We start from the raw sequence: 55,627 nt of genomic DNA, 5'->3' as shown, positions 1-55,627 counted from the left end.
AAACTCGCGGGGGAGCTGGGCGTCACCGACGTGCTGCGGGCCTGTCCTCCCGTACCGCAGGAGCGGTTGGCGGACTGGTACCGGGCGGCGGACGTGCTGGTGGTGCCCTCGCGCAGCGAGTCCTTCGGTCTGGTGGCACTGGAGGCGCAGGCCTGCGGGACTCCGGTGCTCGCGGCGGCGGTCGGCGGTCTGCCGACGGCGGTACGGGACGGGGTGACGGGGCTCCTGGTGCACGGCCACGACCCGGTGGAGTACGCGCGGCGGCTGCGGTGGTTCGCGGCGCACCCGGAGGAGGCCCGGGCGATGGGGGAGGCGGCGGTCCGTCACGCGCGGGGTATGAGCTGGCGCGCGTCCGCCGGCCGGACCGTCGACGTCTACCGGGCGGTGGGGCAGGGGCGGCGGCACGCCCCTACCCCGGCGGCCCCTCTCTCCTGGAGGAACGAGAAGGCCGTAGCTCAAGTCTAGCACCTCTTTTGGTTCAACCAAAGATATGGCGAGCTCCGGATGCCTCAATTCCGTTGCGGGGAAGGCGTATTGACGCATCCACGCCATGGCGGGTCCACGCCCGGACAATCCCTGGATCGGATTCCGGGGCGGGGACAGAATGGAGATGTCTTCAGGGAACGCCCGGCGGCACGGGCCCCCGGAAGGCGGAATTCACATTCCAACTCCTGGAGGAATCATGTCTGCTGAGCACGCCACGGGGATGCGCAAGACCGTCCGTCAGTTCGCCCTCGCCGCGGCCGCGTGTCTCGCCGTCGCCGGCGGCGCGGCCCTGGCGACGGCCCCGAGCGCGGACTCGGCCCCCCAGCACGTGGTGGCCGACGGCGTGGCCGACGCGGCCACCGCCACCCCGACCCCCACCCCCACGCCGTCCCCGTCCAACGGAAACGAGTGGAACAAGGTCACCCCGGCGCCGATACCTGCCAATTGAGCGTCCGGGAATCCGAAAGGGCTCCGTGATCGTCCCCGTTCGGGCGGTCGCGGAGCCTTTTCCGTATCACCGGGCGTCAATTGACGGGCATTCTCAGTCGACCCAACCGAGCCGGTGCGCCCGCACCCCGGCCTCGAACCGGCTCGTCGCGCCCATCTCCTGCATGAGCTCGGACAGCATGCGGCTCACCGTCCGCAGCGACACCCCGAGACCCCGCGCGATCTTCTCGTCCTTCATCCCCGAGGCCAGCATCGTCAGCGCCGCCCGCTGCTGTTCCGAGAGCCCGTCACCGCCCTGCTCGGGCGCGCTGCCGTCCCCGTACGGCGAGGCCGTGTGCCAGCAGTGCTCGTACAGCGCGATGTACGAGCGCACCAGGGCCGGCCCCCGCGCCAGCACCGCGCCCGCCATCGGTTCCGCCGGATCGACCGGGACCATCGCGAACTGCGCGTCGGCGATGATCATCGTCATCGGGACGGCGGGGGTGATCCGCACCTCCACCCCCGTCTCGACCCGGCGCCGCAGCAGCTCCGCCACCTCCGGCACGGACACGACCCGCTCGCTGTACATGGCGCGGACCCGCACCCCGTTCTCGATCTGCCGCCGGTCCCGGCTCAGCACGCGCTCCGCCACCTCCCGCACGAGCGACGTCGGGTGCATCGACGCCAGGCTGTGCTGGATGACGTCCGTGATGTCCTCCAGGACCTGCTGGATCCGCCGGTAGTCGCTCAGGAGCTCCACGTCGGCGTCCGAGCGTGTGAGGGACCCTGCCCGCAGGAACGCCCCTGCCAAGGTCTCCAGCGTGCCGTACGCGCGGTCCGCCTCGTCGAGGTGCTCGCGCAGCTGCTCCCGCTCCCGGTGCAGCAGCCGCAGCAGCGCTATCTCCGGGTCGATCACCGCGACCGTGTCGCCGTCACCGTCGCCGTCCACCTGCCGGCCGCCCTGGCCCTCCCGCAGTCCCGCCCGGAGCTCGGCGCGGGCGCCGTGCTGGGCCGGGTTGGTCGGCACGATCAGCCCGAGGTCCGTCAGTTCGCCACGACATCGCTCGTACTCCTCGGGCGAGAGGCGGAGTTGGGCCCCCACTTCGCCGAGACTGGACACCCCGCGCCTGCGCAGCTCCTGGTAGAGGTTCACCACGGCATCGGGTGAGCCCTCCGAGCGCTCGGTGCCGTTCTCCGTGCCCGTACCGCCGCCGGTGGTGATCAAGGCGAAGTGACCCCCTGTTCCCTCGAGTCGCGCCGCCGTCACCTTGTCACACGGCTGGGCGGCCGTCCGTCATACCGATCCGGCCGGTCCGACCGATCAGGCGTCCATCGTGCGTCATCCGAACTCCCCGGTGGTATCCCGCCCTTGTGCCCCCTACGGGGCTTCGCCGTCGAGCAGGCCGAGCCGGGAGGCCTTCACGCCCGCCTCGAAACGGCTCGCCGCCCCCAGCTCCTGCATCACCTCGGACAGCAGCCGGCTCACCGTCCGCAGCGAGACCCCGAGGTTCTTCGCGATCTGCTCGTCCTTGATGCCGGAGGCGAGCATGAGGAGCGCCGCCCGCTGCTGCTCGGAGAGCCCGTCGCCGCCCTTCTCCGTCTCCTCCTCCTCGCCGTACGGGGCCGCGGCCGTCCAGCAGTACTCGTACAGCGCGAGGTAGGAGCGGACGAGTCCCGGGCCGCGCGCGAGGATCGCGGCGGACGACAGGTCGTGCGGATCGGTCGGCAGGAGCGCGAAGTTCTCGTCGGCGAGGACCATGTTCATCGGCACGACGGAGGCGAACCGCACCTCCACGCCCATCGCGGCCCGCTCCTCCAGGTGCTGCGCCATCTCCGGCACCGAGGCGGCCCGCCGGCTGTACATCGCCCGGATGCGGACTCCGCGCTCGGCCCAGAGGCGGTCCTGGGCCAGCTCGCCCGGCAGCTCCTCGCGGCGCACGGAGCCGGTGTGCATGAAGTGCGCGGCGGTCCGGACGGAGTCCGTCAGGTCCGCGAGGCTCCGCCGTACGCGCTCGGGATCGGCGACGATCTCGACCTCGATCTCCCCGCGCGGGGTGGCCCCGGCCCGCAGGAACGGTCCGGCGAGGGCTTCGAGCGCGGTGTGCGCGCGGCTGGTGGCGGCGAGGCGCTCCTGGAGCCGGTCGCGCTCGCGGCGCAGCAGCCGCAGCAGGGCGACGTCGGGGTCGACGACGACGCTCGCGGAGGGAGTGGGCGCGGCGGGGTCGGAAGGCGCGGCCATACGTGAGGGTGCGGCGGGGGCGGACGGCGCGGCGGGGCCGTGTGACGCGGCGGGGTCGGACGGCTCGGCGCGGCCGGAAGGTGCCTGCGCGACCGGTTCCGAAGGTGCGGTCAGTCCTAAGGAGACGAGCTCGTCACGGGCTCGCTCCCGCTCCTCGGTGGTGAGCTCCAGCCGGTCCGCGACCTCGTCGAAGGCCGTCCCCGGGCGGGCGCGAAGCTGCTGGTAGACGGCGAGAGCCTGTTCGCTGCCCGTACGGGCCACGGCGGCGTTTCTGGACACGGCGCAGCAGACTCCCCTCGGACCCTCGTGGATCCTCATGAATCGCCCCGCTAGACCCTGCCACACATTCGAACGACACGCACGGGGTTCGCCGCAGCTCAGGCGGCGGGTGCGCTCGCCCGGCAGTCGGGGCACAGGCCCTTGAAGACGATCTCGGCGTCCTCGACCCGCCACTCCGTCAGCGCGCCCCGGGGCGGCTTCGGCGCGGTCGTCTCGACGTTCTCGACGCGGCCGCAGGCGACGCACAGCGCGTGCTGGTGCGCGGGGCCGGAGATCTCGAAGACGGCGGGCAGGCCGGGCCGGTCGAACTTGCTGACCAGGCCGGTCTCCTGGAAGTGCCGCAGCATCTCGTACACGGCCTGGCTGGTCAGCGTGCCGAGCCGTTCGCGCGCGGTCGTGGTGATCGCCTCGACGTCGAGATGGCCGCCGGCGGCGAGGACCGTGAGCACCTCCAGGCGCGGGCCCGTGACCCGCAGCCCGACGTCGCGCAGGCGCTGGATCACCGCCTCGCGGCCCGTCAGCTCTTCCACGACTGCCATCTTCTCCGCCCGCCACCTGGTCGGCTCAAACGTTTGTGAGCATCGTACCTCTTGCTCGTCAACCTCGTCAGGCGTCCGGTTCAGTCGTCCGTCCTGCACACCAGCAGGACGGACTCGGTCCGGTCGTCGATCCGGTGGCGCCGGCGGCCCTCGATGTGCAGGCCGGCCGAGTGCAGCTCGGCCGCGAGCCGCTCCGGATCCACGATCCACTTGTCGGTGGTCAGCACGACCCGCTCGGTGGAGAGCTTGCCGGTGCGGGCCGTGTAGTAGGTGATCCGCTCGCTCATCGACGGCAGGTCGAAGACCTGCCGTGCCACCACCCACTCGTCGATCCCGTCGAAGCGCGGCACCTGGAAGGCCCAGGTCCTGCGCGGTTCCGCGATGAGCCCGGGGAGCTGGTGCGCGGTGTAGTCGAGGGCGAGCGCCCCGCCCGTCTCCAGGTGGGAGGCGACCTCGCGCAGCAGCTCCGGCCGCCGCGCGGGCGGGACGGCCGTGACCATGGCGCCCGCGAGGAGCGCCAGCCGGTAACTCCCTTCGAGCCGCAGCTCGGTGAGGTCGGCGCGGTGGGTGACGACGAGCCCGGCAACCTGCGGGCCGATCCGGCGGGCCCAGCCTTCGAGGCGCTCCAGGGCCGAGGCGTCCCGGTCCACGGCTTCCACGGCGAAGCCGTGCCGGGCGAAGGGGACGGCGAGCCGCCCCGCTCCGGAGCCGAGGTCCAGGACGGGTCCGCCGGTGGAGCGGGCGAGGCCGAGATACCGGACGATGTCCGCGCTGTGCGGGCCGAGCAGGGCGTCGTGGAGCCAGACCGAGCCCTCGTCGACGGGGGAGACCGATTCGAGGCCGGGCAGGGTGTCGGACTTGATGCGACCCCTCTGGTTCCCGGGGGTGGGCTCCCGGTCGTATCGGGACGGCAGGACCGGAGCGAACGCTGCGGGCACGACGGGCAGGGAAAGGCCGCTCGGTGTGTGCATCCGCTCCTCCAGGGGCTCGCTCGGTCCATGCCGTCCGGACGAGGTACCCGTGCCGCCGGGACCGCGCCGCTGAACCCATCCTGACCTGGCGGGGGAGCGCCGATCCACCGGATCGGGCTGCGTGAACACGCGATGGCGTGGATCTGCCACGACCGTCTGTTCGAGGGGCGTGAGCGGTTCCGGGGGTGGTTCTGGAAGATGGTGCCGGGGGTATGCGGAGTCGGAGCCGGGCGGTGGCTCAGACCGTGCGGCTCCAGCGGGTGGGGCCGAGGGAGCCGAAGCCCATCCGGGTGTAGAAGGGGAGCGCCGGGTCTGACTCCGCCGGGAGTTCGACCCGCTGGTCGTGGGCGCCGTAGCTGCGCATCCGGTCCGTGGCGGCGGCCAGCAGGGCCGTACCCACTCCGCGGCGGCGGGATCCGGCCGCGACGGCGAGGGCGTACACCTCGCCCTCGCCCGGTACGGGGACACCGCCCGCGGCGACGCCGACGACCGCGCCCTCGGGGTCGGTCGCCACGAGCCAGCCGAGCCAGCCGGGCGCGCCACCCGGAATTTCAATTTCCGCACGGATGCGGGGGAGTGAGCATTGCGCCGAGATCAGCCGCCGCATCGGGATTTCGTCCAGTATTCCCTCGTAGCTGCTCCGAATGGCGTCCGCCAGCAGCCTGGATATCGTCGTCGCATCGCCGGCCGCGGCCGTTCGAACGCCAGCCAGCTGCATAGGTTTTGTACCCTTCGACGTGCCGCGCCAGAGCCCCAACATACCCACAATAGCGGTGAATTAAGTTGCCCGTGACCGATGCGAAATCTACGAATTCGCTTAGTAAATAACGGCGTTCGGGGGGTCGGACGGTGAAGCGGGCCGAGATGGTGAAGCGAGTCAATTAGCTGGGGAAGGAACAGCAGGCGATGACCAGCGGAGCCATCGCGAGCGCCCCCGAGGCGACGGTGAACAGCCCACGCAGGACGGGGTGTCCCGCGCTGTAGGGCGTGAGGATGCGCCGCATCCGCAGCGCCGCCGAGGGGCCGCCCGCGGCGAACGCGGACCGCGGCGCCCGGCCCGAGGCCAGCGCGTACAGCGCCGTCGCGAGCGCGTCGCGGGTGCACCGCCGTAACGCCCGGTCGTCGGCGGCCATTTCGAGGAGGAGGGGTACGGACGTCCCGCCGTAGCGTGCGAGCGGGAGGCGCGGGAAGACGGCCGCGAAGGCCTCCGTCGCGGCGACGAGAAGGTGGTGCCGGCCCGTGATGTGCGCCCGCTCGTGCGCGAGGGCCGCCGCGAGCTGCGCGGGCGTCAGGGTGTCGACCGCCCCGGAGGAGACGACGACGCGGCGGGAGCGGCCCGGGAGGCAGTAGACGGCGGGCCGGTCGTCGTCGAGGACGGTGGCCCGCAGGCCGGGGTCGTACCGTCCGACGAGTCGCAGCACCCCCGCGTGCCGCACCCGCACCCGCCGGGCCCGCGCCAGCCTCCGTAAGAAGGCCGTGACGGGGAGCGAGACGACGCCGAGGGCGATGGCGAAGGCCAGCCGCTCGCGGCCTTCGAGGGCGAACAGCTGCTCCGGGGAGGGGAACCGGAGCGTGAGCACCATGTCGGTGAGGCGGTGGCTGCTCTCGCCGGGGAGCACCAGCTGGGCGGGGAGCAGGGCGGCCGCGGCGGTGAAGGCGGCGCCGCACGCCGCCCAGACGGTGAGCGCCAGGCGTGGCACCTGCTGGGCCCAGCGGGCCCGGACGACGAGCCACGGCACGAGGAAGCCGGCGACCAGGACGAGCCCGAAGGGGACGAGGGCGTGGTGGTTCACGTGCAACCGCCCCCGGGGTCCGCGCCGTCCTCTCCCGGCTGGCCGCCGCGGGTCGCTCGGAGGGCCGCGTCCAGGGCGGCCATGTCCTCGTCCGAGATGACCTCGACGAACCGCAGGAGGGCGGCCGGCCGGTCCTGGCTGTCGCCGAGGGCGTCCCGCATCAGTCCCGCGGTGTACTCCTCGCGGCTGCGGACGGGCTCGTACAGCCAGGCCCTGCCCGCCTTCTCGCGGCGCAGCCAGTCCTTGCGGTGCAGGATGTCCGCCACCGTCATGACGGTCGTGTAGGCGACCCGGCGTCCCCGATTGATGTCGTCGACGATCTCGCGGACCGTGGCGGGCCGCTGCCAGGCCCACAACCGGTCCATGATCTCGGCCTCCAGCTCTCCCAGCCGGCGCACGTGGATCCCCTTCCCCCTGGGCGGCTCATCGTACGGGCCGTCTCCCTCGTCCAGGTATACCCCCCAGGGGTACGATGGCGGGATGTCGACCCTCATGAGGAACCGCCCCTGCGTGACGCTCTGCGGCCCTGGTCTGCCCGGTTCGGCGGAGCTGGTGCTCCTCCGGCAGGTGCTCGGGCTCTGTCTCCGCCTGAGCGTCAGGCTGTCCGCCGAGTGCCCTTCGCGCAAGGGCGGTTGATGCCGCGCACCGCAGGTCTCGTACCGCTCACCGCTGACACCGCTTCGGTATGACGAAGTGCCCCGGACGATGTCCGGGGCACTTCGTCAGGTCCGGATGAGCCGGGCGATCGCCTTCGACGCCTCGCCCACCTTCACCTTGGCCTGGTCCCCTCCCTGGGCGATGGCCTCCGTGACGCAGCAGCTGAGGTGCTCGTCCAGGAGGGCCACCGCGCAGGACTGGAGGGCCGCGTTGATGGCGGAGACCTGGGTGAGGACGTCGATGCAGTAGGTGTCCTCGTCGACCATCCGCTGCACCCCCCTGACCTGGCCCTCGATGCGCCGCAGGCGTCTGATGATGTCTTCCTTGTGCTGTCCGTACCCGGCCATGACGGCCTCCTCATGAGTCGGGCGGTTACTTGTCCGCAGCTTGGAAGCCGCGGAGGCGCAGGCTGTTGCCGACGACGAAGACCGAGGAGAAGGCCATCGCGGCCCCCGCGATCATCGGGTTGAGCAGTCCGGCCGCGGCGAGCGGCAGGGCGGCCACGTTGTAGGCGAAGGCCCAGAAGAGGTTCGAGCGGATCGTGCCGAGCGTCTTGCGGGAGAGCCGGATCGCGTCGGCCGCGGCCCGCAGGTCTCCCCGTACGAGGGTCAGGTCGCCGGCCTCGATGGCGGCGTCCGTGCCGGTGCCCATCGCGAGGCCCAGGTCGGCCTGGGCGAGCGCGGCGGCGTCGTTCACGCCGTCGCCGACCATCGCGACCGAACGGCCCTCCGCCTGGAGCTTCTTGACGACGTCCACCTTGTCCTGCGGCATGACCTCCGCGATGACCTCGTCGATGCCGACCTCGGCGGCGACGGCCTCGGCGACCGCCTTGTTGTCACCGGTGAGCAGGATCGGGGTGAGACCGAGGGCGCGCAGCCGCTGGATGGCCTCGGGGCTGGTCTCCTTGACGGCGTCGGCGACCTCCAGGACCGCGCGGGCCTCCCCGTCCCAGGCGACCGCGATGGCGGTCTTGCCGGCCTTCTCCGCCGTGTCCTTCGCGGCCTTGAGCTCCGCGGGGAGGGCCATCGCCCACTCTTCGAGCAGCTTCTCGCGGCCGACGAGGACGGCGTGGCCGTCGACGACGCCCTGTACGCCGAGACCGGGGATGTTGGCGAAGTCCTCGGGGGTGGGGAGCGTGCCGACCTTCGCGGCGGCGCCGGTGGCGACGGCCTGGGCGATCGGATGCTCGGAGGAGTGCTCCAGGGCGCCCGCGAGCCGCAGGACGTCCTTCTCCTCGGTGCCGTCGGCGGTGTGGACCGTGATGAGGGTCATGCGGCCGGTGGTGACGGTGCCGGTCTTGTCCAGGACGATCGTGTCGACCTTGCGGGTCGTCTCCAGGACCTCGGGGCCCTTGATGAGGATGCCGAGCTGGGCGCCGCGGCCGGTGCCGACCATGAGGGCGGTCGGGGTCGCGAGGCCGAGGGCGCAGGGGCAGGCGATGATCAGGACGGCGACGGCCGCGGTGAAGGCGGCGGTGAGTCCCTGGCCGGTGCCGAGCCAGAAGCCGAGGGTGCCGAGCGCGAGCGCGATGACTACGGGTACGAAGACGGCCGAGATCCTGTCGGCGAGGCGCTGGGCGGCCGCCTTGCCGTTCTGCGCGTCCTCGACGAGCTTCGCCATGCGGGCGAGCTGGGTGTCGGAGCCGACGCGGGTGGCCTCGACGACCAGACGGCCGCCGGCGTTCAGGGTGGCGCCGGTGACGGAGTCGCCGACGGAGACCTCGACCGGGACGGACTCGCCGGTCAGCATGGAGGCGTCCACGGCGGACGAACCCTCGACGACGGTGCCGTCGGTGGCGATCTTCTCGCCCGGGCGGACCAGGAAGCGGTCCCCGACCTGGAGTTCGGCGGTCGGTACGGTGACCTCCCGGCCGCCCCGCAGGACGGTGACCTCCTTGGCGCCCAGCTGCATCAGCGCCTTGAGTGCGGCGCCCGCCTTGCGCTTCGAGCGGGCCTCGAAGTAGCGGCCGGCCAGGATGAAGGCGGTGACGCCGGCGGCGGCCTCCAGATAAATGTTCCCGGCGCCGTCGGTGCGGGCGATGGTGAACTCGAAGGGGTGCGTCATCCCCGGCGTGCCGGCGGTCCCGAAGAAGAGCGCCCACAGCGACCAGAGGAACGCGGCGATCGTGCCGACCGAGATCAGGGTGTCCATGGTGGCCGCGCCGTGCCGGGCGTTGGTCCAGGCGGCCTTGTGGAAGGGCCAGGCGGCGTAGACGACGACCGGCGCGGCGAGCGTGAGGCTCAGCCACTGCCAGTACTCGATCTGGAGCGCCGGGATCATCGCCATCGCGATGACGGGCACGGCGAGGGAGGCGGCGGTGACGAGCCGCTGCCTGAGGGGCCGCAGCTCCTCGTCGGCCTTCTCCTCGTCGGAGGGGCCGTCGGGGGCGCCGGGGGCCGCGCTCTTCGGCGGCTCGGGCTCGGCGGCGGTGTAGCCGGTGGCCTCGACGGTCGCGATCAGGGCGGCGACGTCGATGTCGGCGTCGAAGGTGACCTTGGCCTTCTCGGTGGCGTAGTTGACGGTGGCCTCGACCCCGTCCATGCGGTTGAGCTTCTTCTCGATGCGGGCCGCGCACGAGGCGCAGGTCATGCCGCCGATGGCGAGCTCGACCTGAGCGGTGCCGGGTGTCGTCGTGGTCATGAGGTCTGCTCCTCGTGAGTACGGGGTCGGGGGCCGGGACCCGGGCGTGGTGGGCGGGTCCCGGCGGCCGGGGTGGGGCGGCGGCTCCGGGCCTCTCCGGCGGATCGGGCCGGACAGGCTCAGACGCGGCCGGTGAGCTCGTAGCCCGCGTCGTCGACGGCGGCGGCGATGGCGGCGTCGTCCGGCTCGCCACCGGTGGTGACGGTCACCAGGCCGGCGGTGACGTCGACGTCCACGGAGATGACGCCGTCCAGTGCGCTGACGGACGTGGTGATCGCGGTCCTGCAGTGGCCGCAGGTCATGCCGGAGACGGCGTAGACGGTCGCGGTGCTCTCGGCGATGGCGACCGTGGTGGTCTCCGCGGTGGTCGAGCAGCTGTTGTCGGGGGTGCAGCAGGAGCCCATGGCTTCTCCTCGGTCGGTTCCTCCGGGACCGGATACCCTCGGGGGGTATCCGGTTGTGGATCCATGTATACCCCCCTCCCGTATCAGGCGCAAGCGGATCCCGGACTTGACTTGATACCCCCCAGGGGTATGGTGAAGTGCGTCGAACGATGACCGCGCCCACCCCGCGCACCCACCCCACGTATCGGGAGAGCAGCCATGAACACCGGTGTGAAGATCACTGCCTATGCCGCCGCGCTCGCCGCGACCTTCGGGGCCGCGTACGGGGTCGGCCAGGGGGTCGGCCCCGTCGGGGAGCCGAAGAAGGCGGAGCACGGCGAGCACGCGGCGGCGCCGGCCCCCTCCAAGAGCGCCGCGGCGGACGGTCACGCCGGCCACGGCGAGGCGGCGGGCACGGAGCCCCCGGCAGCCGCCGCGAACCTCCCCGGCGGCCTCCAGGTCTCCGACGGCGGCTACACGCTCGCCCTGGAGACCCCGACCCCCGCCGCCGGCAAGAGCGTCCTGAAGTTCTCGATCAAGGACGCGGCCGGCCGGAAGGTCACCGCCTTCACCACCGAGCACGGCAAGGAACTGCACTTCATCGTCGCCTCGCGCGACCTCAACACCTTCCGCCACCTGCACCCGGTCAAGGCCGCGGACGGCACCTGGACGACCCCCGTCGACCTGCCCGCGGCCGGCGGCTACAAGGCCTTCGCCGACTTCAAGCCCGCCGCGAAGGGCGCCAAGGGCATCACGCTCGGCGCCGACCTCTCCGTACCGGGCGCGTACGCCCCCAAGGCCATGCCGGCCGTCGCCCCGACCGCGAGCGTCGACGGCTACCAGGTCCGCCTCGGCGGCACCCTCGACCCGGGCAGGGCCGGCGAGCTCAGGCTCACCGTCACCAAGGCCGGCAGGCCCGTCACCGACCTGGAGCCCTACCTCGGCGCGTACGGCCACCTCGTCGCCCTGCGCGACGGCGACCTCGCCTACCTCCACGTGCACCCGAACGAGGGTGGCCCCGGCCCGGACGTCTCCTTCACCGCGACGGCGCCCAGCGCGGGGACGTACCGTCTCTTCCTCGACTTCCAGCACGAGGGCAAGGTCCGGACGGCGGCCTTCACGGTCACCGCGGGAGCCGGGAAGGCGGCGACCGTCCCGGCCCCCGCGACCACCGTCCCGGCATCGGGTGGGGCCACGGACGATGCGGGAGAGCACACGCACGGCTAGTCTGGTCATTGGACTAGACCTGTAGCCGTCATTCATGGAGGAATGGGCCGCGATGAGCAACCGTGCAGTCCTTGAGGTGATCGCCCTCGACGAGGAGGACGCGGTCGCTGCCCAGACCGGTGGAGCCGACCGGCTCGAACTCGTCACCGACATGGCGGCGGACGGGCTCACCCCGTCCCGGACCGGCTTCGCCGCCATCCGCGCCGCCGTCGACATCCCGCTGCGCGTGATGCTCCGCCTCGCCGACGGATTCTCGGCCGGTGGCCCCGAGGGCATCGACGCCCTCGTGGCCCGGGCCGCGGAGCTCCGCGAGGCCGGCGCGGAGGAGTTCGTCCTCGGCTTCCTCACCTCGGACGGCGAACCGGACCTCGTCGCCGTCGAGCGGCTCATCGCCGTCCTCGACGGCTGCCGCTGGACCTTCCACCGGGCGATCGACCGCACCGCCGACCGCGACGGCCTCCGCAAGCGCCTCGCCGACCTCCCCGGCCTCGACACCTACCTCACGGCGGGCTCGGCCACCGGAGTCGACGACGGCATCGCCACCCTCAAGGCCGAGGCCGCCCGCACGGGCGAGCCGGGCTACGAGGCGCAGATCCTCGTCGGCGGCGGCCTGCGCCTCGACCACCTCCCCGAGCTGCGCGCGGCCGGCCTCGACGCCTTCCACATCGGCGGCGCGGCCCGCCCCCAGGGCTGGGCCGCCCCCGTCTCGGCGGACGCGGTACGGGCCTGGCGCGAGGCCGTGGACGCGTAACGCTCACGGCTGACCGCGCTCACGGCTGACAGGCCTGACCGTGCTGACCGCTGACAGGGCTGACCGATGACAGAGTGACCGCGCCGACCGCGGTCACCGCCGACAGGGCTGACCGCGGTCTCCGCCGATCGCACTGATCGGGCCGGGACGACGTGACGGCCCGCGCGGCGCGGGCCGTCGAGGAGCCGGCGGAGTACTGCCAGCGCCGCCCGAAGAAGGCCCGCGCGCGATAAAACTCCTGGTGGCACGCCAAGGTCTCCGACTAGCGTGGCGGACCATGACCGCCCCCGAACTCCCCACGGCCACCGTCGTGGCGCGCCTCATCGCCGCACAGTTCCCCGAGTGGGCGGGACTCCCCGTGCGGGAGGTGGAATCGGCCGGCACGGACAACCTGATGTTCCGGCTGGGCGAGGACTTCGCCGTACGGCTGCCGAAGGCCGACTGGGCCGCCGGGCAGGCCGCGAAGGAGCAGCGCTGGCTCCCCCGCCTCGCACCGCACCTGCCCCTCCCCGTCCCCGTGCCACTCGGCCACGGCGTCCCCGGGGAGGGCTTCGACAGCCCCTGGTCCGTGTACGGATGGCTCGACGGCGCCGACGCCTTCACCGCCCCGATCGCCGACCTCGACCATGCCGCAGTGCAGTTGGGCCGCTTCGGCGCCGCCCTGCGCGCCGTCGACGCGACCGGCGGCCCGGCCTCCTTCCGGGGCGGCCCGGTCACGGAGTGGGAGGAGGGCGCGATGCAGGGCGCGATCCGCGACCTCGGCGCCGACGGCACGGTCGACCCCGAACGCGCCGCCAAGGCCTGGGAATCGGTCCTCGCGCTCCCCCAGTGGGAGGGCGCCCCGGTCTGGATCCACGGCGACCTGCTCCCCGGAAACGTCCTCACCCGCGACGGCCGGCTCAGCGCCGTCATCGACTTCGGCGGCCTCGGCGTGGGCGACCCGGCCTGCGACATGATGCCCGGCTGGTCCCTCCTCACCGCCGAGACCCGCCCCCTCTTCCGCGAGGCGGCCCGTGTCGACGACGTCACCTGGGCCCGCGGCCGCGGCTGGGCCCTGTGCTGGGGCCTGGTGACCGAGCACTACTACCGCACCAAGAACCCGGTCCTGGCGTCCGTGGCCCACCGCACCTGGTCCGAGGCGCTGCCCGAATTCACGGGCTGACCCCGGACCCTTCGCGGCGCCCCGGAAGACTGTCGTCCACGGGCCCCCACTGCCACAATCCGGCGTATGACGGGGGTCGAGAACGTCCCGAAGGAGCACAAGGACCGGGTTCTGGCCAGGCGTTGGATGGAACCGCGCGGGGATGCGGTCCTGCGGGACCTTCCCATCGCACTACTCCAGGCCCTCAGGTTCTGGGGCGGCATCGCGATCGCGCTGGCGGTCAAATGGCCCCTCGTCGCGAACGAGAGCGGCCTCCTCGTGCTCTGGTTACGGGACGGCGGCTTCCGGCTGCTCCTCGTCCCGTTCCTGCTCCTCGTGACGGCGCCGCTGGTGACCGTCGCGTACTTCCTGGTCGTCCGGCCGCCGACGCAGGGCCGCCTCGGTGAGCGGCTGCGCGGCCCCCTCACGGCGACCGGCGCCTTCCTCGGCCATCTCGTGCTCGTGGCCGGGGGAGGGGCGCTCACCGCCTGGCTGGGGACCGCCTACCTCGACGAGCAGCCCGTCCTGGTGGTCGCCGGGATCCTGGTCTGCCTCTACGGGGTGGCGCGGGGCGTCGCGTTCCTCTGGTTCGCCGTCCCGGCGGTATCCCGCCACATGTTCCGTACGGTCGAGATCCACCAGGCGCTCCCGGCGCTGATCACGGTGGCGCTCGCCTGGGAACTCGCCCTCCAGGACGTCCTCTTCCCCCTGACCCGCTGGGCGGGCGACCCCGTCCTGCTGCCACTCGGCGGCGCCGTCGCGACCACTCTGGTCGCCGGGACCGAACTCTGGCGCCTGTACACCCGGCACGGCATGCGATTCCGCCTGCTCACCGCCAGACCTGCCAACCGCTGAGCGCCCACGACGAGTTCGACGTCGGGCCCGTCGCCGGCCTCCCGGCGGGCAGCGTGGTCGCCCACCGGCGGGCCCGACGTGGTGCCGGGCCCCGGCTGCTCTCACAGATCGCCCAACTGCTCCGGAACCGGGGCCGAGTGAATGATCGTCAGGCCGGACACGGCACGGGTCAGCGCCACGTACAGGCGCCGCAGGCCCGTGCGTTCGTCGGGTTCGCCGTCGACGACCGCCGCCGGTTCGTCCAGGACCACGTAGTCGTACTCCAGGCCCTTCGCGAGCGAGGCGGGGACGAGGGTCAGCCGGGACTCGGCGGTCGTCTCCTCGCCGGGGGAGAGGTACGCCATCCCGGCCGCCGTCAGGGCCTGTGCCAGTGGGGCGATGCGGGCGTCGGCGGCGATCAGGCCGACGGAGCCCTCGTGGACGAGGGACTCGACGCAGGCCGCGACGACATCGGCGTCGAGGTCGCCGGCCGCGCGGACGACCAGCGAGCCCGGGTTCTCACGGACCGACTCCACCGCCGCCAGCCCCGGCGACATGTGCGGAAGCAGCCGCGAGGCGTACGCGATGACCTCGCGCGGCACGCGGAAGCCGGCGGTCAGCTCCTCCACGAGCGCCTCCGGCTTGCCCAGGTGCCCGAGCGCCTGCGACCAGCTCTCCGTGGCCCACGGCGTCGTCCCCTGTGCCAGGTCGCCCAGGACCGTCGCCGAACCCGTCGTGCACCGGCGCCCCACCGCCCGGTACTGCATCGGGGACAGGTCCTGCGCCTCGTCGAGGACCACGTGCCCGAGCGAGTGCGTCCGCTCGACCAGGTCCCTCGTCTCGTCGATCAGCACCGCGTCCGCCGCCGACCACTTCGCCGACTTCACTCCCCTGGCCTTCGGCATGGGGGACCCCAGCGCCGGCTTCGTCCACAGCAGCAGCTTCTGCTCGTCCTCCGTGAGCAGCCCCTCCGCGTGCTCCGCCAGGAAGTCGGCGTCGCCGAGGAGCCGCAGCACCAGCTTCGCGGGCTCGACCGGCGGCCAGCACTCCTTCACGACGGCCTTCACGGCGGGGTTCCGTGCGACCGCGTTCTGCACCCGGTCGTCGGGCGCCTCGCCGGCCTCCTCCATCCGCACCAGGACCGCGTGCGCGATCCGCTGCGGCAGCGCCTCGCGGGCCGCCCCGTACCGGATGTCCCGGTCCAGCAACTCCTTGACCATCTGCTCCAGTTCGTGCGCGGGCACCCGCCACCGGCGCGAGCCGCGCACCACCATCAGCGGCTCCTCCGGCAGGGAGACGTGCGAGCGGAGCGCGCGCCGCAGCACCTCCGCCATCCGGGCGTCGCCCTTGACGACCGCCGTCGCCGCGTCGTCCGTCCCCCGCACCTCGACGTGCGCCACGAGGTCGTCGACGGTCGCCTGCTGGACGTCCAGCTCGCCGAGGGCGGGCAGGACCTGCTCGATGTAGTGGAGGAAGGAACGGTTCGGCCCGATGACCAGGGTGCCGGTGCGGGCCAGCCGCTCCCGGTGCGCGTACAGCAGATAGGCGACACGGTGCAGACCCACGGCCGTCTTTCCGGTGCCGGGGCCTCCCTGCACGCACACCGTCCCCGACAGGTCGGAGCGGACGATGCCGTCCTGCTCCGGCTGGATCGTCGCCACGATGTCCCGCATGGGGCCGACGCGGGGCCGTTCGATCTCCGCCTGGAGCAGCCGGCTCGTCGTCGACCCCTCGGCGGAGCCGGAAAATGTCTCAGCGGCCGGATCGGAGAGGTGCTCGTCCTCGTACGCGGTGAGCTCCCCGCCCGTGTAGCCGAAGCGCCGCCGCAGCCCCACGTCCTGCGGGTCCTTCTTCGACGCCTGGTAGTACGGCTGCGACACCGGGGCACGCCAGTCGATCACCATCGGGTCGCCGTCGGCGTCATGGACGTGCCGCCGCCCGATGTAGAAGCGCTGCCCCTCCTGCGTGGTGTGCAGGTAGTCGAGCCGCCCGAAGAACAGCGGGGTGTCGGCGAGGTCCGCGAGCGCCTTGATCCGGTCCTCGATCTGCCGCCCCAGGACGAGGGAGTTGACCCAGTTCGCCGTGACGTCCTTGATGTCGAGCGCCTCGACGTCCTCACGCATCGCGCGGAGCGCGGAGCGGGACTCGGTCAGATGGGCGCGCTCACGCGCGAGCGGATCGGAAACGGACACGGTGAAGCCTCCGAGCAGGTGGATACGCGGACACGACGAGGTGGCCGCCGGTTTCCAACCGGACGGCGGCTCTCCACGGGGGAGGCGGGGAAGCTGGCGAGTGTAACTCCGGCCGGACGCGCGGGGCGAATCGTTTTCACCCGCTCCGCCCAGCCGCCGACCCGTAGGGGTCGGGGTCCGTCGTGAGTCGGACCCCGGTTCCACCCCCAGGCCGATGTGTTCGGAATGTCCGGATTCCATGATGGAAGCATGACCGCGACGACCTTCACCCTCGTGACCACCGTCCCCCGGCCCCGTACCCGCCCCCTCGCCACCGCGTTCCGCGCGATACGCGCCTTCGGCGGCGCGGCGGCCGGCGTCGTCCTCCTCGGCGACTACGGCCCGCCCGAGGCGGGCGTCAGGAACCCGCGCCCTGAGTACGCACCCGGCCCCGACTGAGTACGCGAACGCCTGTCGTGGGCGGGCCGCCGCCTGATGTGATCGGCACATGACGCCGACCACGCCCGCGCCCACGACCGACGACTTCGTCCACACCACCCGGAAGCTGCGCTTCGTCGCCCTCGGCGGCTTCGTCGTCCTCGCCGCGCTGCTGTTCCTCACCGCGGTCCTGGTGATGGGCGACGCCATCAGCGGCGACGGAGTGGGCGGCGCCTTCACCGACGCCGCCCTCTGGATGTTCCCCATCGCCGCGGCGGCCGGAGTCGTCGCCCTGGCCGCCCCTCGGAGCCTGATGGCGACGACCCCCCGCCGGGCCCTCGTCATCGCCCAGTACGCCCTCGGGATCCTCGGGGTCCTCCTCCAGACCCTGGACTGACCGGCCCCGGGCCCGGGTCGCCCGCCCTAGGGGGTGTCGTCAAATTCCCGTCTGCCCCGCAACGCTCCCCCAGCTACCGCTGGGAGGTGCCCCCAGGCACGCACTCTCGCCGCACCGGGCGAAGCCGCCCTTCGGGCGGACGACGGGAGTTTGACGACAGGACCTAAGGAGCCAGCAGTTCGTCCGCGTCGACGATCCGGTACGCGTACCCCTGCTCGGCCAGGAACCGCTGCCGGTGCGCCGCGAAGTCCTGGTCGATCGTGTCGCGCGCGACGACGGAGTAGAAGTGCGCCTGGTGTCCGTCGGACTTCGGCCGCAGGACCCGGCCGAGGCGCTGCGCCTCCTCCTGGCGCGAGCCGAAGGTGCCCGAGACCTGGATCGCGACCGTCGCCTCCGGCAGGTCGATCGAGAAGTTCGCGACCTTCGAGACGACGAGCACGCTGATCTCGCCGTTGCGGAAGGCGTCGAAGAGCCGCTCCCGCTCCTTGTTCGAGGTCTCGCCCTTGATGACCGGCGCGTCCAGGTGCTCGCCGAGCTCGTCGAGCTGGTCGATGTACTGCCCGATGACGAGGATCTGCTGGCCCTCGAACTTCTTCACCAGGGCCTCCGTCACCTTCCGCTTCGTCGCGGTCGTCGCGCAGAAGCGGTACTTCTCCTCCGGCTCGGCCGTCGCGTAGGCGAGCCGCTCGGAGTCGGTGAGGTTGACCCGGACCTCGACGCAGTCGGCGGGCGCGATGTAGCCCTGCGCCTCGATCTCCTTCCACGGCGCGTCGAACCGCTTGGGCCCGATCAGCGAGAAGACATCCGACTCGCGCCCGTCCTCCCGGACGAGGGTCGCGGTCAGCCCCAGCCGCCGCCGCGCCTGGAGGTCGGCGGTGAACTTGAAGACGGGCGCCGGCAGCAGGTGCACCTCGTCGTAGACGACGAGGCCCCAGTCGCGGGAGTCGAAGAGCTCCAGGTGCGGGTAGATGCCCTTCCGTTTGGTCGTGAGGACCTGGTACGTGGCGATGGTGACGGGCCGGATCTCCTTCTTCGTCCCGCTGTACTCGCCGATCTCGTCCTCGGTGAGCGAGGTCCGCTTGACCAGCTCGCTCTTCCACTGGCGGGCGGAGACGGTGTTGGTCACCAGGATCAGCGTGGTCGCCTTGGCCTCGGCCATCGCCCCGGCCCCGACCAGCGTCTTCCCGGCGCCGCAGGGCAGCACGACGACCCCGGAACCGCCGTGCCAGAAGCCGTCGACGGCCTGCCGCTGGTACGGGCGCAGCGTCCAGCCGTCCTCGGCGAGCTCGATCGGGTGGGCCTCCCCGTCGACGTACCCGGCGAGGTCCTCGGCGGGCCAGCCGAGCTTCAGCAGCGTCTGCTTGATCTGCCCGCGCTCGGAGGGGTGCACGGCGACGGTGTCCTCGTCGATCCGCGCGCCGACCAGCGGCTGCACCTTCTTCGACCGGAGGATCTCCTCCAGGACGGGCCGGTCGGTGCTGGTCAGGACGAGCCCGTGGGTGGGGTGTTTGGAGAGCGTGAGCCGCCCGTACCGGTCCATCGTCTCGGCGATGTCGACGAGCAGCGCGTGCGGCACGGGGTAGCGGGAGTACTCGACGAGTGCGTCGACGACCTGCTCGGCGTCGTGCCCGGCGGCACGCGCGTTCCACAGCCCGAGCGGCGTCAGCCGGTAGGTGTGGATGTGCTCGGGCGCCCGCTCCAGCTCCGCGAAGGGCGCGATGGCCCGTCGGCACGCCTCGGCGAGCTCGTGGTCGACCTCCAGGAGCAGCGTCTTGTCGCTCTGGACGATGAGTGGCCCATTCACGTGCGATCAGGTCCTTCCGGCACCCGGCCGTTCCCGTAACGGCCAATCCTCCAGTCTGCCTGATGCGGGGCCCGGGTCACACCTGGTCGTCCGCCAGTTCCGCGACGCCCGTGATCCGGTGCAGGGGATACGTGCGGACCTCGTCGGCCGTGTGGTCGTAGCCCGTCACGAAGCCACCCTCCACGCGGACCGGGGCGATGACCCGCTGGCTCGCCGCGCCCTCCGCGTTGACGTAGCCGATCCAGACCGCCGAACCGGTCATCGCTGCCGCCTGGACCGTGGCCAGGGTCTCGGCCGCCGACGTGCGGGGGAGGGTGCCGGCGGCCGTCGGCGTCGAGGGCTCCTTGCGGACCGCCGTCGCCGCCCGGTCACCGGCCCGGATGGCCCTGACCGCCGCGGTGAGGAGGGTGTCGTCGGGGGACGGCGGCCCGTCGGGGACGGGGACCGGGGCCGTACGGGCCGGGGTGCGGTACGCGTCGGCGCGGGCGATCAGGACGTCGCCCTCGGCCGACTCCGCCGCCGGCGCGTACCCCAGCGCCCGCAGACCGTCCAGCAGCGACACCGGGTCCGTCTGGGCCGCGAGCACGGTCGGCGCGAGGCGCCGCAGCCCCAGGGGCGCCGACCGGCGGTCGGCCAGGATCTCGCCGAGGACCGTGTCGTCGTCGCAGCGCACGTAGGCCGAGGCCGCCCCCACCTTGAGGTGGCCGTGGCGGCGGGCGACGTCGTCCACGAGGTAGGCGAGGGGCTGCGGGACGGGCGTCGTCGAGTGCTTCGCGAGGAACTCGTGGAGGTCCGTCGCCGTCCGGCCCGAGTCGAGCGCGCGCCGCACGGAGCCCGGCGTGAACCGGTAGACCGTCGCACCACCCTTCGATTCCACGTCCGCGAGGACGCCCAGTGCGTCGGCGAGCGGCCGCCGCAGCGGGCCCGGCGCCACGGCCGTCAGGTCGGCCTGGAGGAGGACGTGGTCGACGGCCTCCGGAAGCAGCGGCGCGAGCAGCGTCGCCGCCCGGGTCGCGGCCACCGACAGCTCCACCCCGCCGCCCGGCTCCGCGGCGGTCGCGGCCTCAGCGAGCGGCAGGTTGAGGAGCGCGCGGGCCGGGCCGGACAGCGCGCCGCGCCCGGTCAGCCCGAGCAGCTCGGCCTCCTCCAGGGTCCAGCTCGCGATCCGGAACCGCACGGTCGCGGCCCCGGCGGACGCCGAGCCCTCGGCGCCCCGCAGCGGCCGCTCCCAGCGCAGTCGGGCGAGCAGCGACTCGGGGTCGGCGGCGGAGCCCGGCGGGAGCGTCGCGAGCAGGAAGAGGATCCGGTGCCGCACCTCGGGGGCGGCCGACCGGTCCAGGTCCGGGCCGAGCGCCGAGAGCGTCCGGCCCTTCGCGTCCTGCCCGCCGACCAGACCCGATGTGCGGGTCGCGTCCAGCCACGGCGTGACGAGCCGCGCCCACCGCTCGGCGGGCGGCAGGTCCAGCCAGTCGTCGTAGGCGGGCGTCGGCGCGTACCGCTCGTCTGCCTCGCCGTCCGAGGCGAGCAGCCCCGCCCCGTAGGCCAGCTCCAGCCAGAAGCAGGCGATCTGCTCGGAGACGTCCAGGGTCGCGGCGATCCGCTTGAGGTCCCGCACGGCCAGTCCGCCCGCGCGCAGGACCGGCGGGCCGCCCCGGTCCCAGGACTTGAGCAGCTCCTCGACCGTCGCGAGCGCCACGTACGCCTGCCCGGCGGCGGCGCTGTCCACAACCTGTGGACGGTAGTCGCGCCGCACCACCGGCTCCGGCGCCACCGGATCCGGCGTCCGGTGCGCCCGGCCGCCCCGCAGGTGCAGCGCCACCTCGCGCGGCAGCACCATCGTCCGCGCCGACACCGGCAGCAGCAGCCCCCGGTCGCGCAGCCAGCGCACGGGCGGCGCCGGGTTCGCCGTCACCTCCCCGTACGGCGGACCCCACACCAGCCGGTCCAGGACGGCGAGCGCCTCCGACGGCGCCGTGTCGAGCAGCTCGCCCATCCGCGTCCGGTCGGTGAAGAGCTCCGTCAGCGCGGCCACCGCCGACACCGGGTCGTGCGTCGGCGTCAGCCCGGCCGCCGTGATGATCTCCTGCACCCGGCCCGGCGACATCCCGGACGTGGCCTCGGCGACCGTCGGCCCGAGCCCGGTCGGCGACGGGTGCTGCGCCGAGGGCGCCAGCAGCTCCCGCGCGGTCCGGACGAGCCGCAGCCGCTCGTCCTCGCCCCACACGAGTGCCTGCTCGCGCAGCAGGGCGACCGCGCCGGGCAGCGCCGCCTCGATCTCCGGGTCGCCCTCGTCGCCGGCGAGCAGCCCGAGGAGTACGGGATACGGGGTCGGGTCCGGGCCCACCGCGAGCGCTTCGGCCGTCTGGAGGGCGAAGCGGTCGAGCCGCTCGATCGCCCGGATCACGGAACCGCGCGTGCCGGCGCGGGTCGCCAGCTGCGTCAGGTCGTTCGGCACGGGCCCCAGGAGGTCCGGCCGGGCGCGCAGCAGCGCGGCCAGGCCGTCGTCGCCCCGCGCACGCAGCGCTTCCGCGAGCGTGCGCGGCGCCGCGGCACCAGATGCTTCGGCCACGTGCGCCTCCCGGTCGAGCTCACCGATCCCCATCCGCCCCACGTTAGCCCCTGCCCGCGCGCTACCGTCGGGTCGTACCGGGCGAACCGGCCGTGGAGGGGCACCGTGGGGATCGAGAGCGACCAGTTGGTCTACGACTATCTGAGCCGGGTCGGCGATCTGGCACAGCAGCGGCAGCTGCCGGCGAGCGACCGGATGCGGCTGGTGTCGACGCTGCGGAACGAGATCGACCGGCGCCGGGCGACGTACGGCGAGGAGAGCCCGGCGGCGGTACGGGGGATCCTGGGCGCGCTGGGTACGCCGGACGAGGTCGTGGAACGGGCGGAGGACGGCCCGGGAGCAGCGTCCGGAGCGGCCGGAGCGGCGGGTCCGCCGCTCCCGAAACCACGGACCAGGGCTCCCGGGACGACCAAGACGACCAACACGACCAGGTCGGCCAAGGCGACCAAGCCGGCCAAGCCGACCAAGCCGGCCAAGGCGACCGATGCGGCCAGGACGGCCCAGCCGGCCCAGCCGGCCCAGCCGGCCAAGGCTCCCGGCAAGGCCGGGAAGACCCCAGCGAAACCGCCCGCCCGGCAGTCCCCGCCCTCCTCCTCCGTCCCGCCGCCCCGCGACGGCGACATGGACCCCGACTGGTGGCGTACGGACGCCACCCGCGCCACCGAGGTCGACGTGACCGAAGGGCTGCCGGGTTTCGTCGGCGGCATCGAGCGCCCGGACCTCTTCTTCGAGCCGCAGGCCCCCGAGGCCGACACCGAGGAGTCCGGGGACGAGGAGGCCGGCCCCGGCCGGTGGCGCCGCGCCGCCCGCGTCGTCCTGCGCCGCAAGGCGGCCCCCGCCCACGACCTCGACGCCGGCCTGGAGGAGGAGACCGGGGAGACGGCGGAGGCCCCCGCCCGCCCGCGCCTCGCGAACCCCTTCGTCCTGCTCGCCGCGCTGCTCCTGATCGGCGGCGCGGTCTTCGGCTCGCTGCTCGCGCTCGCCGTCGGCTGGCTCCTCGCGTACGCCTCCCGCCGGCTGACCCCCGGCGAGGTCAAGGGCGCCGTCCTCGTGATCCCCGGCCTCGCCGCCGCGAGTGGCATCGTCTGGCTGTGGGGCCGCGTCGAGGGCCGCTGGGGCGAGGCCGTGGCCCCGGGCGGCGAGGCGATGGGCGCGGCGGTCTCCGAAACCTGGCCCTGGGTACTGCGGGGCGCGGCCGTGGCCTCGGCGCTGTTCCTGCTCTGGCGCTCCCGCAAGCACTGAGACCGACCGACCGCCGACCGACCGACCGCCGACCGGCCGACCAACCGCCGGCCGACCAACCGCCGGCCGACCAACCGCCGGCCGACCAACCGCCGGCCGACCAACCGCCGGCCGACCAACCGCCGGCCGACCAACCGCCGGCCGACCAACCGCCGGCCGACCATCCGCCGGCCGGCCGCCGACCGGCCGACCAACCGACCAACCGCCGGCCGGCCGATCGACCGATCGACCGATCGACCGATCGATCGCCGGCCGACTGATCGCAGATCGCCGACCGCGACCGACCGCCCGACACTGCCGTAGCCGCAGCTCTACAGCCGCAGACACCGCTCCGCTATCGCACGACCTCCGCGTGCCAAGGAGCCCCCGGCACCACCAGCGGCGAGCCCGTGACCGGGTCCGGGACGACGACCGACTCCAGGCCGAAGACGTCCCGTACGAGCTCCGCCGTCACGACCTCCTCCGGGGGCCCCTCCGCGACCACCCGGCCGGCCTTCATGGCGACGAGGTGGTCGGCGTACCGCGCGGCCTGGTTGAGGTCGTGCAGGACGAGGACGACGGTCCGGCCGCGCAGCCGGTTGAGCCGGCGCACCAGGTCGAGGACCTCCACCTGGTGGGAGATGTCCAGATAGGTGGTGGGCTCGTCCAGGAGGAGCAGGTCGGTCTCCTGCGCGAGCGCCATCGCGATCCACACGCGCTGCCGCTGGCCGCCGGAGAGCGCGTCGACGGACCGGTCGGCGAGTGCGGCCACGTCCGTGCGCTCCATGGCGTCCGTGACGGCCCGCTCGTCCTCCTCCGACCACTGCTTCCACCAGGCCTGGTGCGGCTGGCGGCCCCGGGAGACCAGGTCGCCGACGGTGATGGCCTCCGGCGCGACGGGCGTCTGGGGGAGAAGCCCGATGGAGCGGGCGATCCGCTTCGTGGGCAGCTTGGCCAGTTCCTCGCCGTCGAGGAGGACCGCGCCGCCCGCCGGCCTGAGGAGCCGCCCGAGCGCCCGCAGGGTGGTCGACTTGCCGCAGGCGTTGGGGCCGACGATCACCGTGACCTTGCCGTCGGGGATCGCGAGGTCCAGCTCGTCGACGACGGTCCGGTCCTCGTAGGCGAGCGTCAGCCCGCGCGCGGTCAGCCTGCTGCTCACGCGTTACCTCCTGCGGTACGGCTCCGGACGATGAGCCAGATCAGATACGGGGCGCCGACCGCCGCCGTGAGGACGCCCACGGGGAGTTCGACGGGGGAGAGGAGCCGCCGGGCGAGCAGGTCCGCGACGACCACGGTCACCGCGCCGGCGAGCGCGGAGCAGAGCAGCGGGATCTGCGCGGTCCGCGTCATGCGGCGGGCGATCTGCGGCGCGAGGAGGGCGACGAAGTCGACCGGCCCCGCGACGCCCGTCGCCACCGACGCGAGGACGACCCCGACGGCGACGAGCCCGAGGCGGACCCGGCCGAGCCGGACGCCGAGGGCGGTCGCCGTGTCGTCGTCGAGGGAGACCGTCCGCTGGGCGCGGGCGGCCCACAGCACGGCGGGCAGCATCAGGAGCAGCGTCCACCGGATCGGCGCGGACTCGTCCCAGCCCCGGCCGTTGAGGGAGCCGGTCATCCAGATCTGGGCCTGCTGGGCGACGAGGTAGTCGCCCTTCGTCATGAAGAGCGTGGTGAGGGACCGCAGCGCGATCGCGAAACCGATGCCGATGAGCACGAAGCGGGTCGCGTGCAGCCCGCCGCGCCAGGCGAAGACGTACACGAGGGCGGCGGCGAGGACCCCGCCCGCGATCGAGAGGTACGGCAGCGCGGCGTACGAGCCGATGCCGAAGGTCATCGCGGCGACGGTGACCACGCCCGCACCCTGGCTGATGCCGATGATGTCGGGGCTGGCGAGGGGGTTGCGGGCGACGGTCTGGACGAGGGCGCCGCCGATCCCGAAGGCGGCGCCGACGGCGAGCGCGGCGACGAGCCGCGGCTCGCGCAGCTCCGCCACGACGAACGCCGACGGTGACGACTCGCCGAGGAGGATCCGTACGACCTCCGAGGGGCCGACGAACCGCTCGCCCACGCAGAGGTACGCGACGGAGGCGGCGGCCAGGAGCAGGAGGAGCCCGCCCGCGACGAGGGCCGAGCGCCGGTGGACCAGGAACGAGCCCCGCCCGGCGCGCACGACCCCGTAGCCGGCGGGCCGCACCACGGTGGTGCCGCTCATGCGGGCACCGCCTTCCGCCGCACCAGGGTGACCAGGAACGGCACGCCGATCAGCGCGGTCATCACCCCGGCGGGCACCTCGCCCGGCGGGAAGACGATCCGCCCGGCGACGTCCGCGACGAGCAGCATCACCGGACCGGTCAGCGCGGCCATCGGCAGGACCCAGCGGTGGTCGGAGCCGACGACGGCCCGCGCGATGTGCGGGACGGCGAGGCCGACGAAGGCGACGGGCCCGGCGGCGGCCACTGCGGCGCCGGTCAGGACGGTAGCGCCGAGACCGCCGACGATCCGCACGGTCGCGACCCGCTGACCGAGTCCCTTGGCCACGTCCTCGCCGAGCGCGAGCGCGTCGAGGCCGCGGGCCACGGAGAGCACGAGGACCGCGCCGAGCAGCAGGAAGGGCCAGATCTGGCCGATGATCCCGGCGTCGCGCCCGTCGAGCGAGCCGATCTGCCAGAACCGGAACTCGTCGAGCGCCGAGGCCCGGGTCGTGAGGACACCGGTGGTGACGGAGAGCAGGAGCGCGTTGATCGCGGCGCCGCCGAGCGCCAGCTTCACGGGCGTGGCCCCGCCGCGCCCGCCGGAGGCGATGGCGTAGACGGCGACCGAGGCGAGCGCGGCGCCGGCGAAGGCGAACCACACGTACCCGCTCAGGTCGTGCACGCCGAGGAAGGCGATGGCGAGGACCACGGCCACCGACGAGCCCTGGCTGATGCCGAGGATGCCGGGGTCGGCGATCGGATTGCGGGTGATGCCCTGGAGCGCGGTGCCGGCGAGCGCGAGCGCGGTGCCGACCATGAGGCCGATGACCGTACGGGGGACCCTGAGCTGCCGTACGACCTCGGCGTCGTCGCTCGTCCCGCCGTGCAGCAGGGCGTCGAGGACGGTGGAGGGGGCGATGGCGCGGGCGCCCACGGTGAGGCTCAGGAGGACGGCGAGGAGCAGGGCGACGACAGCCGCCGAGGTCGCGAGGACGCGTCTGGAGGGGAAAGCGGCTGGCATGGGGACCCATCGGCGGAGGGCGAGGTTCGGTAAGGCTCGCCTCAGTGTAAGCAGCACGGATTATTCGAACGCGCGGACCCGGCTCCCGCAGAATGGGCCGCATGACGACGACGAACCAGCCCCACCGGCCCGCTGCCTCCCCGTCCCCCCTCACGGTCGGCTTCGACCTCGACCTGACGCTGATCGACAGCCGCCCGGGCATCAAGGCCGCCTGGGAGGCCTTCGCCGCGGAGACCGGCGCGGAGATCGACGCCGACCTCGTCGTCACCCGCCTCGGCCCGCCGCTCCACCACGAGATGGCGTACTGGTTCCCCGAGGAGCAGGTCGAGGAGATGGTGGCCCGCTACCGCGCGCTCTACCCGGCGTACGCGATCGAGCCCTCGCCCCCGATGCCGGGAGCCCGGGACGCGATCCAGGCCGTGCGCGACGCGGGCGGCCGCACGATCGTCGTCACCGCCAAGAACGGCCCGCACGCCGAGCTGCACCTCGCGCACCTCGGCATCGAGCCGGACGCCGTCGTGGGCGGCCTGTGGGCCGAGGGCAAGGCCGAGGCCCTGCGCGCCCACGACGCCCAGGTGTACGTCGGCGACCACGTCGGCGACGTCCGCGGCGCCGCCACGGCGGGTGCCCTCGCGGTGGCCGTCGCGACCGGCCCCTGCGCCCCGGAGGAGCTCCGCGCGGCCGGCGCGGACGTGGTCCTCACGGACCTGACGGACTTCCGCCCGTGGCTGGAGACCTACCGCGCCTGAACGCCCGCGGCCGCACCCTCGCGGGCCTGCCGCCGCTGGGCCGCGATCGACCGGAGCACCCCGGCGGCGGCGACGGCGAATCCGACCCCCATGAGCATGGAGACGGTGTACGCGACGGTGGGAAACGGCTCGGTCCCGAGGAACAGCGGGGCCACCGTGACCAGCGTGGCCACCGCGCCGATGCCGAAGAGCACGACACCGGCCTTGACGAGGCCGTCACCCGGCGCGCTGTCGTTCACCGGTCCGGCAGGGGTTTCACTACGCATCCAGTCAGGGTAGTTCCCAGGCCGTACGAACACTTCGGCGGCGTCGTGTCAGCGGCCGCCGGAGCACTAGCCTTGGTGCCGGCGGGTCGGTCGACCCGCCGTTTGCCATCCCCAGCGACGAGTACGAGGACGAGGACAGACGTGCCTACCGGCAAGGTCAAATGGTTCAACAGTGAGAAGGGCTTCGGCTTTCTCTCCCGTGACGACGGCGGCGACGTCTTCGTGCACTCGTCGGTACTCCCTGCCGGAGTCGACGCACTGAAGCCGGGCCAGCGGGTCGAGTTCGGAGTCGTCGCAGGTCAGCGTGGTGACCAGGCGCTCTCCGTGGCGATCCTCGATCCGACGCCGTCCGTCGCCGCCGCACAGCGCCGCAAGCCCGACGAACTGGCTTCCATCGTGCAGGACCTGACGACGCTCCTGGAGAACATCACTCCGGCGCTGGAGCGCGGGCGCTACCCCGAGAAGACCCAGGGCAAGAAGATCGCCGGGCTGCTCCGCGCGGTGGCGGACCAACTCGACGTGTAGGCGGGAGGCCTACGGGAAGGACAGCGAGTCCGGGCCGAGGGGCGGTACGAGTCCCTCGGCCGCGGCGCGGGTGAGCAGGCCGCGGACCGCCGCGTAGCCGTGTTCGCCCAGGTCGGCCGTGAACTCGTTGACGTAGAGGCCGATGTGCTGGTCGGCCACCTTCGGGTCCATCTCCTGGGCGTGCTCCAGGACGTACGGCCGGGAGGCCACCGGGTCGTCCCAGGCCATCCGCACGGAGGTGCGGGCCGACTCGGCGAGCAGCCGCAGGGTGTCCTCGCCCAGGGAGCGGCGGGCGACGATGGCGCCGAGCGGGATCGGCAGCCCGGTCGTGGCCTCCCAGTGCTCGCCCATGTCGGCGAGGCAGTGCAGGCCGTAGTTCTGGTAGGTGAAGCGGGCCTCGTGGATGACGAGCCCCGCGTCGACCTTGCCGTCGCGGACGGCGGGCATGATCTCGTGGAACGGCATGACGACGACGTTCCCGACTCCTCCCGGCACGGTCTCGGCCGCCCACAGCCGGAAGAGGAGGTACGCGGTCGAGCGCTCGCTCGGCACCGCGACCGTCTTCCCCGTCAGGTCCACATCACCCTCGCGCGTGAGGACGAGCGGCCCGCAGCCCCGGCCGAGCGCGCCGCCGCAGGGCAGCAGCGCGTACTCGTCGAGGATCCACGGCAGCACGGCGTACGAGACCTTCAGGACGTCGTGGTCGTCGGTGCCGCCCTCCGCCCAGCCGTTGGTGACGTCGATGTCGGCGAAGGTCACGTCCAGGCGCGGGGCGCCGGGGACGCGGCCGTGGGCCCAGGCGTCGAAGACGAAGGTGTCGTTCGGGCAGGGCGAGTAGGCGATCTTGAGCTTCACTTCGCCTCCACGGAGGGGGTGGGGTTCGGGAGCCGGGCGGGGCCGGCGGGGGGCGTGAGGAGCGGCGGGGCCAGCAGGGCGAATGCCTTCTTCAGCGCGTCCAGGGCCTCCCCGATGCGCCAGGCCGCGCGGTCGCGCGGGCCGACGGCGTTCGACACGGCCCGGATCTCGACGACGGGTACGCCGTAGGCGGCGGAGGCCTCGGCGACGCCGAAGCCCTCCATCGCCTCGGCGGCGGCCGTCGGGTGGCGCCCGGCCAGCTCGGCGGCGCGTCCGGCCGTGCCGGTGACGGTGGAGACGGTGAGGACGGGCGCGACGGCGTGCGGCAGGCCGCCGGCGCGCAGCGCGGCGGCGAGGGGTTCGGTGAGGGAGTGCGGTACGGGGTGGGCGGACCGCCCGAAGCCCAGCTCCTCGACGGCGAGGTATCCGTCGGGGGTCTCCGCGCCGAGGTCGGCGGCGACGATCGCATCGGAGACGACGACGGTGCCGAGCGGAGCGTGGGGTGCGAATCCGCCGGCGATCCCGGCGGAGACGACGAGGTCGTAGGGGGCGCCGGAGCCCGAGCAGGATCCGGCCCCGGCGAGTGAGGCGCAGGCGAGCGCCGTCCCGGTCGCCGCGGCCACGGCCGCGGGCCCGACGCCGCCGACGAGGAGATCCACTCCGTCGGCGTGGCGGCGCAGGGTGAGGCCACCCGGGAGCGGTACGGGCTCCCAGGCGGGTTCCCGGACGGTGTCTCGCGGTGCGTTCCGGGCGTCGTGACCGAGGCCGGCGGCGACGGAGTCGGCCTCCGCCGCCACGGCCGTCACGATCAGGATCCGGTGGACCACCGGCGGATCAGGATTCCTTCTTCAGCTGGAAGTGCCAGATGCCGGTCAGCTTCTTGCCGGTGTTCTCGACGATGGTCACCTGGGTGTTGTCGGTGGCCTCGCCGGTCTGGCTGGAGAAGAAGGCGCTGGCCGGAATGGTCCGGTACGTCTTCTTGTACGGCTCGGGCTCGGCCTGCTGGCCGCCGAGGAAGATCGTCCAGCCGTTGTCCGCGATGTCGGGGTCGACCCCGAAGCGGATCTTGTCGTCCATCGCGACGGTGATGGACTTCTCGGCCTTCTTGTTGAGGCACTGCTGGATCTGCGACTCCTTGATGGCGTCGCCGTCGTTGTAGCAGGCGGCCTCGGAGTGGATCGAGTCGGACCCGACCGTCACGGTCGCGATCGGAGTCGGCTTGTCGCAGGCGGAGAGAACGAGGAGCCCGGCGGAGACGGCCCCGAGGGCGACGGCGGCCCGGCGGCGCGAGCCGGAGAAGAACGCAACGGTCATGAGCCGAAGGCTATCGGGCCGCCGCGCCCGCGCCACGCGGGGGTACGGCGCGCCGCCGGTCCGTGACCTCGGGAGAGGGTCCCGTGGTCTCGGGAGCGGAATCCCGCAACACCGGAAGAAGGGCCTCGGGCGGGCGCCCCCGGGCTTCCGGTCGAGCCCCCCGGGCTTCCGGTCGAGCGCCCTCAGGCCTCCGGTCGAGCGCCCCCGGACCTCGGGCGGGCGCCCTCAGGCCTCCGGTCGAGCGCCCCCGGACCTCGGGCGGGCGCCCCCGGGCCCTACGCCACCCGTGCCTTCGACCGGCCCTGAGGGCCCGGTGGGCCCGGGTTGCGGCGGGCGGCGGCGAGCAGGCCGCGGACGGCGAGGAGCGCGCCCAGCGCCAGGATCCCGGCCGCCACGGCCATGCCCAGCTGTCCGTTCAGCGGCAGCGCGATGCCGATCCCGCCGCCCACCACCCACGCCATCTGCAGCGCCGTCTCCGAGCGGGCGAACGCGGAGGTCCGCACCGACTCGGGCACGTCCCGCTGAATCAGCGCGTCCAGGGACAGCTTCGACAAGGCCTGCGTGAGGCCCGCGACCGCGCCGAGGACGGCGACCATCAGGCCGCCGAAGAAGATCGCCGCGCAGATCGCCGTCGCGCACACCACGGTGATCATCGTGGCGATGATCACCTCGGGTCCGTGGCCCCGGTCGCGCAGGAGCGAGCCGGCGGCCGTGCCGCAGGCGTTCCCGACGCCCGCCGCGACGCCCACGATCGCCAGGGAGACGGCGGCGCTCTGCCCCGACAGCGGATGGTCGCGCAGCAGGAACGCCAGGAAGAAGATCAGGAAACCCGACAGCATGCGCTGCGCCGCGTTCGCCTCCAGGCCGTGCAGGACGGACGGGCCGACCGTCCGCAGGCTCGGCTTCTTCTCACCGTGCGTCAGCAGGTGCGCCCGCCGTTCACCCTTCGCCGAGTCCACCTTGGGCGGCATCCGCAGCGCCCAGAACGTCCCGAGCAGGAACAGCGCGCACGCCCCGTACAGCGGCCAGCCCGGCCCGATCATCTGGAGCCCCGCGCCGATGGGCGCGGCGATGCCGGTGGCGAGCAGCCCGGCCAGGGTGACCCGGGAGTTCGCCTTCACGAGCGAGAACCCGGGTGGGAGCAGGCGCGGGACGACCGCGCTGCGCACCACCCCGTACGCCTTCGAGGCGACCAGGACCCCCAGCGCCGCCGGGTACAGCTCCAGGCCGCCGGTGGCGACCGCGCCCGACATCATGATCGCGAGGACGGCGCGGGTCAGCATCGCGCCCGCCATGGCCGCGCGCCTGCCGTGCGGGATGCGGTCCAGGAGCGGGCCGATCACGGGGGCGAGGAGCGTGAAGGGCAGCATCGTGACGGCGAGGTAGAGGGCGACGCGGCCGCGGGCCTCGTCCGTGGGCACGGAGAAGAAGACCGTCGACGCGAGGGCGACGGTGATCATGACGTCCCCGGCGCCGTTCACGGCGTGGAGCTCGATCAGTTTCCCGAGTCCCGACTCGCCCGCGCCGTGGGCGTGGGTGGCCTTGCGGATGCCTCGCGCGGTCCCGGTGAAGGGCAGGTGCAGGGCGCGTCCGACCGACCGGCCCGCTCGGCGGAGCGGTCCGGCATGATCTTCGGATCGTGCGGGAGACCGTGCGGCTGCCACTCCGTCATAGTGCCCCACCGGCGCGCCGGACGAACCGTGGCGCGGCGAACGGCGGCGGTACGAAGGCCGTACGGACCCTGTACGGAGGCGGGGCGATGGGCCGTACGAAGCCCGTACGGCGGCGGGGCGAAAGCCTTGCGAAGCCCGTACGGCGGCGGGGCGATGGGCCGTACGAAGCCCGTACGGCGGCGGGGCGATGGGCCGTACGAAGCCCGTACGGCGGCGGGGCGAAAGCCTTGCGAAGCCCGTACGGCGGGCGGTTCGAAGCCCGTATGGCGGCGGTCCGAGGCCTGTACGAAGGTTGTTCGAAGGCCCGTACGAAAGCGGCCCGGAGGCGGCGACACGGCAGCCGTGGAGCGGCATCGGCGCGGTCCCGGCCGTCCGCGATGCGGGCCACTTGAGACGGGCAGGTGGGCGGAGGCCCGCGAACGGGGTAGCGTGCGTAGCGCGTCACCGGCGGAAGTTCTCGGCCGCGCGCCTCTTCGGCATCCCGCAGAATGGATGGCGATAGGTGTGCCCGAGACACGCGAGACAAGTCGGGTGCGGACGTCGATGCGGCCCTCAGGTCCGCTCCGCCCGCCGCCCGTGGCTTCGCTTTCGCCCCTCGGCCGGCGCACCCGTGAGACGGCGTAGGAGAGAAGCGAGACCTGTGAGTGCTGCGACGACGCGAAGCGGTGCCCCGCGTACCCCGCGAGCCACGCGTACCCCCGACCGCCTGTGCGTCGAGGCCGTAGACCTCGCGCGGGAGGCCGCCGAGGAGGCGGCCGCGCCCGGCATCGTCGGCCCACACGTCGAGGTCGTCGCGGAGGGCGACCGGGTCGTCACGCACTTCTTCGAGTGCCAGGAGCCGGGCTACCGCGGCTGGCGCTGGGCGGTGACGGTCACCCGCGCCTCCCGCGCCAAGAACGTCACGCTTGACGAAACCGTCCTGCTGCCCGGCTCCGACGCCCTCCTCGCCCCCGAGTGGGTGCCGTGGAGCGAGCGCCTGCGCCCCGGCGACATGGGCCCGGGCGACCTGCTGCCGACGGAGCAGGACGACCTGCGCCTGGAGCCCGGCTACTCGGGCGAGGACGCGCCGCCGCCGAACTCGGCGGTCTCGGAGGAGCTGGCGGACCACCTCGACGCCGAGGACGCCGAGATCGTCTCCCGTACGCCCTCCCGGGGCGCGATCGCCTCGGTCGCCGAGGAGCTCGGCATGCGCCGGGCCCGGGTCCTGTCCCGGTACGGGCTGCACGTGGCCGCGGACCGCTGGGACGAGAGCTTCGGCGCGAAGACGCCGATGGCGCAGGCTGCGCCCGCGTCCTGCGAGTCCTGCGCGTTCCTGGTGCCGCTGGCCGGCTCCCTGAAGCAGGCCTTCGGCGTGTGCGCCAACGAGTTCTCCCCGGCGGACGGCCGGGTCGTCTCCCTCGCGTACGGCTGCGGGGGCCACTCGGAGGCCGCGGTCATGCCGAAGCCCCCGCGCCCGGCGCCCCCGGTCCTCGACTCGATGGGCGCGGACGCCTTCCCGCTCCGCCCGGCCAAGGACTCCGGCTCGACCACGGAGCCCGACGACTCCTCCGAGGACCTCGGCCACTCGTAGGGCCTGTCCGGCAATTCCTGTCGGGTCCCTCCGCCACGCCCCCGGGGATGTGCTTCCGCGCGCCCCGGGGCCCGGACGTGCCCCGGCGGCCGGGGCGGGGCGGGGCGCGGTACCTTTCGGGCCCCGGACCTTAGGGTCCGGCAGCGTCACCGCCCGATGATCTCCCAGATCACCGCCCCCGCAGAGTGGAGTCAGACGTGAGCGTCAGCGTCCGGACGACGACCGACGGAACCGATCCCTTCGGCACCGCACGGCTGCGGCGGGGAGTGCTCGACGCCTGGGGCGCCTCGCCCGCCCGGTTCCGGGAGGACGCCAACGCCGAGGAGGACCTCGCACTCGGCGGCTACCGTGACCGGCTCGTCGTCGAGCTCGCCCAGAACGCCGCCGACGCCGCCCGCCGGGCCGGTGTCACCGGACGCCTGCGCCTCACCCTCCACCCCGCGGACCACGAGGGCCCCGCGGCCCTCGCCGCCGCCAACACCGGCGCCCCGCTGGACGCCACGGGCGCCGAGTCGCTGTCCACGCTCCGCGCCTCCGCCAAGCGGGAGCAAGGCGCCGGCGCCGTCGGCCGCTTCGGCGTCGGCTTCGCCGCCGTCCTCGCCGTCTCCGACGAGCCGGCCGTCCTCGGCCGCCACGGCGGCGTCCGCTGGTCCCTCGCGGAAGCCCGCGAACTCGCCGCCGAATCCGCCCGGTACAGCCCGGGCCTGGGCGACGAACTGCGCCGCCGGGACGGCCACGTACCCCTCCTGCGTCTTCCGCTGCCCGCCGAGGGCACCGCGCCCGACGGCTACGACACGGTCGTCGTCCTCCCGCTGCGGGACTCCGCCGCCCAGGACCTCGCCGAGCGACTCCTCGCCTCGGTCGACGACGCCCTGCTCCTCACGCTCCCCGGTCTCGCGGAGATCGTCGTCGAGACGGCCGAAGGGGTACGGACCCTCCGCCGCTCCGAGGACGACGGCTACGTCCGCATCGACGACACCGCGACCGGCACCCACCGCTGGCGGACCGTCTCCCACACCGGGCCCCTCGACGCCGAACTTCTCAAGGACCGCCCGGTGGAGGAGCGCCTTCGCCCGCACTGGGCCGTCACCTGGGCCGTGCCCGTCGACGGCGAGGGCGCCCCGAGCCACCCCCGTACCGAACCCGTCGTGCACGCCCCGACGCCCACCGACGAGCCGCTCGGCATCCCCGCCCTGCTCATCGCCTCCCTGCCGCTGGACACCGCGCGGCGCCACCCGGCGCCCGGCCCGCTCACCGACTTCCTGGTGCAGCGCGCGGCCGACGCGTACGCCGAACTCCTCGCCGACTGGCACCCGGTGACGACCGCGACCCTCGACCTCGTGCCCGGCCCGCTCGGCAAGGGGGCGCTCGACGGGGCACTGCGCGAGGCGATCCTGGAGCGGCTGCCCAGGGTGGCGTTCCTGGCGCCGGCCGCCCCGACCGAGGAGCTGCCCGCGCTCCGGCCCATCGAGGCCGAGGTCGCGGAGGGCGCCGGCGCGGACACGGTCGACGTCCTCGCGGAGGTCTTCCCGACGCTCCTCCCGGCGGGCCTGGAGCGCCGCCCCGAGCTCCGCACCCTCGGCGTGGGCCGGGTCCCCCTCACCGAGGCCATCGACCGCCTCGCCGGCGTCGACAGGGCTCCGACGTGGTGGTGGCGGCTCTACGACTCCCTCGCCGGCGTCGACCCGGACCGCCTGACGGGCCTTCCCGTGCCGCTCGCGGACGACGCCGACGCCCTCCGCGTCCGCACGACGATCGGCCCCCGCCAGGTTTTGCTCCCGCAGGACAGGACCCCCGCCGAGCTGACCCGCCTCGGCCTGAAGGTGGCGCACCCGGAGGCGGCGCACCCGCTCCTGGAGAAGCTGGGCGCCCTGCCCGCCACGCCCCGCGCGGTCCTGACGACCCCGCAGGTGCGGGCGGCGGTCGCGGCCTCCCTCGACGCGGGGGAGATCTGGGACGAGGACGCCGAGACCCTCGACGCGGAGGAGCTGGCCGACACGGTCCTCGCCCTGGTCCGGGACGCCGAACTCGACCCGGGCGACGAGCCCTGGCTCGGTGCCCTCGCCCTCCCCGACGAGGACGGCGAACTCTCCCCGGCGGGCGAGCTGGTGCTGCCGGGGTCGGCCTTCGCGGCGGTGATGCGCGAGGACGAACTGCCTTTCGTGGACGCCGAGCTGGCCGCGCGCTGGGGTGAACGCCCCCTGGCCGCCTGCGGAGTGCTGGCGAACTTCGCCCTGGTCCGGGCGACGGACCTGGTCCTCGACCCGGACGAGGTCGAGCCGCGGGAGGGCGACTACCCGGAGCCGGACGACGCCGGGCTGCTCGACGCGGTCGACGTGTGGTGCGAGGACGTCCTGGACCGCCTGCCGGAGTCTCCGGTGCCGCCGGTGGCGACGGAGATCGTGGCGGTACGGGACCTGGACCTGGTCGACGACGAGGCCTGGCCGCAGGCCCTCGCGCTGCTGGCGCAGCCCCCGCTCCGGGACGCGCTCACCCAGCCCGTACGGGTCCTCCTCCCGGACGGCACGACGGAGACGGTCCGCTCGTACACGGCGTGGTGGCTCCGGGACCACCCGGTCCTGGACGGCCGCCGCCCGGCGGGCCTGCGGGCCGAGGGCTCGGACCCGCTCCTCGTGGGCCTGTACGACTCCGCCGACGCGACCGGCTTCGACGACGAGCAGGTCCTGCGGGCGCTGGGCGTCCGCACGTCGGTCGCGGCGCTCCTGGAGGAGCCGGGCGGCGCGGCGGAGCTCCTGACGCGCCTGGCGGACCCGGAGCGCGAGGTCACGGCCCCCCAGCTGCACGCCCTCTACACGGCCCTCGCGGACCTGGACCCGGAGCAGGTGACGCTCCCGGACGAGCTGCGCGCGGTCGTGGACGGGGAGCTGGTGGTGGTGGACGCGGCAGAAGCCCTGGTGGCCGACGCCCCGGACCTCCTCCCGCTCACCGGGGACACCCCGCTCCTCCCGGTGGCCCCGTCCCGCGCGGCCGACCTGGCCGAGCTGTTCCAGGTCCGCCGCCTGAGCGAGGCCTTCGAGGCGGAGGTGACGACGGTCGGCGAGGAACACGACGTCCCGCACTCGGTCCACGCCCTTCTGGGCCCGTCGACCCCCTCCTCGTACATCGAGCACGAGGAGCTCCGCGCGGCGGGCGTGGAGCTGGACTGGCGGGTCACCCCCGACGGCGTCCTCCACGCGGCGACCCTGGAGGGCGTGGCGGCGGGCCTGGCCTGGTCGGCGGGCCAATGGCCGCGCCGCTTCGAGGTGGCGGCCCTCCTGGAGGACCCGTCCCGCACGGCGGAACTGGCGCGGGACCGCTGGTTCGACTGAGCGGTCAGGCGGTGAGGCCCTGCCGTGCCGGGTTCCTCCGAAGGGCCCGGTAGGCAAGGCCGAGGAGGAAGGCGTTGATCAGCGCGGAGAGGACCAGCGCCGTGTAGTGGTACGCGGTCGCCCAGCCCGAGAGGCCGGTCATCGCGTCGGGCAGCAGCAGGAGCAGGCTACTGGGCGCGGTGGCCATGGCGAGCCAGACGTCCGCGAAGGCCTGGCCCTCGGTCCACGGGCTGACCAGCAGGGGGAGCGAAGCCACGACCGTCAGGTACACCAGCGAGACGGGGTTGGCGAACGTGAGCCGGACGGCTGCGCGGGGGCGGTTGTCTCGCATGGGTCGGTTCCTCCTGGACGGTTCGGTCGCGCCGCTTCGGCGCCGGTCCCATCGTGCGGCGGGCCGGCCCCCGGGCGCCTGAGTAGCGCTACTCAACCCGCTGTGAGGTCACACGCGATGCGGGCTGTGTAGCGCTGCTCCCTGCGGCTCTCCGCCCTCAGTCCAGGCAGAACTCGTTCCCCTCGGGGTCGCCCATCACGATGATCCCCTCGTTCTCGTCGTCGGATTCGAGCCGGTACAGCCGCTTGGCCCCGAGCTTCTCCAGCCTGGCGGCCTCCACCTCCAGCGCGTCCATCCGCTCGTCCCCGGTCAGACCGGGCGCCGAGCGCACGTCCAGGTGCAGACGGTTCTTCACCGTCTTCCCTTCCGGGACCGTCTGGAAGTACATCCGGGGACCCTTGCCGTCCGGATCCGTGATGGCCGCCCAGTCGGAGAAGCCCTCCGGCGGAGGCTGGAAGCTGTAGCCCAGCACCTCGGCCCAGAAGGCCGCGACCATGCCCGGATCGGCACAGTCGTAAGTCACCTGAAATTCCTTTGCCATGGCAGCATCCTCGCACCGCCCTCCGACCATCCGCTCGCCAATTCTTTCGGCGCCCCGTCATTCAGTTCGGCCAGGTGACCGCCTGCGCGTCAGGCGTCACGGTGATCCGGAAGCGGTCGAGGTCCGGTGATCCGTCCCGCGGCGTACTGGCCGGCCTGTGGAACCTCATGGACGACGGGGTCGAGTGGGTCGCGGGGCTCGCACGGACCGGCGGGGGCGCGGCCGTCGGCCCGCGTGACACACCGGTCGCCTGGCGCGCCGCGACGGCGGACATGCACCTTCCCCAGGCTGGTGCGGCTCGGTTCGGCTCGCCCGAGCAGGCCGAGTTCCCGCACGGGCAGCGCCGCACCGCCGACTCCCTCGTCGCCACCCTCGCGACGCGGGCGGGAATGCTGGTCATGCCGGAACCGGAACGCGAGGCCACGCTCGCCCGGATCCGCACCTTCCTTGCGGGCCGCCCGGAGACCAGCGAAGGCGAGTTCACGCTCCCGATGCTGACCGCCGTACTGCGTGTGCGGAGGCTGTTCGCGTCGTGGCCGTCGACGAGGTGACAGCTGATCTCCTCCACGTCGGGGTTCGGGCACCTGCCCGGCGCGGGGGCTACCAGCGTGGTCCTCGTGGTCAGCGTGGTGCTGTGGGCCTGGGCCTCCCGCGTCGCCGTCCGGCAAGCCCGCGCGGCGCGCCCCAGCGGGGCTGAGTCATCGGGCGGCGGTGGTCGAAGGGCCCTTCGACCGAGGGGGCGTGGCCGGGTCCGGCGCGAGGAACGAGTGGATCCGTGAGTCGTAGGCGGGCGCGATGATGACGTCGCCCATGATCACGGGCGCCCGCAGCTGGGACGAGGGTGGAGGGTCGGACTGGCTGAAGTCGATGGTGCTCTTCGGGGGACGGCGCTCCCACAGGGCGACGCCGTCGTGCCGGTTCAGGGCGATGACGGTGCCGTCCTCTGCGGTGAAGTGGACGCGGTCGCCCGCTACCGCCGGGGCGGAGAAACCTTCGTGGAGCGTGGGCGAGGACCACAGCAGTCGTTCCGCGGCGATGTCATAGGCGCTGATGACTCCGCCGCGGTGGGTGTAGAACACGTCGCCCACGATGCCCAGCAGCTCTTCCGAGGCGCCCAGTTCGACCGACTTCTCGGCTCCGGTCCTGCGGTCGGTCCTGGTGAGTCCGGTCATGTCCTGCCGGGCGGGGGACGCGGCGTACACGTAACCCTTCTCGGAGATCGTGACCACGTCGGTGTCCGGGGAGACACTGCGGTTCCAGAGGAGCGTGCCGTCGCCCTGGGTGATCTCCCCGACCTCGACGACGCGCTGGTCGGGGTCCCGTCTGACGACGTGGACGCGGCTGCCCGGCGGAGAACCCGCGGGCGGGAGGAACAGTTCCCAGCCCGACGCGGCGGTCCACATACGAGTCATCGAGCCCGCGTCCCACGCCGAGATCTTCCCGTCGTGAGTGCAGAAGAGAGTCTGGGCGGCGGTTCCGCAGGTTTCCGTGCCGGGGAGGACGCGTTCGAGCAGGGGGTCACCCGTCGCGGGATCGAACGTCCAGATCTTGTGCGAGGGATTCGTACCGGTGCCGGTACCGGTGCCGTCGTCGTACACGGCGGCGAACGTGGCCGAGCGGGTCAGCTCGAAGAGGGGCGCGGGCCCACGGTCGGGGCCCTCCCGCTGCCACAGCACCTCCCCGGTGAGCGGATCCAGGCGCGCCGCGAGCACGCCGTTCCCCGTGCACCAGAGCGCCGAGAACTGGTACCGGCAGTTGAGCATCCGGTCCGGCGGGTCCATGGTCGTCCGCACCTGCTTGGTCCACGGCTTCCAGCCCGGCAGCCGTACCGGCGCCGGTGTCGTGGTCGGTGTCGGCCGTGCGGCCCCGGCCGTGGCGAGCGGCTTCCGGGGGGATTCGTCTCCGCCACCGTCCGGCCACCACGTCCATACGCCGACGATCAGCGCCGCGCCCGCCACCGCGCCCGCCGCGAGCGCGCCCCGGCGCAGCCGGGCGCGGCGGGTGCGGGCGAGTGCGGCTTCGCGGGCGGACGTGCGGTGGGCGCGGCGTTCGCGGCGGGAGGAGAGGAGGGTCAGGAGGGTTTCGGGGGCCGGGCGTTCGGCGGGGTCCTTGCGCAGGCAGGGTTCGACGACGGGGCGGAGGGATTCGGGCAGGCCGGTGAGGTCCGGGTCCTCGTGGACGGCGTTCCAGGCGATCGCGTACGGGGTGTCCGCGTCGAATGGTCCGTGGCCGGTCGCCGCGTACACGAGGACCGAGCCGAGCGCGAAGACGTCGGCGGCCGGTCCCGCGTCGCGGGGGGTGCGGAACTGTTCGGGCGCCATGAAGAGGGGCGTTCCCAGGATCTGACCGCTCTGTGTCAGGGCGGTCGCGTCCACGACGCGTGAGATGCCGAAGTCGATGACCCGGGGGCCGTCCTCGGCGAGCAGGATGTTCCCGGGCTTCAGGTCGCGGTGGACCAGTCCCGCGCGGTGGATGTCGCGCAGTGCCTCGCAGAGGCCCGACGCCAAGCGCCAGACCTCGTCGGCGGGGAGCGTGCCCCGGTCGTTCACGACGTCGGCGAGGGTGGGGCCTTCGACGTACTGGGTGGCCATCCAGGGGGTGGGACCGGTCGTGTCGGCGTCCAGGACCGGTGCCGTGAACGCGCCGCTCACCTGCCGGGCCGCCTGGACCTCGCGGGCGAATCGTTCGCGGAAGCCGGGCTTCGCCGCGAGGTCCTCGCGGATCACCTTGACGGCGACCGCCCGCCCGGAGGGGGAGTGGGCGAGGTAGACCTCTCCCATGCCGCCGGCTCCCAGCAGCTCGGCCACCTGGTAGTGCCCGAGCACCGTGAGACGCGTTTCCCCCGTACCCGCAGCCATCCCCGCCCCCAACCGATGATCACGCGCGATCGATCGGCCACCCTAGCGGGGACGTGGGCGGCTCGGCAGGGACATCGTCGGCAGGGCTCGGTCCGTCGGGGCTTATGCCGGGAACCTCCGGCTCACCCAGCGGTACGCCACCTCCAGGAGGGCCGCGCCGATCGCCGCGATCGCGACCGCCGCCCACGGCATCGTCGTGCCGACCAGTTTCAGGGCGAAGAAGTCCTGGAGCCAGGGGACGACCAGGACGAGGAGGAAGGCGCCGGCCATCGTGGCGACCAGGGTGAGGCGCCACCAGGTGTACGGGCGGGCGATGATCGCCAGGACCCACATGGAGACCAGGAAGAGCGTGAGGGTGGCCGCGCTGGTCTCCGCCTCCAGGGCGCCTTCGCCGCTGTAGTGGTGGCGGGCGAGGAGGTAGGTGGTGAAGGTGGCCGCCGCCGCGATGACGCCGCCGGGGATCGCGTACCGCATCACCCGGCGGACGAAGTTCGGCTTCGCGCGTTCCTTGTTGGGGGCGAGCGCGAGGAAGAAGGCGGGGACGCCGATCGTGAGGGTGGAGAGCAGGGTGAGGTGGCGGGGGAGGAAGGGGTACTCGACCTGCGAGCAGACCACCAGGACGGCCAGGAGTACCGAGTAGACCGTCTTGGTGAGGAAGAGGGTCGCGACGCGGGTGATGTTGCCGATGACCCTGCGGCCCTCCGCCACCACCGACGGGAGGGTCGCGAAGCTGTTGTTCAGGAGGACGATCTGGGCCACCGCCCTCGTCGCCTCCGAGCCCGAGCCCATCGAGACGCCGATGTCGGCGTCCTTCAGGGCCAGGACGTCGTTGACGCCGTCGCCCGTCATCGCGACCGTGTGGCCGTGGGACTGGAGCGCCGCCACCATGTCCCGCTTCTGCTGCGGGGAGACCCGGCCGAAGACGCCGTTCGCGTCCAGGACCTTCGCCATCTCCTCGCGGTCGGCGGGGAGGGTGCGGGCGTCCACCGTGTTCGCGGCGCCGGGCATGTCGAGCTTGCCGGCCACCGCGCCGACCGAGACCGCGTTGTCACCCGAGATGATCTTCGTGGCGACGTTCTGGTCGGCGAAGTACGCGAGGGTGTCGGCCGCGTCGGGACGCAGCCGCTGTTCCAGGACGACGAGGGCGGCCGGGCGGGCGTCGGTGGCGACCTCGGGGGAGTCGAGCTCCTGGGCCGTACGGGCGAGGAGGAGGACCCGCAGGCCCTGTTCGTTGAGGTGGTCGATGTCGGCGAGGGTCGGGTCCCCGGCGCGCAGGAGGACGTCGGGGGCGCCGAGCAGCCAGGTCGAGTCCTCGCCGTTGCCCTCGCTGAAGGCCGCGCCGCTGTACTTGCGGGCCGAGGAGAAGGGGAGCGACTCCGTGCAGCGCCAGTCCACCGAGTCCGGGTAGGCGTCGATGATCGCCTGGAGGGAGGCGTTCGGGCGGGGGTCGGACTCACCGAGGGCGCCGAGCACCTTCCGTACGTACGCCTCGTCGCTGCCGTTCAGGGGGCGTAGCTCCGTGACGTCCATGCCGCCCTCGGTGAGCGTGCCCGTCTTGTCGAGGCAGACGACGTCGACGCGGGCGAGGCCCTCGATGGCGGGGAGCTCCTGGACGAGGCACTGCTTGCGGCCGAGGCGGATCACACCGATCGCGAAGGCCACGGAGGTGAGGAGCACGAGGCCCTCGGGGATCATCGGGACGATGCCGCCGACCGTGCGGGCGATCGAGTCCTTGAGGTCGTTGTCCTTGACGACGAGCTGGCTGATGATCAGGCCGAGGGCCGTCGGGACCATCATCCACGTCACGTACTTGAGGATCGTGGAGATGCCGCTGCGCAGCTCGGAGTGGACGAGGGTGAAGCGGGAGGCCTCTTCGGCGAGCTGGGCCGCGTAGGCCTCGCGGCCGACCTTGGTGGCGGTGAAGGCGCCGCCGCCGGCCACCACGAAGGAGCCGGACATCACCGGGGCGCCGGGCTGTTTCACGACCGGGTCGGCCTCGCCGGTGAGGAGCGACTCGTCGATCTCCAGGCTGTCGGCCTCGGCGACGACGCCGTCGACGACGACCTTGTCGCCCGGCCCGAGCTCGATCAGGTCGCCGAGGACGATCTCGGAGGTGGACAGCTCGGCGGCGACCCCGTCGCGGCGGACGGTCGGTTTCGCCTCGCCGATGACCGCGAGCCCGTCGAGGGTCTTCTTGGCGCGGAGCTCCTGGATGATGCCGATGCCGGTGTTGGCGATGATCACGAAGCCGAAGAGGCTGTCCTGGATCGGGGCGACGAAGAACATGATCACCCAGAGCACGCCGATGATGGCGTTGAAGCGGGTGAAGACGTTCGCGCGGACGATGTCGGTGGTGGAGCGGGAGCTGCGCACGGGTACGTCGTTGACCTCGCCGCGCGCGACCCGTTCGGCGACCTCGGCGGAGGTGAGTCCGGCCGGGCGGTGCACGACGGGGGGCTCCACCGCCTCGGTCTCGTCGCCGCCGGTGTCGATCTTCGCCCGCTGAGTCATGTTTTCGACGGTACGACCGGAACGGGTCGTTCACCTGCCGAGAAGGGCGAAGATCAGACCGGGGGAGGAGGCGAATCGTCCCCTGGTGCTACGCGCCGGGGGCGGCCTTCCCCGGGTCCGCGGGTGCGGTTTGCGTCGGCGCGGCTTCGGTCGGTGCGGCGTGCCCCGGCGCGGCTGTGGTCGGTGCGGCGTGCCCCGGTGCGGCTTCCGCCGCCTGCGCCGCCGCGTGCCGCTTGAGCGCCGCGTCCCGGCCTCGTACGTACCAGATGCCGATCAGGCCGAGCCCGGCGCCCGCGAGGCAGGTCCACACCCACCAGGTCAGGTCCCGGTCGTCGAACCAGCCGTAGAAGGGGACCTGGACGAGGAAGAGCACGAACCAGATGATCGTGCCGCCCGTGATGGTGGCGACGACGGGCCCTTCGAGGGGCTCGGGTGCCTCGTGCTTCGGTGTCCACTTCGCCATGGGCCCAGTCTAGGTGGCGGGAATTCGCACCCACACATGGTCTACGCGCGGAGATGGACGCTCCCTCGCTCATGTGTTCATACTGAAACGGTTTGCCTCCGGCGTGTCTCTCTCGTATGAACCGCCGAATTGATCGTCCGTATGAGCCTTCCCTCAGGGATTGCCCGGACGGATCGCCCGGATCTCCCGATGAGGAACCCCATGAGCACCACGGCCCCCGCCAAGGCCATGTCCCCCGAGCCCGCGGGTTCCCCGCAGCCGAGCTCGGGCCTCGACCGCTTCTTCCGGATCTCGGAGCGCGGTTCGACCGTCGCCCGCGAGGTCCGGGGCGGTTTCGCCACCTTCTTCGCGATGGCCTACATCATCGTGCTGAACCCGATCATCCTCGGCAGCGCCAAGGACATGTACGGGAACCAGCTCGACAGCGGCCAGCTCGTCACGGCGACCGTCCTCACGGCCGCCTTCTCGACGCTCCTCATGGGCGTCATCGGCAACGTCCCGATCGCCCTCGCCGCCGGCCTCGGCGTCAACACGGTCGTCGCGCTCCAGCTCGCGCCCAAGATGTCCTGGCCCGACGCCATGGGCATGGTCGTCCTCGCCGGCGTCGTCGTGATGCTGCTCGTCGCGACCGGTCTGCGCGAGCGCGTCATGAACGCCGTCCCGGTCGGCCTGCGCAAGGGCATCGCGATCGGCATCGGCCTCTTCATCATGCTCATCGGCCTCGTCGACTCGGGCTTCGTCTCCCGCATCCCCGACGCCGCGCACACCACCGTCCCGCTCCAGCTCGGCGGCGACGGGCACCTCACCGGCTGGCCGGTCCTCGTCTTCGTCCTGGGCACCCTGCTCACCCTCGCCCTGATCATCCGCAAGGTGCCGGGCGCGATCCTCATCTCGATCGTCGTCATGACGATCGTGGCCATGGCGATCAACGCCGTCGCGACCGTCCCCTCCTGGGGCCTCACCACCCCGGAGTGGCCGGGCAACCCCGTCGCCTCGCCCGACTTCGGCCTGGTCGGCCAGGTCAGCCTCTTCGGCGGCTTCGAGAAGGTCGGTTACCTGACCGGCGTCCTCTTCGTCTTCACCGTGCTGCTGTCCTGCTTCTTCGACGCGATGGGCACGATCCTCGGCGTCGGCGACGAGGCCAAGCTGATCGACCGGGACGGCAACTTCCCGGGCATCAACAAGGTCCTGCTCGTGGACGGCCTGGCCGTCGCCTCCGGCGGCGCGACCTCGTCCTCCGCCACCACCTGCTTCGTGGAGTCCACGGCGGGCGTCGGCGAGGGCGCGCGGACGGGCCTCGCCTCGGTCGTGACCGGCGCTCTCTTCTCGGTCGCGCTCTTCCTCACGCCGCTGGCGACGATGGTCCCGTCCCAGGCGGCCACTCCCGCGCTGCTCGCGGTCGGCTTCCTGATCCTGGCCGGTTCGATCAAGGACATCGACTGGAGCGACTACACCATCGCGGTGCCGGCGTTCCTGGCGATGGTCATGATGCCGTTCACGTACTCGATCACGAACGGCATCGGCATCGGCTTCATCGCCTTCAGCGTGCTGCGCCTGGCGGCCGGTCGGGGCCGTGAGGTCCCGGCGGCCATGTACGTCGTGTCCGCGGTCTTCGTCTTCTACTACGCGATGCCGGCGCTCGGCCTCACGTGATCGCGGGGCGAGGCGGCCGTCGGGCCGGCCGCCTCGTCGTCGGCCGTTCCGTCGGCCGCCCCGTAGAACCTCTCCGTCTCGTCGACGGCGGTCTTGAACCGCTCGTCGAAATCCTCCCGAATGAGCGTCCGGACGACATAGTCCTGGACGCTCATTCCTCTTTTCGCGGCGTGACTCCTGAGCCGGTCGAGCAGCTCACCGTCGATGCGCAGGCTGAGCACTGTCGATCCCATGCCGTTCAGGGTCGGGGCACGCGGTGGCTCTTTGCGTCACTTTCCGGATCCGACTCACTCGTTTGGGTGATACATGGATGCGGAAGCGTGATGCGGGCGCGCCCGGTTCACTCCGGATCGCCGGTGTGACGGCTGTGATCCGTGCGACGTCGGCGCGTTCCCGTTGGTATTTAGACAGAGTAATGAGTTAGGCTAACAAACATGCCAGACCTGTCCCACGGCACCGCCGACGACGCTGCGGCCGTGAACGCGCTCCGCTCCTCCGTCATGCGACTGAGCCGACGACTCAAGCACCAGCGAGTCGACGAGTCGCTGAGCCCGACCGAGATGTCGGTGCTCGGCACCCTGAAGCTCTGCGGCTCCGCCACCCCCGGTGAGCTGGCCCGCAAGGAGCACGTCCAGCCTCCGTCGATGACCCGCATCGTCGCGCTGCTCGAAGCCAAGGGACTGGTCCGGCTGGAGCCGCACCCCGACGACCGCCGCCAGAAGGTGGTCCGCCAGACCGAGCAGGCCGAGGCCATGCTCGAAGAGTCCCGCCGCAAGCGGAACGCCTGGCTGGCCACCCTCGCCGAGGGTCTGGACGAGGACGAATGGGCCAAGCTGCGCGCGGCTGCCCCCGTCCTGGAGAAGCTCGCACACCTCTAGAACCCGAGGCCGAGGAGGCGAACGCACTTTGAGTACGGGACCCGGAGCAGACTCCGCACCCGTCCATCAATCCACCCTCAAGACCCGTGGGCGGGGAGAAACCTTCTCCTCGCTCAGAATCCGCAACTACCGGCTGTTCTTCACCGGAGCGATCGTCTCCAACACCGGTACGTGGATGGCCCGCATCACCCAGGACTGGCTGGTACTGAGCCTCACCGGCTCGGCCGCCGCCGTCGGCATCACCACGGCCCTGCAGTTCCTGCCGATGCTGCTCTTCGGGCTGTACGGCGGTGTCATCGCCGACCGCTACCCGAAGCGGAACCTGCTCCTCGTCAGCCAGGCCGCCCTCGGCCTCTGCGGCCTCGCGCTCGCCGTCCTCACGCTCTCCGGATCCGTCCAGGTCTGGCACGTCTACCTGATCGCCTTCCTCCTCGGCATGGTGACCGTCGTCGACAACCCGGCCCGGCAGGCGTACGTCGCCGAGATGGTCGGCCCGAAGCAGCTCCGTAACGCCGTCTCGCTCAACTCCGCGAACTTCCAGTCCGCGCGGCTCGTCGGTCCCGCCGTCGCCGGTGTGCTCATCGCCGGAGTCGGCAGCGGCTGGGCCTTCCTCCTCAACGGACTGTCCTTCACCGCCCCCCCTCGTGAGCCTCCTGCTCATGCGGACGAGCGAGCTCCACAAGGTGGAGCGCGCCCCGCGCGGCAAGGGCCAGCTGAGGGAGGGCCTGCGGTACGTGGCCGGGCGGCCCGATCTGATCTGGCCGATCGCCCTGGTGGGCTTCGTCGGCACCTTCGGGTTCAACTTCCCGATCTGGCTGACGGCCTTCTCGGAGGAGGTCTTCCACGTCGGCGCCGGTACGTACGGCTTCCTGAACACCCTCATGGCGGCCGGCTCCCTCGTGGGAGCCCTCGCCGCGGCCCGCCGGGGCTCGACCCGGCTGCGGATGCTGGTGATCGCGGCGGCCGTGTTCGGTGTCCTGGAGATCGCGGCGGCGCTGTCGCCGGCCTTCTGGATGTTCGCGCTGCTGCTCGTGCCGATCGGCATGATCGGCCTCACGGTCAACGTCACCGCGAACTCGGCCGTCCAGATGGCGACCGACCCGGCCATGCGGGGCCGTGTGATGAGCCTCTACATGATGGTCTTCGCCGGCGGCACCCCGATCGGGGCGCCCCTCCTCGGCTGGGTCACCGACACGTACGGCGCCCGCGTCGGCTTCGCGACGGGCGGCGTGATCTCGCTGGCCGCGGCGGGCGTCATCGGTCTGGTCCTGGCGAGGGTCGGCGGACTGAAGATGGCCTTCGGCTGGCGCCACGGCCACCCGCAGGTCCGCTTCGTGGCGCGCGAACGGCTGGCGACGGCGGCCTGACGGTCGGGGCGGGGCCGGGGGCGGGGCCGGAAGCGCCGCCTTTCCGGGGCGGGGATCGGAGGCTTCGCCGCCGTCCTCCCGGCCGGGGAACGGAGGCTCCGCCTCCGCCCCGGCCCCGCCCTCACGCCTCCGAATACCCCCTTGATCACTCGCACCCGTGTGCGAAGATCACGGCACCGTGCAGGTGTTTGATCTTGAAAGGGGGGCTTGCACGCCCATGTCCATACGTTCCGCCCACAGACCGTCTCCGCGAGGAAACGGGGCCGCGTCATGTCGCTGAGCCGCCGTAGCCTCCTGACCGCGGCGGCCGCCGCCCCGGTCCTCGCCCCCGTCGGCGCCGCCCACGCGGCCGCCCCGCAGACGGCCGTTCCCCAGACGGTCGTCCCGCAGACGGTCGTCCCGCAGGCAGGGCCCGCGCTCTGGCCCGCGGCCGTGACCCTGCCCGCCGGGCACAGGTTCGACCTGAAGGCCGAGGCCGCCGATCTGTTCGGCAGGGAGATCCTCCTCGACCAGAGCAGGGTGCACCAGCAGGTCGCCTTCGACCCGGTGACCGGTCTGGCCTACGCCGTGCAGTGCATCAGCAACGGACGCCTGCTCGCCGACGAGACCGATCCCCTGCCCGACGGGACCAAGCCCCTGCCATTGCCCGACGAGGAGCGGGCACGCCGGGGAGACCTGTGCGTCAACCAGGTGGGGCCCGACGGCACCGTTCTCGCCGTCATGTACCTGAGGGGCTTCGGCCACGGCGCCGGACTCGGCGTCGAGCACGTCGACGGCATCCCCTGGCTCTGGCTGGAGACCGACGCGGTCCGCGTCCCCGACGACAACGACTCCACCACCACCGAGAACGCCCACGGCAGGCACATCGGCCGGCTCGCGTTCACGCCTGGCGCCATCGTCGACGCCGGCAGCCCCCTCGTCCAGGTCTTCGACCCCGTCCCCGGAGCCACCGCGGTCACCCCGTCCCTGGACATCGACCACGGACGTATCGCGGTACGTCATGTGTCGTCCGGCATCGCGGGGTACCGCGTCTACGACCTCGACGCCTTCAAGAGCGGCGCCTTCACCGCGAAGCACAGCTTCCCGGCGAAGTTCGCCACCCAGTCCTGGTGCCTGTACGGGGACCTCGTCTACCAGAACGAGGGCAAGGCCAACGCCGAGTCCTGGTGGACCGTCTACGACGTCCGCACCGGCAAGGACGTCGAGCGGATCCGCAACACCACCGCTCCCGACCTGGTCCACCGCGAGACCGAAGCTCTCACCGTCCGCCGGACGCCCACGGGGCCGCAGCTCGTGTTCGGCTTCGCCACCACCCGGGAGAACAAGCGACACATGGCTCTTTACGGCATCAGCGGCACCACCGTCCCGTGGACGCCCCTGGATCTCGACCCCGCCATCAAGCTCTCCAGCACCAGCTACGTCCCGGAGTACCGCCAGTCGGGCGACCGCGTCGACCTCCGCCTCCGAGTGGAGCGCGTCGACGGGAAGCCGTGGGCCAGCAACACGACGATCCTCACGCTCCCGGCGCACCTCCGCCCCACCCGCATCCAGGGCATGGTGGGCACGGCGACCGGCGCCGGCACGATCACCGGGCCTCTCGCCGTCCGCTGCGAGGTCAACACCGAGGGACATCTGCGCCTCTACGACGAGCGCGGGTTCACCGGCTGGATCGCGCTGGACGCCGGGTACTTCACCAGCTGACCGCGTGTGAGCGGCGGGTCCTCGGGAAGGCCCGTCAGACCCGCCGCTCCAGCACCTGGCCCTGCCACTCGCCCACCGCGAACGGCTCCGTCCGGGTGAAGCCCTGGCTCTCGTAGTACGCGACGAGGCGGCCCTCGCTGCCCGCGAAGCAGTCCACCCGCAGCAGCGACACACCCTGCCGGCGGGTCTCCTCGGCCGCGTGGGCGAGGAGCGCCGCCCCCACCCCGTGCCCGTGGAACCGCACGTCGGTCGCCAGCATGCGCACGTACACCTCGGGCTCGTCCGCCGGCGGCACGTGTCTGCCCGGGTGCGGGGTCAGCGTCATCGTGCCCGCCGGCACGCCGTCGATCTCGGCGATCCACAGATCGCCCTCGGTCACGGTGTCCTCGACCTGCTGCACGGCCGCCGGGCGGGCCGAGTACGGCTCCGTGCCCCACTGGGCGGTGATGCCCTTGCCGTTGAGCCACACCACGGCGCTGTCGAGCACGGAGATTATCGCGGGGAGGTCGCCCACCCCGCCCTTTCTGATCTTCATCCCGCAGAGGCTAGCCCCTCGGCCTGCCAGACTCGTCCCATGAGGCTTTTCGCCGCCGTCCTGCCGCCCGCGGAGCAGCTCGCCGAGCTCGGACACGTCACCGACCTGCTGCACCGGCTGCCCGGGGCCGACCGGCTGCGCTGGACCTCGCGGCCCGCCTGGCACCTCACGCTCGCCTTCATGGGCGAGGTCGACGAGGAGCTGCTGCCCGAGCTGCGGGTCCGGCTGGCCCGGGCCGCCCACCGCACCCCGCCCTTCCCACTCCGCCTCCACGGCGGCGGTCACTTCGGCCGCCGTGCCCTGTGGACGGGCGTCGCGGGGGACCTGGACGAGCTGCGGCTGCTCGCCGAGCGGGCCGACGCCGCCGCGCGCCGGGCCGGGGTCGCGATGGAGGAGCACCGCCGCTACCAGGCGCACCTGACGCTCGCCCGCGCGCGGACGGACGAGACCGACCTGCGCCCGTTCCTCGACGAGCTCCACGCCTTCGAGGGCGGCCGCTGGCAGGCGGCCGAGCTGTCGCTCGTCCGCTCCCGCCTGCCGGTGAGCGGGGTGCCGGGCGAGCAGCCCCGGTACGAGACGCTCGACGCCTGGCCCCTGGAGGGGGCCGGGGGTGGGCGGAGCGCGGGAGCCGGGGGTGGGGCGGCCGGGCGGGCGGGTTAACCTCGATGCGTGGACCCGAAGACCCGTAACCGCATCATGGCCGGCGTGCTCGTACTGATGTTCGCGATCATCGCGGTGGCAGCGGTGACCGGCCAGTAGCCCTCCGCCGCCCCCGCGTCGCCCTGCCGTCGCCCCGTGTGGCGGCTGCGTGACCCCCGTGGGAATCCCCTTGCTTCGAGCGGACTCGAAGCAGTTGGCTTGACCCCCATGGAGTACACGCAGCTCGGACGCACCGGACTCAAGGTCAGCCGACTTGTCCTCGGCACGATGAACTTCGGTCCGCAGACGGACGAAGCCACCAGTCACGCCATCATGGACGCCGCGCTCGACGCGGGTCTCAACTTCTTCGACACCGCGAATGTGTACGGCTGGGGCGAGAACAAGGGGCGGACGGAGTCGATCATCGGCTCCTGGTTCGCCAAGGGCGACGGCCGCCGCGACAGGACCGTCCTCGCCACCAAGGTGTACGGGAACATGGCCGCCGACGGCGACGCCTGGCCCAACCACGACAAGCTCTCCGCGCTCAACATCCGCCGCGCGGTCGAGGCCAGCCTCAAGCGGCTCGGCACCGACTACATCGACGTCTACCAGTTCCACCACATCGACCGCGCGACCCCCTTCGAGGAGGTCTGGCAGGCGGTCGACGTCCTGATCCGACAGGGCAAGGTCCTGTACGCCGGCTCCTCGAACTTCCCCGGCTACAAGATCGCCCAGGCCAACGAGACCGCCGCCCGGCGCGGCTCGGTCGGTCTCGTCAGCGAGCAGTGCCTCTACAACCTCTTCGAGCGGCGCGCCGAGATGGAGGTGATCCCGGCCGCGCAGGAGTACGGCCTCGGGGTCATCCCGTGGTCGCCGCTCCACGGCGGCCTGCTCGGCGGGGTGCTGAAGAAGGAGGCGCAGGGCAAGCGCCGGACGGAGGGCCGCGCGGCCGCCACGCTCGCCGACCCGGCGTCCCGCGCGAAGCTCCAGGCCTACGAGGACCTGCTCGACAAGCACGGCCTGGAGCCGGGCGAGGCGGCCCTCGCGTGGCTGCTCACGCGGCCCGGGGTGACGGGCCCGATCGTCGGCCCGCGCACCCCCGAGCAGCTGACGAGCGCGCTGCGCGCCCTTGAGGTCGAGCTGAGCGAGGAGGTCCTGTCCGGCCTGGACGAGGTCTTCCCCGGCCCGGGCCCGTCCCCGGAGGCCTTCGCCTGGTAGGTGCGCCCGCCCGACACCACCTAGGCGCCGCCGAGCCAGCTCGTGGCGTCCAGACGGAACGCCGTCTCCGCGGGGACGACGTTCCGCAGGGCGGTCTCCATGTCGAGGATGCGGTCCGCGCCGAGGGTGGCGGCCCACTCCGCCCGCAGTTCGTCGAAGATCGCGGCGGAGCGGGCGAGGGCGTCGTACCCCCGTGGGGTGAGGTGGACGAGTTTGCGGCGCGCGTCGGCGGGATCGTCGGCGCGCTCCGCGTAGCCGAGGGCGAGCAGGCGGTCGACGGTCTTGCCGGCGGCCTGTTTGGAGACGCCGAGGCGCCGCCCGATGTCGCTGGCGGTGGCGCCCCGCGCGCCGATGGCCTGCATGGCGAAGCCGTGGGCCGGGCGGAGGTCGGGGTGCCCCTCGGTGGCGAGGCGGGCGTGGAGCCGGTCGATGAGGGTGCGGAAGCCGCCGAAGAGGAGCAGGGGCAGTTCGAACCCGGGGCCGGGAACTGGGCCCGGCGCACGGCCGGGCGCCCGGCCGGGCTCGTGTCCGGGTGCAGGGTCGGCACCGGGGTCGGGAATTCCCTTGCCCCGATGGACAACCTGGTTTACGTTTCCTTCATCGACATGGTCAACCATGTTGTCGATTCTATCGAACTCCCGGGAGACGCCTTGTCCGCAGACCTTTCCACCCGCACCGCCGAAGCCGTCGCGCTCCTCAAGGAGTCGCCGGAGACCCTGAACGGCTTCCTGAAGCTCAGCGAGATCTTCGAGTCCACCACCCTCGACCCGCACTCCCGCGAGACCGTGATCCTCACCGTCGCGGCCCGCAACCAGTGCCATCTGTGCGTCGACATGCACGAGGCGAAGATGGCCGCCCTCGGCCCCGCCCCCCACCCCGAACGCCTCGACGCCGTACGGACGTTCACCCTTCGGGTGCTCGCCGCGTCCGGCGCCGTCGGCGACGCGGACCTGGCGGACTTCGAGAAGGCCGGCTACACCCGCCGGAACGCCCTGGAGGTCGTCCTCGGCATCGGCGCGTACACGCTCTCGACCTTCGCGAACCGCCTCACCCGCGCGGCCTGACGACCTGCGGAGGGCGCCTCAGATCAGCGACTTGTGGAAGTGGACGTCCTCGGCGCCACCGGGGATGCCCAGCGTCCGGCCCGTCTCGACGTACCCCTGGCGCCGGTAGAAGTCCGGCGCCTGGAAGGTGAACGACGACACGGACGCGCGGTCGCAGCCGCGCCGGCGCGCCTCCTCCTCGGCGGCGAGGAGGAGCCTGGCGCCCCAGCCGTCGCGGCGGCTGTCCTCGCGGACCCAGAGCATCTCGATGCCGAGCAGCCCGCCCCACGTCCAGCCGGACAGGCCCCCGATGAGTTCGCCGGCCTCGTCGACGACCTTCACCGACAGCGAGCCCTGATCGGCGGCGGTGGTCCCCGTGGCGGGGAAGTTGATCTCGTCGAGGCCGCTGGACAGTCGCGCGTCGAGCTCGGCGTCCTGGTGGCCGACGCTCAGCGCCGCGCCGGTGTGTTCGTGCTGGTCCTGCATGTCGTCCTCGGGTCGGTCGGGTCGGTCGGGTCGGTCTGATCGGTCTGATCGGTCGGATTACTCGGAGCAGTCGGATCGCCCGGATCCGTTGGATCCGCCGGATCAGTCGGATCGAGCAGGGGAGTACGGGCCGCCCAGGCCCCACGCCTGGTGCATCGCCGTGGCGAAGGCGGCGGCCAGTTTGTGCTCGCCGGTCACGCCCGGGTGCGTGCCGTCGTAGGTGTCCGCGTGGATGTCGTACGACTCCGGGACCGTCGCCAGGAGCAGCGGCGAGGCCGGTGTGTCCAGGTCGGCGACCGCCTTCCCGAGGAGCTCGTTGAAGCGCTCGCACTCGGCGGCGAAGGGTGCGTCGTACCCGGCGCGGACGTTCGGGATGACCGGCAGGAGCACGGCTCGCACGTGCGGGTTCGCGGCGCGGGCCGCCGCGACGAATGCGCGGACGTTCTCCTCGGTCTGGTCGCTGTTCGTGTAGAAGCCGAGGTCGATCAGCCCGAGGGAGATCAGCAGGACGTCCGCCCCCGTGGCCGTGACGGTCTCGCCGATGACGGGCGCCATGTGCAGCCAGCCCTCGCCCCAGCCGGCCAGATGGCGCCGGGCGGGGGCGGGGAAGGCGGGGTCGGCGTAGGCCTCGACGCCGTCGGGCTCGTCGGGTGCCGTCGGGTCGTAGAGGCCGGTGCGCGGGCCCACGATCTCGTACCCGCCCGGGAGCGTCGCCTCCAGGTGCTGCCACATCCGGTGACGCCAGGTCCAGTCGCCGACGCGCCCGATGGTCATGCTGTCGCCGACGAACAGAAAACGCATGGTCACATCATCGCGGACCGCTCGCGGGAGCGGCGCTGTGATCCCCGACACGGATCTTCCTCAGACCCTCCGGGACAGGAAGGAGTCGACCGTCTTCACGAGCCACTCCGCGTCGTCGTGCCAGGGGAAGTGCCCGCCCTCGGCCAGGACCGCGAGCGTGGCCTCCGGGAACAGCTCCGCGTAGGCGGTGGCCGTCGGCACCGGAGTGTTGGCGTCGCCCTCGCCGGCGACGACCAGCACGGGTCGTCCGAACTCAGCCAGCGATGCCCGGGTCGCCTCCGGGCGGAACGCGCCCTCGCTCCCGTAGACGCCCGCGGCCTCCCCGTTCCGCTGCCGGTGACTCTCGGCATGGCGCTCGCGTGCCGCGTCGTCCCACGTCCCGTGGAAGAAGGGCGCGACCGCCTGGAAGGTCTCCGCCGACCCGCGCCCCGCCGCGAGCTCCTCCAGAGCCGCGTACGCCTCCGCGAACCACGGCTCCTCCTCGCGCCACGGCCGCCGAGCCGCCGCGAGCCGCTCCTCGCCCGTGGTGTCGAGCCCGACGGCCGCCGTGCCCGGGGCGAGGAGGACGAGACGGGCCACCCGCTCCGGGTACCGCGCCGTGTACAGCGCGGCCAGGTTGGCGCCCGCCGAGTGCCCCAGCAGGTCGACGGTGTCGAGCCCCAGCTCGGTCCGCAGCGCCTCGACGTCCTCCACGAGCCGGTCGCAGCGGTACGAGGACGGGTCCTCCGGCACCGCCGACGCGCCCGTGCCCCGCAGGTCGAGGCGGACCAGCGTGCGGTGGGCGTCGAGCCCGCCCAGCCCGTCGAGGTAGACGGAGTCCTGCGCGGGGCCGCCCGGCAGACAGATCAGCGGGGCGCCGGAACCGGACGCGTGGTACGCGAGCAGGGTGCCGTCGGGGGCGGTGAAAGGAGGCATGGGCGCGACCATGGCAGGGGCTTCGGAGCAGGTCAAGCAGGTTTCCGCGGCGTCGTGGCAGGCTTGGGTCCATGCGAACTGCTCTGTGCGCCCTCGGCGCGGCGGCGGCCCTGGTGCTGCTCCCCGCCGGTCCCGCCCTGGCCGAAGGACAGGAGCCCGACCGGGACTTCACGATCGCCGACCCCCGGATCACCGAGTCCAGCGGCATCGCGGCGAGCCGGGCCCACCCGGGGATCTACTGGACGCACAACGACCAGGACGCGCCCCTGATCTACGGCATCGACTCCCGTACGGGCGAGACCGTCGCGACCCTGACGATGCAGGGCGTCGGCACGCCCCGGGACATGGAGGGCATCGCCGTCGGCCCGGACGGCGACATCTACGTCGGCGACATCGGCGACAACCTCGACGGCTCCTGGGACCACGTCTGGATCTACCGCTTCCCCGAGCCGAAGACGCTCAGGGACCAGAAGGTGGCGGCGGAGCAGTACGACGTGAAGTACGCCGACGGGCCGCGCAACGCCGAGGCCCTGATGGTCCATCCGAAGACCGGCCGGGTGTACATCGCGAGCAAGAACGAGGACGGCGGCGGCCTGTACGCGGGCCCCGAGAAGCTCTCCACGTCGGGGACGAACACCTTCCGGCGCGTCGACGACGTGCCGTGGGTGACCGACGGCGCCTTCTCCCCGGACGGCGGACGGCTGGTCCTGCGCGGCTACTTCAGCGCGAAGGAGTACGTGTGGAAGGACGGCCGCCTCGGTGACGGGGGCACGGGCGTCGGCGCCCCCTTCCAGGGGCAGGCGGAGTCGGTGACGTACACGCCGGACGGCTCGGCCTTCATGTTCGGCTCGGAGGGGCGGAGCAGCAAGGTGGTACGGGTGGACCGGGCCGGGTCCGACCGCCCGGCCACGGAGTCACCGGGCAGCACGCCGAAGGCGCCGGACGCCCCGGCCGCCACGCCCGGAGCGGACGGACAGGACGGCCAGGGCAGCGCGACCACGGGCTTCCTCGTCCTCGCGGGCGCCACGGTCCTCGTCCTCGGCTTCAAGCGCCTGCTGCGCCGCTGACCCGCGGGGGCGAGACTGGAAGGAGACCGGAAGACCGCCGCCACCCGTGGAGGAGTCATGACGGCAACCAGCCGAGAGTCCACTCCCGTCGCCATGGAGGGCGGCGGCGTGGAGCTGCGCCTGAAGGAGGCCGGAGGAGGCATGAGCGCCGCCTTCAT

The 55,627-nt window shown here is 72.9% G+C and carries 55 protein-coding genes and 1 pseudogene (2 of these 56 only partly in view); 24 read left to right on the top strand and 32 right to left on the bottom strand.

The window, feature by feature from the left end; genetic code table 11:
• A protein-coding gene (gene mshA, locus IE124_RS09495; RefSeq protein WP_229832314.1) for a D-inositol-3-phosphate glycosyltransferase crosses the window boundary here: on the top strand, positions 1-465 show its end. The gene continues 849 nt to the left of window position 1, outside the view; only the last 465 of its 1,314 coding nucleotides appear in the window; its start codon lies beyond the left edge, outside the window; its stop codon occupies positions 463-465.
• Positions 466-682: 217 nt separating this feature from the next.
• A complete protein-coding gene (locus IE124_RS09490; protein ID WP_189506793.1) occupies positions 683-934 on the top strand; it encodes a hypothetical protein in 252 nt (83 codons plus the stop codon).
• A gap of 93 nt (positions 935-1,027) precedes the next feature.
• Here IE124_RS09490 and IE124_RS35325 read toward each other — a convergent pair whose 3' ends face one another.
• From IE124_RS35325 to IE124_RS09455, 7 genes are all read right to left on the bottom strand, one after another.
• Positions 1,028-2,137 (bottom strand): helix-turn-helix transcriptional regulator, encoded by a 1,110-nt coding sequence (locus IE124_RS35325; protein ID WP_268246711.1) that lies wholly within the window; start codon positions 2,135-2,137, stop codon positions 1,028-1,030.
• A gap of 153 nt (positions 2,138-2,290) precedes the next feature.
• Positions 2,291-3,430 carry a helix-turn-helix domain-containing protein gene (locus tag IE124_RS09480; protein ID WP_229832313.1) on the bottom strand — a complete coding sequence of 380 codons (1,140 nt, stop codon included), beginning with the start codon at positions 3,428-3,430 and terminating at the stop codon, positions 2,291-2,293.
• 98 nt (positions 3,431-3,528) lie between these two features.
• On the bottom strand, positions 3,529-3,969 hold the full coding sequence (locus IE124_RS09475; protein ID WP_229832312.1) for a Fur family transcriptional regulator: 441 nt from the start codon (positions 3,967-3,969) through the stop codon (positions 3,529-3,531).
• Between the two features lie 80 nt (positions 3,970-4,049).
• Complete coding sequence (locus IE124_RS09470) at positions 4,050-4,907, bottom strand: SAM-dependent methyltransferase (protein WP_189506789.1); 858 nt, start codon at positions 4,905-4,907, stop codon at positions 4,050-4,052.
• A gap of 271 nt (positions 4,908-5,178) precedes the next feature.
• Positions 5,179-5,547 (bottom strand): GNAT family N-acetyltransferase, encoded by a 369-nt coding sequence (locus IE124_RS09465; RefSeq protein WP_229832311.1) that lies wholly within the window; start codon positions 5,545-5,547, stop codon positions 5,179-5,181.
• 274 nt (positions 5,548-5,821) lie between these two features.
• Positions 5,822-6,733, bottom strand: a complete 912-nt coding sequence (locus tag IE124_RS09460) for a M56 family metallopeptidase (RefSeq protein ID WP_189506785.1) — start codon at positions 6,731-6,733, stop codon at positions 5,822-5,824.
• Positions 6,730-7,131 carry a BlaI/MecI/CopY family transcriptional regulator gene (locus tag IE124_RS09455; RefSeq protein WP_189506783.1) on the bottom strand — a complete coding sequence of 134 codons (402 nt, stop codon included), beginning with the start codon at positions 7,129-7,131 and terminating at the stop codon, positions 6,730-6,732. Before IE124_RS09455 ends, IE124_RS09460 begins: the two co-directional genes overlap by 4 nt.
• 82 nt (positions 7,132-7,213) lie before the next feature.
• On the opposite strand from IE124_RS09455, the gene IE124_RS09450 reads away from it, so the two are divergent.
• Positions 7,214-7,369 carry a hypothetical protein gene (locus tag IE124_RS09450; RefSeq protein WP_189506781.1) on the top strand — a complete coding sequence of 52 codons (156 nt, stop codon included), beginning with the start codon at positions 7,214-7,216 and terminating at the stop codon, positions 7,367-7,369.
• Positions 7,370-7,455: 86 nt separating this feature from the next.
• Here the strand turns inward: IE124_RS09450 and IE124_RS09445 are convergent, their stop codons facing one another.
• The 3 genes from IE124_RS09445 to IE124_RS09435 form a co-directional block, all read right to left on the bottom strand.
• Entirely contained in the window at positions 7,456-7,737 is a 282-nt protein-coding gene (locus tag IE124_RS09445; RefSeq protein ID WP_051494446.1) for a metal-sensitive transcriptional regulator, read from the bottom strand.
• 25 nt (positions 7,738-7,762) lie between these two features.
• Positions 7,763-10,030 (bottom strand): heavy metal translocating P-type ATPase, encoded by a 2,268-nt coding sequence (locus IE124_RS09440; RefSeq protein ID WP_189506779.1) that lies wholly within the window; start codon positions 10,028-10,030, stop codon positions 7,763-7,765.
• 119 nt (positions 10,031-10,149) lie between these two features.
• Complete coding sequence (locus IE124_RS09435; RefSeq protein ID WP_189506777.1) at positions 10,150-10,434, bottom strand: cation transporter; 285 nt, start codon at positions 10,432-10,434, stop codon at positions 10,150-10,152.
• Between the two features lie 198 nt (positions 10,435-10,632).
• Between IE124_RS09435 and IE124_RS09430 the strand changes: the two genes are divergently transcribed.
• The 4 genes from IE124_RS09430 to IE124_RS09415 all read left to right on the top strand — a co-directional run bounded on the left by IE124_RS09430 (position 10,633) and on the right by IE124_RS09415 (position 14,387).
• Positions 10,633-11,640 (top strand): DUF8832 domain-containing protein, encoded by a 1,008-nt coding sequence (locus IE124_RS09430; RefSeq protein WP_189506775.1) that lies wholly within the window; start codon positions 10,633-10,635, stop codon positions 11,638-11,640.
• A 52-nt stretch (positions 11,641-11,692) separates the two neighbouring features.
• The gene (locus tag IE124_RS09425; protein WP_189506773.1) at positions 11,693-12,391 is read left to right on the top strand and encodes a copper homeostasis protein CutC; all 699 of its coding nucleotides are present in this window, start codon (positions 11,693-11,695) and stop codon (positions 12,389-12,391) included.
• A gap of 277 nt (positions 12,392-12,668) precedes the next feature.
• Positions 12,669-13,553 (top strand): aminoglycoside phosphotransferase family protein, encoded by an 885-nt coding sequence (locus IE124_RS09420; RefSeq protein ID WP_189506771.1) that lies wholly within the window; start codon positions 12,669-12,671, stop codon positions 13,551-13,553.
• A 66-nt stretch (positions 13,554-13,619) separates the two neighbouring features.
• On the top strand, positions 13,620-14,387 hold the full coding sequence (locus tag IE124_RS09415; RefSeq protein ID WP_189506769.1) for a hypothetical protein: 768 nt from the start codon (positions 13,620-13,622) through the stop codon (positions 14,385-14,387).
• Positions 14,388-14,488: 101 nt separating this feature from the next.
• Here IE124_RS09415 and IE124_RS09410 read toward each other — a convergent pair whose 3' ends face one another.
• Positions 14,489-16,558, bottom strand: a complete 2,070-nt coding sequence (locus IE124_RS09410; protein ID WP_189506767.1) for a HelD family protein — start codon at positions 16,556-16,558, stop codon at positions 14,489-14,491.
• 249 nt (positions 16,559-16,807) lie between these two features.
• Here IE124_RS09410 and IE124_RS09405 point away from each other — a divergent pair, with 249 nt between their 5' ends.
• Positions 16,808-16,996 carry a hypothetical protein gene (locus IE124_RS09405; protein WP_017239332.1) on the top strand — a complete coding sequence of 63 codons (189 nt, stop codon included), beginning with the start codon at positions 16,808-16,810 and terminating at the stop codon, positions 16,994-16,996.
• Positions 16,997-17,045: 49 nt separating this feature from the next.
• On the top strand, positions 17,046-17,372 hold the full coding sequence (locus IE124_RS09400; RefSeq protein WP_189506765.1) for a hypothetical protein: 327 nt from the start codon (positions 17,046-17,048) through the stop codon (positions 17,370-17,372).
• Between the two features lie 163 nt (positions 17,373-17,535).
• Here the strand turns inward: IE124_RS09400 and IE124_RS09395 are convergent, their stop codons facing one another.
• Together IE124_RS09395 and IE124_RS09390 are read right to left on the bottom strand one after the other, a co-directional pair.
• Positions 17,536-19,176: a DNA repair helicase XPB gene (locus tag IE124_RS09395; protein ID WP_189506763.1), complete on the bottom strand. Its 1,641-nt coding sequence runs from the start codon at positions 19,174-19,176 to the stop codon at positions 17,536-17,538.
• A gap of 76 nt (positions 19,177-19,252) precedes the next feature.
• Positions 19,253-21,778, bottom strand: a complete 2,526-nt coding sequence (locus IE124_RS09390) for a helicase C-terminal domain-containing protein (RefSeq protein ID WP_189506761.1) — start codon at positions 21,776-21,778, stop codon at positions 19,253-19,255.
• A 72-nt stretch (positions 21,779-21,850) separates the two neighbouring features.
• On the opposite strand from IE124_RS09390, the gene IE124_RS09385 reads away from it, so the two are divergent.
• Entirely contained in the window at positions 21,851-22,987 is a 1,137-nt protein-coding gene (locus tag IE124_RS09385) for a hypothetical protein (protein WP_189506759.1), read from the top strand.
• A gap of 334 nt (positions 22,988-23,321) precedes the next feature.
• Here the strand turns inward: IE124_RS09385 and IE124_RS09380 are convergent, their stop codons facing one another.
• From IE124_RS09380 to IE124_RS09370, 3 genes are read right to left on the bottom strand one after another with little or no spacing between them, the layout of a single operon-like run.
• Positions 23,322-24,125 (bottom strand): ABC transporter ATP-binding protein, encoded by an 804-nt coding sequence (locus IE124_RS09380; RefSeq protein ID WP_189506757.1) that lies wholly within the window; start codon positions 24,123-24,125, stop codon positions 23,322-23,324.
• Entirely contained in the window at positions 24,122-25,180 is a 1,059-nt protein-coding gene (locus IE124_RS09375; protein ID WP_189506755.1) for a FecCD family ABC transporter permease, read from the bottom strand. The genes IE124_RS09380 and IE124_RS09375 overlap by 4 nt, the downstream gene beginning before the upstream one ends.
• Positions 25,177-26,181 (bottom strand): FecCD family ABC transporter permease, encoded by a 1,005-nt coding sequence (locus IE124_RS09370; protein WP_189506753.1) that lies wholly within the window; start codon positions 26,179-26,181, stop codon positions 25,177-25,179. Before IE124_RS09370 ends, IE124_RS09375 begins: the two co-directional genes overlap by 4 nt.
• 92 nt (positions 26,182-26,273) lie before the next feature.
• Between IE124_RS09370 and IE124_RS09365 the strand changes: the two genes are divergently transcribed.
• Entirely contained in the window at positions 26,274-26,930 is a 657-nt protein-coding gene (locus IE124_RS09365) for an HAD family hydrolase (protein WP_189506751.1), read from the top strand.
• On the opposite strand, the gene IE124_RS09360 is transcribed toward IE124_RS09365, so the two are convergent.
• Complete coding sequence (locus tag IE124_RS09360; RefSeq protein WP_189506749.1) at positions 26,918-27,196, bottom strand: hypothetical protein; 279 nt, start codon at positions 27,194-27,196, stop codon at positions 26,918-26,920. The genes IE124_RS09365 and IE124_RS09360 overlap by 13 nt on opposite strands.
• A gap of 141 nt (positions 27,197-27,337) precedes the next feature.
• Here IE124_RS09360 and IE124_RS35505 point away from each other — a divergent pair, with 141 nt between their 5' ends.
• Positions 27,338-27,721, top strand: a complete 384-nt coding sequence (locus IE124_RS35505) for a cold-shock protein (RefSeq protein WP_033211384.1) — start codon at positions 27,338-27,340, stop codon at positions 27,719-27,721.
• A gap of 9 nt (positions 27,722-27,730) precedes the next feature.
• Here the strand turns inward: IE124_RS35505 and IE124_RS09350 are convergent, their stop codons facing one another.
• From IE124_RS09350 to IE124_RS09335, 4 genes are all read right to left on the bottom strand, one after another.
• On the bottom strand, positions 27,731-28,576 hold the full coding sequence (locus IE124_RS09350; protein ID WP_189506747.1) for a 1,4-dihydroxy-6-naphtoate synthase: 846 nt from the start codon (positions 28,574-28,576) through the stop codon (positions 27,731-27,733).
• Positions 28,573-29,403: a futalosine hydrolase gene (locus IE124_RS09345; protein ID WP_189506745.1), complete on the bottom strand. Its 831-nt coding sequence runs from the start codon at positions 29,401-29,403 to the stop codon at positions 28,573-28,575. The genes IE124_RS09350 and IE124_RS09345 overlap by 4 nt, the downstream gene beginning before the upstream one ends.
• A gap of 7 nt (positions 29,404-29,410) precedes the next feature.
• Entirely contained in the window at positions 29,411-29,890 is a 480-nt protein-coding gene (locus IE124_RS09340) for a DUF2771 domain-containing protein (RefSeq protein ID WP_189506743.1), read from the bottom strand.
• Between the two features lie 275 nt (positions 29,891-30,165).
• Positions 30,166-31,554: an MFS transporter gene (locus IE124_RS09335; RefSeq protein WP_229832310.1), complete on the bottom strand. Its 1,389-nt coding sequence runs from the start codon at positions 31,552-31,554 to the stop codon at positions 30,166-30,168.
• Between the two features lie 649 nt (positions 31,555-32,203).
• On the opposite strand from IE124_RS09335, the gene IE124_RS09330 reads away from it, so the two are divergent.
• Positions 32,204-33,133, top strand: coding sequence for a DUF3027 domain-containing protein (locus tag IE124_RS09330; protein WP_189506739.1), 930 nt, complete (start codon positions 32,204-32,206; stop codon positions 33,131-33,133).
• Positions 33,134-33,318: 185 nt separating this feature from the next.
• On the top strand, positions 33,319-36,462 hold the full coding sequence (locus IE124_RS09325; protein WP_189506737.1) for a sacsin N-terminal ATP-binding-like domain-containing protein: 3,144 nt from the start codon (positions 33,319-33,321) through the stop codon (positions 36,460-36,462).
• A gap of 4 nt (positions 36,463-36,466) precedes the next feature.
• Here IE124_RS09325 and IE124_RS09320 read toward each other — a convergent pair whose 3' ends face one another.
• The gene (locus IE124_RS09320; protein ID WP_189506735.1) at positions 36,467-36,793 is read right to left on the bottom strand and encodes an SCO4225 family membrane protein; all 327 of its coding nucleotides are present in this window, start codon (positions 36,791-36,793) and stop codon (positions 36,467-36,469) included.
• A gap of 157 nt (positions 36,794-36,950) precedes the next feature.
• On the bottom strand, positions 36,951-37,334 hold the full coding sequence (locus tag IE124_RS09315; protein WP_189506732.1) for a VOC family protein: 384 nt from the start codon (positions 37,332-37,334) through the stop codon (positions 36,951-36,953).
• Positions 37,335-37,408: 74 nt separating this feature from the next.
• On the opposite strand from IE124_RS09315, the gene IE124_RS09310 reads away from it, so the two are divergent.
• Entirely contained in the window at positions 37,409-37,885 is a 477-nt protein-coding gene (locus IE124_RS09310; protein WP_229832309.1) for a hypothetical protein, read from the top strand.
• 147 nt (positions 37,886-38,032) lie between these two features.
• On the opposite strand, the gene IE124_RS09305 is transcribed toward IE124_RS09310, so the two are convergent.
• The 3 genes from IE124_RS09305 to IE124_RS09295 form a co-directional block, all read right to left on the bottom strand.
• Positions 38,033-40,192 carry a protein kinase domain-containing protein gene (locus tag IE124_RS09305; protein WP_189506730.1) on the bottom strand — a complete coding sequence of 720 codons (2,160 nt, stop codon included), beginning with the start codon at positions 40,190-40,192 and terminating at the stop codon, positions 38,033-38,035.
• Positions 40,193-40,294: 102 nt separating this feature from the next.
• A complete protein-coding gene (locus IE124_RS09300; protein WP_189506728.1) occupies positions 40,295-42,703 on the bottom strand; it encodes an HAD-IC family P-type ATPase in 2,409 nt (802 codons plus the stop codon).
• A gap of 88 nt (positions 42,704-42,791) precedes the next feature.
• Positions 42,792-43,166, bottom strand: a complete 375-nt coding sequence (locus IE124_RS09295; RefSeq protein WP_229832308.1) for a DUF2530 domain-containing protein — start codon at positions 43,164-43,166, stop codon at positions 42,792-42,794.
• Positions 43,167-43,367: 201 nt separating this feature from the next.
• On the opposite strand from IE124_RS09295, the gene IE124_RS09290 reads away from it, so the two are divergent.
• Positions 43,368-44,819, top strand: a complete 1,452-nt coding sequence (locus IE124_RS09290) for an NCS2 family permease (RefSeq protein WP_189506727.1) — start codon at positions 43,368-43,370, stop codon at positions 44,817-44,819.
• On the opposite strand, the gene IE124_RS09285 is transcribed toward IE124_RS09290, so the two are convergent.
• A complete protein-coding gene (locus IE124_RS09285) occupies positions 44,789-45,052 on the bottom strand; it encodes a hypothetical protein (RefSeq protein ID WP_189506725.1) in 264 nt (87 codons plus the stop codon). The genes IE124_RS09290 and IE124_RS09285 overlap by 31 nt on opposite strands.
• Positions 45,053-45,253: 201 nt before the next feature.
• On the opposite strand from IE124_RS09285, the gene IE124_RS09280 reads away from it, so the two are divergent.
• The 3 genes and pseudogenes from IE124_RS09280 (at position 45,254) to IE124_RS09270 (ending at position 48,765) form a co-directional block, all read left to right on the top strand.
• Positions 45,254-45,697, top strand: coding sequence for a MarR family winged helix-turn-helix transcriptional regulator (locus IE124_RS09280; protein WP_150267471.1), 444 nt, complete (start codon positions 45,254-45,256; stop codon positions 45,695-45,697).
• A gap of 28 nt (positions 45,698-45,725) precedes the next feature.
• A pseudogene (locus IE124_RS09275) lies at positions 45,726-47,064 on the top strand (MFS transporter).
• Between the two features lie 270 nt (positions 47,065-47,334).
• Positions 47,335-48,765: a signaling protein gene (locus IE124_RS09270; RefSeq protein ID WP_189506723.1), complete on the top strand. Its 1,431-nt coding sequence runs from the start codon at positions 47,335-47,337 to the stop codon at positions 48,763-48,765.
• A 34-nt stretch (positions 48,766-48,799) separates the two neighbouring features.
• On the opposite strand, the gene IE124_RS09265 is transcribed toward IE124_RS09270, so the two are convergent.
• Positions 48,800-49,300 carry a GNAT family N-acetyltransferase gene (locus IE124_RS09265; protein WP_189506721.1) on the bottom strand — a complete coding sequence of 167 codons (501 nt, stop codon included), beginning with the start codon at positions 49,298-49,300 and terminating at the stop codon, positions 48,800-48,802.
• A gap of 39 nt (positions 49,301-49,339) precedes the next feature.
• Here IE124_RS09265 and thpR point away from each other — a divergent pair, with 39 nt between their 5' ends.
• A complete protein-coding gene (gene thpR, locus IE124_RS09260) occupies positions 49,340-49,960 on the top strand; it encodes an RNA 2',3'-cyclic phosphodiesterase (protein WP_189506719.1) in 621 nt (206 codons plus the stop codon).
• A gap of 207 nt (positions 49,961-50,167) precedes the next feature.
• Entirely contained in the window at positions 50,168-51,157 is a 990-nt protein-coding gene (locus tag IE124_RS09255) for an aldo/keto reductase (RefSeq protein ID WP_189506717.1), read from the top strand.
• A 20-nt stretch (positions 51,158-51,177) separates the two neighbouring features.
• Here the strand turns inward: IE124_RS09255 and IE124_RS09250 are convergent, their stop codons facing one another.
• On the bottom strand, positions 51,178-51,774 hold the full coding sequence (locus IE124_RS09250; RefSeq protein ID WP_189506715.1) for a MarR family winged helix-turn-helix transcriptional regulator: 597 nt from the start codon (positions 51,772-51,774) through the stop codon (positions 51,178-51,180).
• Between the two features lie 33 nt (positions 51,775-51,807).
• Between IE124_RS09250 and IE124_RS09245 the strand changes: the two genes are divergently transcribed.
• Positions 51,808-52,221, top strand: a complete 414-nt coding sequence (locus IE124_RS09245; protein WP_229832307.1) for a carboxymuconolactone decarboxylase family protein — start codon at positions 51,808-51,810, stop codon at positions 52,219-52,221.
• An 18-nt stretch (positions 52,222-52,239) separates the two neighbouring features.
• On the opposite strand, the gene IE124_RS09240 is transcribed toward IE124_RS09245, so the two are convergent.
• From IE124_RS09240 to IE124_RS09230, 3 genes are all read right to left on the bottom strand, one after another.
• Positions 52,240-52,686 carry a GNAT family N-acetyltransferase gene (locus IE124_RS09240; RefSeq protein ID WP_189506711.1) on the bottom strand — a complete coding sequence of 149 codons (447 nt, stop codon included), beginning with the start codon at positions 52,684-52,686 and terminating at the stop codon, positions 52,240-52,242.
• 102 nt (positions 52,687-52,788) lie between these two features.
• Positions 52,789-53,487, bottom strand: coding sequence for a GDSL-type esterase/lipase family protein (locus IE124_RS09235; RefSeq protein ID WP_189506709.1), 699 nt, complete (start codon positions 53,485-53,487; stop codon positions 52,789-52,791).
• Positions 53,488-53,547: 60 nt separating this feature from the next.
• Entirely contained in the window at positions 53,548-54,402 is an 855-nt protein-coding gene (locus IE124_RS09230) for an alpha/beta fold hydrolase (RefSeq protein WP_189506707.1), read from the bottom strand.
• 71 nt (positions 54,403-54,473) lie between these two features.
• Here IE124_RS09230 and IE124_RS09225 point away from each other — a divergent pair, with 71 nt between their 5' ends.
• Both IE124_RS09225 and IE124_RS09220 read left to right on the top strand, forming a co-directional pair.
• Positions 54,474-55,469, top strand: a complete 996-nt coding sequence (locus IE124_RS09225; RefSeq protein WP_189506705.1) for a WD40 repeat domain-containing protein — start codon at positions 54,474-54,476, stop codon at positions 55,467-55,469.
• A gap of 57 nt (positions 55,470-55,526) precedes the next feature.
• Positions 55,527-55,627, top strand: partial view of a cupin domain-containing protein gene (locus IE124_RS09220; RefSeq protein ID WP_189506703.1) — the start only. Its footprint extends 265 nt past the window's final position; only the first 101 of its 366 coding nucleotides appear in the window; the start codon lies at positions 55,527-55,529; its stop codon lies beyond the right edge, outside the window.

The sequence above is a fragment of the Streptomyces narbonensis genome (assembly GCF_014649015.1).
In the GTDB taxonomy this organism is placed as follows: Bacteria; Actinomycetota; Actinomycetes; order Streptomycetales; family Streptomycetaceae; genus Streptomyces; species Streptomyces narbonensis.
This window is presented reverse-complemented; position numbering and strand designations above follow the sequence as displayed.

Bases quoted from the DNA above. Each gene is read 5' to 3' on its own strand.
- IE124_RS09490 (WP_189506793.1), top strand. From the start codon at position 683: ATGTCTGCTGAGCACGCCACGGGGATGCGCAAGACCGTCCGTCAGTTC.
- IE124_RS09475 (WP_229832312.1), bottom strand. From the start codon at position 3,969: ATGGCAGTCGTGGAAGAGCTGACGGGCCGCGAGGCGGTGATCCAGCGC.
- IE124_RS09465 (WP_229832311.1), bottom strand. From the start codon at position 5,547: ATGCGGCGGCTGATCTCGGCGCAATGCTCACTCCCCCGCATCCGTGCG.
- IE124_RS09450 (WP_189506781.1), top strand. From the start codon at position 7,214: ATGTCGACCCTCATGAGGAACCGCCCCTGCGTGACGCTCTGCGGCCCT.
- IE124_RS09445 (WP_051494446.1), bottom strand. From the start codon at position 7,737: ATGGCCGGGTACGGACAGCACAAGGAAGACATCATCAGACGCCTGCGG.
- IE124_RS09440 (WP_189506779.1), bottom strand. From the start codon at position 10,030: ATGACCACGACGACACCCGGCACCGCTCAGGTCGAGCTCGCCATCGGC.
- IE124_RS09435 (WP_189506777.1), bottom strand. From the start codon at position 10,434: ATGGGCTCCTGCTGCACCCCCGACAACAGCTGCTCGACCACCGCGGAG.
- IE124_RS09430 (WP_189506775.1), top strand. From the start codon at position 10,633: ATGAACACCGGTGTGAAGATCACTGCCTATGCCGCCGCGCTCGCCGCG.
- IE124_RS09425 (WP_189506773.1), top strand. From the start codon at position 11,693: ATGAGCAACCGTGCAGTCCTTGAGGTGATCGCCCTCGACGAGGAGGAC.
- IE124_RS09420 (WP_189506771.1), top strand. From the start codon at position 12,669: ATGACCGCCCCCGAACTCCCCACGGCCACCGTCGTGGCGCGCCTCATC.
- IE124_RS09415 (WP_189506769.1), top strand. From the start codon at position 13,620: ATGACGGGGGTCGAGAACGTCCCGAAGGAGCACAAGGACCGGGTTCTG.
- IE124_RS09405 (WP_017239332.1), top strand. From the start codon at position 16,808: ATGACCGCGACGACCTTCACCCTCGTGACCACCGTCCCCCGGCCCCGT.
- IE124_RS09400 (WP_189506765.1), top strand. From the start codon at position 17,046: ATGACGCCGACCACGCCCGCGCCCACGACCGACGACTTCGTCCACACC.
- IE124_RS09390 (WP_189506761.1), bottom strand. From the start codon at position 21,778: ATGGGGATCGGTGAGCTCGACCGGGAGGCGCACGTGGCCGAAGCATCT.
- IE124_RS09375 (WP_189506755.1), bottom strand. From the start codon at position 25,180: ATGAGCGGCACCACCGTGGTGCGGCCCGCCGGCTACGGGGTCGTGCGC.
- IE124_RS09370 (WP_189506753.1), bottom strand. From the start codon at position 26,181: ATGCCAGCCGCTTTCCCCTCCAGACGCGTCCTCGCGACCTCGGCGGCT.
- IE124_RS09365 (WP_189506751.1), top strand. From the start codon at position 26,274: ATGGGCCGCATGACGACGACGAACCAGCCCCACCGGCCCGCTGCCTCC.
- IE124_RS09360 (WP_189506749.1), bottom strand. From the start codon at position 27,196: ATGCGTAGTGAAACCCCTGCCGGACCGGTGAACGACAGCGCGCCGGGT.
- IE124_RS09340 (WP_189506743.1), bottom strand. From the start codon at position 29,890: ATGACCGTTGCGTTCTTCTCCGGCTCGCGCCGCCGGGCCGCCGTCGCC.
- IE124_RS09320 (WP_189506735.1), bottom strand. From the start codon at position 36,793: ATGCGAGACAACCGCCCCCGCGCAGCCGTCCGGCTCACGTTCGCCAAC.
- IE124_RS09315 (WP_189506732.1), bottom strand. From the start codon at position 37,334: ATGGCAAAGGAATTTCAGGTGACTTACGACTGTGCCGATCCGGGCATG.
- IE124_RS09305 (WP_189506730.1), bottom strand. From the start codon at position 40,192: ATGGCTGCGGGTACGGGGGAAACGCGTCTCACGGTGCTCGGGCACTAC.
- IE124_RS09300 (WP_189506728.1), bottom strand. From the start codon at position 42,703: ATGACTCAGCGGGCGAAGATCGACACCGGCGGCGACGAGACCGAGGCG.
- IE124_RS09295 (WP_229832308.1), bottom strand. From the start codon at position 43,166: ATGGCGAAGTGGACACCGAAGCACGAGGCACCCGAGCCCCTCGAAGGG.
- IE124_RS09290 (WP_189506727.1), top strand. From the start codon at position 43,368: ATGAGCACCACGGCCCCCGCCAAGGCCATGTCCCCCGAGCCCGCGGGT.
- IE124_RS09285 (WP_189506725.1), bottom strand. From the start codon at position 45,052: ATGGGATCGACAGTGCTCAGCCTGCGCATCGACGGTGAGCTGCTCGAC.
- IE124_RS09280 (WP_150267471.1), top strand. From the start codon at position 45,254: ATGCCAGACCTGTCCCACGGCACCGCCGACGACGCTGCGGCCGTGAAC.
- IE124_RS09270 (WP_189506723.1), top strand. From the start codon at position 47,335: ATGTCGCTGAGCCGCCGTAGCCTCCTGACCGCGGCGGCCGCCGCCCCG.
- IE124_RS09265 (WP_189506721.1), bottom strand. From the start codon at position 49,300: ATGAAGATCAGAAAGGGCGGGGTGGGCGACCTCCCCGCGATAATCTCC.
- thpR (WP_189506719.1), top strand. From the start codon at position 49,340: ATGAGGCTTTTCGCCGCCGTCCTGCCGCCCGCGGAGCAGCTCGCCGAG.
- IE124_RS09255 (WP_189506717.1), top strand. From the start codon at position 50,168: ATGGAGTACACGCAGCTCGGACGCACCGGACTCAAGGTCAGCCGACTT.
- IE124_RS09250 (WP_189506715.1), bottom strand. From the start codon at position 51,774: ATGGTTGACCATGTCGATGAAGGAAACGTAAACCAGGTTGTCCATCGG.
- IE124_RS09240 (WP_189506711.1), bottom strand. From the start codon at position 52,686: ATGCAGGACCAGCACGAACACACCGGCGCGGCGCTGAGCGTCGGCCAC.
- IE124_RS09235 (WP_189506709.1), bottom strand. From the start codon at position 53,487: ATGCGTTTTCTGTTCGTCGGCGACAGCATGACCATCGGGCGCGTCGGC.
- IE124_RS09230 (WP_189506707.1), bottom strand. From the start codon at position 54,402: ATGCCTCCTTTCACCGCCCCCGACGGCACCCTGCTCGCGTACCACGCG.
- IE124_RS09225 (WP_189506705.1), top strand. From the start codon at position 54,474: ATGCGAACTGCTCTGTGCGCCCTCGGCGCGGCGGCGGCCCTGGTGCTG.